This window comes from Clostridium sp. AM49-4BH (assembly GCF_003478335.1).
Taxonomy (GTDB): Bacteria; Bacillota; Clostridia; order Lachnospirales; family Lachnospiraceae; genus Butyribacter.
Window position 1 is genome coordinate 1 of sequence record NZ_QUFB01000007.1, and the last position, 57,671, is coordinate 57,671.

The 57,671-nt window shown below is 42.8% G+C and carries 44 protein-coding genes, 2 tRNA genes and 4 pseudogenes (1 of these 50 running past the window's edge); 44 read left to right on the forward strand and 6 right to left on the reverse strand.

Annotated features, from left to right (window positions below; translation table 11 throughout):
* Positions 1–297 precede the first annotated feature (297 nt).
* The 13 genes and pseudogenes from lgt (at position 298) to DW981_RS16090 (ending at position 17,048) form a co-directional block, all read left to right on the forward strand.
* Positions 298–1,158: a prolipoprotein diacylglyceryl transferase gene (lgt, locus tag DW981_RS03330; protein ID WP_243034650.1), complete on the forward strand. Its 861-nt coding sequence runs from the start codon at positions 298–300 to the stop codon at positions 1,156–1,158.
* Between the two features lie 437 nt (positions 1,159–1,595).
* The gene (gene mraZ / locus DW981_RS03335; RefSeq protein WP_022025270.1) at positions 1,596–2,024 is read left to right on the forward strand and encodes a division/cell wall cluster transcriptional repressor MraZ; all 429 of its coding nucleotides are present in this window, start codon (positions 1,596–1,598) and stop codon (positions 2,022–2,024) included.
* A 36-nt stretch (positions 2,025–2,060) separates the two neighbouring features.
* On the forward strand, positions 2,061–2,996 hold the full coding sequence (gene rsmH / locus DW981_RS03340; RefSeq protein WP_022025271.1) for a 16S rRNA (cytosine(1402)-N(4))-methyltransferase RsmH: 936 nt from the start codon (positions 2,061–2,063) through the stop codon (positions 2,994–2,996).
* Between the two features lie 15 nt (positions 2,997–3,011).
* Positions 3,012–3,590, forward strand: a complete 579-nt coding sequence (locus DW981_RS03345) for a septum formation initiator family protein (protein WP_118506774.1) — start codon at positions 3,012–3,014, stop codon at positions 3,588–3,590.
* 45 nt (positions 3,591–3,635) lie between these two features.
* Entirely contained in the window at positions 3,636–5,612 is a 1,977-nt protein-coding gene (locus DW981_RS03350) for a penicillin-binding transpeptidase domain-containing protein (protein ID WP_182434114.1), read from the forward strand.
* A gap of 87 nt (positions 5,613–5,699) precedes the next feature.
* Positions 5,700–7,442: a penicillin-binding transpeptidase domain-containing protein gene (locus DW981_RS03355; protein ID WP_118506776.1), complete on the forward strand. Its 1,743-nt coding sequence runs from the start codon at positions 5,700–5,702 to the stop codon at positions 7,440–7,442.
* An 86-nt stretch (positions 7,443–7,528) separates the two neighbouring features.
* A pseudogene (gene murD, locus DW981_RS03360) lies at positions 7,529–8,880 on the forward strand (UDP-N-acetylmuramoyl-L-alanine--D-glutamate ligase).
* Positions 8,864–9,973 (forward strand): putative peptidoglycan glycosyltransferase FtsW, encoded by a 1,110-nt coding sequence (locus DW981_RS03365; RefSeq protein ID WP_118506777.1) that lies wholly within the window; start codon positions 8,864–8,866, stop codon positions 9,971–9,973. Before murD ends, DW981_RS03365 begins: the two are co-directional and overlap by 17 nt.
* A 16-nt stretch (positions 9,974–9,989) precedes the next feature.
* The gene (locus DW981_RS03370; protein ID WP_022025277.1) at positions 9,990–10,748 is read left to right on the forward strand and encodes a hypothetical protein; all 759 of its coding nucleotides are present in this window, start codon (positions 9,990–9,992) and stop codon (positions 10,746–10,748) included.
* A 95-nt stretch (positions 10,749–10,843) separates the two neighbouring features.
* Entirely contained in the window at positions 10,844–12,013 is a 1,170-nt protein-coding gene (gene ftsZ, locus DW981_RS03375; RefSeq protein ID WP_118506818.1) for a cell division protein FtsZ, read from the forward strand.
* Positions 12,014–12,104: 91 nt separating this feature from the next.
* The gene (locus DW981_RS03380) at positions 12,105–12,926 is read left to right on the forward strand and encodes a type II CAAX endopeptidase family protein (RefSeq protein WP_118506778.1); all 822 of its coding nucleotides are present in this window, start codon (positions 12,105–12,107) and stop codon (positions 12,924–12,926) included.
* A gap of 91 nt (positions 12,927–13,017) precedes the next feature.
* Complete coding sequence (locus DW981_RS03385) at positions 13,018–14,922, forward strand: GGDEF domain-containing protein (protein ID WP_182434115.1); 1,905 nt, start codon at positions 13,018–13,020, stop codon at positions 14,920–14,922.
* A complete protein-coding gene (locus DW981_RS16090) occupies positions 14,919–17,048 on the forward strand; it encodes an alpha-amylase family glycosyl hydrolase (protein WP_182434116.1) in 2,130 nt (709 codons plus the stop codon). The genes DW981_RS03385 and DW981_RS16090 overlap by 4 nt, the downstream gene beginning before the upstream one ends.
* Positions 17,049–17,155: 107 nt before the next feature.
* Here the strand turns inward: DW981_RS16090 and hisS are convergent, their stop codons facing one another.
* Positions 17,156–18,394, reverse strand: a complete 1,239-nt coding sequence (gene hisS / locus DW981_RS03395) for a histidine--tRNA ligase (protein ID WP_022025283.1) — start codon at positions 18,392–18,394, stop codon at positions 17,156–17,158.
* Positions 18,395–18,638: 244 nt separating this feature from the next.
* Between hisS and asd the strand changes: the two are divergent.
* The 13 genes and pseudogenes from asd (at position 18,639) to DW981_RS03450 (ending at position 29,784) form a co-directional block, all read left to right on the forward strand.
* A pseudogene (gene asd, locus DW981_RS03400) lies at positions 18,639–19,735 on the forward strand (aspartate-semialdehyde dehydrogenase).
* 28 nt (positions 19,736–19,763) lie between these two features.
* Complete coding sequence (locus DW981_RS03405) at positions 19,764–20,168, forward strand: NUDIX hydrolase (protein ID WP_022025285.1); 405 nt, start codon at positions 19,764–19,766, stop codon at positions 20,166–20,168.
* Positions 20,169–20,263: 95 nt separating this feature from the next.
* Positions 20,264–21,367 carry a dihydroorotase gene (locus DW981_RS03410; protein ID WP_347474496.1) on the forward strand — a complete coding sequence of 368 codons (1,104 nt, stop codon included), beginning with the start codon at positions 20,264–20,266 and terminating at the stop codon, positions 21,365–21,367.
* A gap of 23 nt (positions 21,368–21,390) precedes the next feature.
* A complete protein-coding gene (locus DW981_RS16095; protein WP_347474497.1) occupies positions 21,391–21,546 on the forward strand; it encodes a hypothetical protein in 156 nt (51 codons plus the stop codon).
* Between the two features lie 5 nt (positions 21,547–21,551).
* Positions 21,552–22,472 (forward strand): orotidine-5'-phosphate decarboxylase, encoded by a 921-nt coding sequence (gene pyrF, locus DW981_RS03415; RefSeq protein WP_118506781.1) that lies wholly within the window; start codon positions 21,552–21,554, stop codon positions 22,470–22,472.
* 24 nt (positions 22,473–22,496) lie between these two features.
* Positions 22,497–23,276: a dihydroorotate dehydrogenase electron transfer subunit gene (locus tag DW981_RS03420; protein ID WP_118506782.1), complete on the forward strand. Its 780-nt coding sequence runs from the start codon at positions 22,497–22,499 to the stop codon at positions 23,274–23,276.
* 10 nt (positions 23,277–23,286) lie between these two features.
* The gene (locus DW981_RS03425) at positions 23,287–24,189 is read left to right on the forward strand and encodes a dihydroorotate dehydrogenase (RefSeq protein ID WP_118506783.1); all 903 of its coding nucleotides are present in this window, start codon (positions 23,287–23,289) and stop codon (positions 24,187–24,189) included.
* Positions 24,190–24,288: 99 nt separating this feature from the next.
* Positions 24,289–24,965, forward strand: a pseudogene (gene pyrE, locus DW981_RS03430) (orotate phosphoribosyltransferase).
* Positions 24,966–24,997: 32 nt separating this feature from the next.
* Complete coding sequence (locus DW981_RS15005; protein WP_022025291.1) at positions 24,998–25,150, forward strand: hypothetical protein; 153 nt, start codon at positions 24,998–25,000, stop codon at positions 25,148–25,150.
* Positions 25,150–26,118 carry a flagellin lysine-N-methylase gene (gene fliB, locus DW981_RS03435; protein ID WP_118506784.1) on the forward strand — a complete coding sequence of 323 codons (969 nt, stop codon included), beginning with the start codon at positions 25,150–25,152 and terminating at the stop codon, positions 26,116–26,118. Before DW981_RS15005 ends, fliB begins: the two co-directional genes overlap by 1 nt.
* 253 nt (positions 26,119–26,371) lie before the next feature.
* The gene (locus DW981_RS03440; protein ID WP_118506785.1) at positions 26,372–27,196 is read left to right on the forward strand and encodes a hypothetical protein; all 825 of its coding nucleotides are present in this window, start codon (positions 26,372–26,374) and stop codon (positions 27,194–27,196) included.
* 99 nt (positions 27,197–27,295) lie between these two features.
* Positions 27,296–28,513: a hypothetical protein gene (locus DW981_RS03445; protein ID WP_118506786.1), complete on the forward strand. Its 1,218-nt coding sequence runs from the start codon at positions 27,296–27,298 to the stop codon at positions 28,511–28,513.
* Entirely contained in the window at positions 28,510–29,784 is a 1,275-nt protein-coding gene (locus DW981_RS03450) for a right-handed parallel beta-helix repeat-containing protein (RefSeq protein ID WP_118506787.1), read from the forward strand. The genes DW981_RS03445 and DW981_RS03450 overlap by 4 nt, the downstream gene beginning before the upstream one ends.
* A 5-nt stretch (positions 29,785–29,789) precedes the next feature.
* On the opposite strand, the gene DW981_RS03455 is transcribed toward DW981_RS03450, so the two are convergent.
* Positions 29,790–31,106 carry a hemolysin family protein gene (locus DW981_RS03455; RefSeq protein WP_118506788.1) on the reverse strand — a complete coding sequence of 439 codons (1,317 nt, stop codon included), beginning with the start codon at positions 31,104–31,106 and terminating at the stop codon, positions 29,790–29,792.
* A gap of 367 nt (positions 31,107–31,473) precedes the next feature.
* On the opposite strand from DW981_RS03455, the gene DW981_RS03460 reads away from it, so the two are divergent.
* The 4 genes from DW981_RS03460 (at position 31,474) to DW981_RS03475 (ending at position 36,694) form a co-directional block, all read left to right on the forward strand.
* Positions 31,474–32,190, forward strand: a complete 717-nt coding sequence (locus DW981_RS03460) for an ATP-binding cassette domain-containing protein (protein WP_118506789.1) — start codon at positions 31,474–31,476, stop codon at positions 32,188–32,190.
* Between the two features lie 18 nt (positions 32,191–32,208).
* Complete coding sequence (locus tag DW981_RS03465) at positions 32,209–33,027, forward strand: metal ABC transporter permease (protein WP_022025298.1); 819 nt, start codon at positions 32,209–32,211, stop codon at positions 33,025–33,027.
* 23 nt (positions 33,028–33,050) lie between these two features.
* Complete coding sequence (locus tag DW981_RS03470) at positions 33,051–34,937, forward strand: bifunctional homocysteine S-methyltransferase/methylenetetrahydrofolate reductase (RefSeq protein WP_118506790.1); 1,887 nt, start codon at positions 33,051–33,053, stop codon at positions 34,935–34,937.
* Positions 34,938–35,062: 125 nt separating this feature from the next.
* A complete protein-coding gene (locus DW981_RS03475; protein WP_022025300.1) occupies positions 35,063–36,694 on the forward strand; it encodes an ATP-binding cassette domain-containing protein in 1,632 nt (543 codons plus the stop codon).
* A gap of 197 nt (positions 36,695–36,891) precedes the next feature.
* Here the strand turns inward: DW981_RS03475 and DW981_RS03480 are convergent.
* The 3 genes from DW981_RS03480 to DW981_RS03490 form a co-directional block, all read right to left on the reverse strand.
* Positions 36,892–36,963, reverse strand: a tRNA-Gln gene (locus DW981_RS03480).
* A 161-nt stretch (positions 36,964–37,124) separates the two neighbouring features.
* Positions 37,125–38,066 (reverse strand): transposase, encoded by a 942-nt coding sequence (locus tag DW981_RS03485; protein WP_118506791.1) that lies wholly within the window; start codon positions 38,064–38,066, stop codon positions 37,125–37,127.
* A gap of 403 nt (positions 38,067–38,469) precedes the next feature.
* Positions 38,470–38,541: transfer RNA gene (locus tag DW981_RS03490), tRNA-Gln, on the reverse strand.
* Between the two features lie 323 nt (positions 38,542–38,864).
* Here DW981_RS03490 and DW981_RS03495 point away from each other — a divergent pair.
* Positions 38,865–40,733, forward strand: a complete 1,869-nt coding sequence (locus tag DW981_RS03495; protein ID WP_118506792.1) for an alpha-amylase family glycosyl hydrolase — start codon at positions 38,865–38,867, stop codon at positions 40,731–40,733.
* A gap of 196 nt (positions 40,734–40,929) precedes the next feature.
* On the opposite strand, the gene DW981_RS03500 is transcribed toward DW981_RS03495, so the two are convergent.
* Positions 40,930–41,124, reverse strand: coding sequence for a hypothetical protein (locus DW981_RS03500; RefSeq protein WP_022026115.1), 195 nt, complete (start codon positions 41,122–41,124; stop codon positions 40,930–40,932).
* Between the two features lie 151 nt (positions 41,125–41,275).
* Between DW981_RS03500 and DW981_RS03505 the strand changes: the two genes are divergently transcribed.
* The 13 genes and pseudogenes from DW981_RS03505 to DW981_RS03565 all read left to right on the forward strand — a co-directional run.
* Positions 41,276–41,761 carry a DUF5721 family protein gene (locus DW981_RS03505; RefSeq protein WP_118506793.1) on the forward strand — a complete coding sequence of 162 codons (486 nt, stop codon included), beginning with the start codon at positions 41,276–41,278 and terminating at the stop codon, positions 41,759–41,761.
* Between the two features lie 69 nt (positions 41,762–41,830).
* Positions 41,831–42,061 carry a type II toxin-antitoxin system MqsA family antitoxin gene (locus DW981_RS03510; protein WP_118506794.1) on the forward strand — a complete coding sequence of 77 codons (231 nt, stop codon included), beginning with the start codon at positions 41,831–41,833 and terminating at the stop codon, positions 42,059–42,061.
* Positions 42,062–42,197: 136 nt separating this feature from the next.
* On the forward strand, positions 42,198–43,247 hold the full coding sequence (locus DW981_RS03515; RefSeq protein WP_118506795.1) for an ATP-binding protein: 1,050 nt from the start codon (positions 42,198–42,200) through the stop codon (positions 43,245–43,247).
* Complete coding sequence (locus tag DW981_RS03520; protein WP_022026111.1) at positions 43,240–45,510, forward strand: S8 family peptidase; 2,271 nt, start codon at positions 43,240–43,242, stop codon at positions 45,508–45,510. The genes DW981_RS03515 and DW981_RS03520 overlap by 8 nt, the downstream gene beginning before the upstream one ends.
* Positions 45,511–45,743: 233 nt before the next feature.
* Positions 45,744–47,485 (forward strand): annotated as a pseudogene (locus DW981_RS03525) (ATPase, T2SS/T4P/T4SS family).
* A gap of 69 nt (positions 47,486–47,554) precedes the next feature.
* Positions 47,555–48,616, forward strand: coding sequence for a type IV pilus twitching motility protein PilT (locus DW981_RS03530; protein ID WP_118506796.1), 1,062 nt, complete (start codon positions 47,555–47,557; stop codon positions 48,614–48,616).
* Between the two features lie 225 nt (positions 48,617–48,841).
* Entirely contained in the window at positions 48,842–50,071 is a 1,230-nt protein-coding gene (locus tag DW981_RS03535) for a type II secretion system F family protein (protein WP_243034651.1), read from the forward strand.
* A gap of 92 nt (positions 50,072–50,163) precedes the next feature.
* Positions 50,164–50,649 carry a prepilin-type N-terminal cleavage/methylation domain-containing protein gene (locus DW981_RS03540; protein WP_118506797.1) on the forward strand — a complete coding sequence of 162 codons (486 nt, stop codon included), beginning with the start codon at positions 50,164–50,166 and terminating at the stop codon, positions 50,647–50,649.
* Between the two features lie 30 nt (positions 50,650–50,679).
* Positions 50,680–51,447 carry an A24 family peptidase gene (locus tag DW981_RS03545; RefSeq protein WP_118506798.1) on the forward strand — a complete coding sequence of 256 codons (768 nt, stop codon included), beginning with the start codon at positions 50,680–50,682 and terminating at the stop codon, positions 51,445–51,447.
* Between the two features lie 186 nt (positions 51,448–51,633).
* A complete protein-coding gene (gene pilM / locus DW981_RS03550) occupies positions 51,634–53,337 on the forward strand; it encodes a pilus assembly protein PilM (RefSeq protein WP_118506799.1) in 1,704 nt (567 codons plus the stop codon).
* 16 nt (positions 53,338–53,353) lie between these two features.
* Positions 53,354–54,202 (forward strand): hypothetical protein, encoded by an 849-nt coding sequence (locus DW981_RS03555; protein WP_118506800.1) that lies wholly within the window; start codon positions 53,354–53,356, stop codon positions 54,200–54,202.
* A 75-nt stretch (positions 54,203–54,277) separates the two neighbouring features.
* Positions 54,278–55,528, forward strand: coding sequence for a type II secretion system protein (locus DW981_RS03560; RefSeq protein ID WP_118506801.1), 1,251 nt, complete (start codon positions 54,278–54,280; stop codon positions 55,526–55,528).
* Between the two features lie 25 nt (positions 55,529–55,553).
* Positions 55,554–57,671 carry the 5' portion of a hypothetical protein gene (locus DW981_RS03565; RefSeq protein WP_118506802.1) on the forward strand. It continues 228 nt past the right edge of the window, so 2,118 of the gene's 2,346 nt are visible here — the first part of the coding sequence; the start codon lies at positions 55,554–55,556; the stop codon falls past the right edge of the window.

Sequence of the window (57,671 nt, forward strand, 5' to 3'; positions counted from 1 at the left end):
ACGACGAGCGCAAAGTCCCTTTCAAAAATGATGAATACCTTGCTTCCGGGACTTCGAGTTTCCGAAAGGCATGTAAATCAATCATCAGAGACAACAAAATCTAGAAATCACTAAAAACGAAAATGAGGCAAGGCAATTACTATAGTTCTCTGACGGCAGAAACCGCTATGTAGTGGCTGCAAAATACTTAGTATTCTTTGACATAATAAGCAATATGTGGTTGTTGGAATTTGAGGTATGGGAAGTTTGAGTAAGTGACAAGCGAAGGTTGAAACAGAGGGAAGAATGGAGAAGATTATGGATATACGATTTCCACATTTGGGGATTGAAATTGCACATTTGGGGCGGTCGATTACGATAGGCGGATTTTCAATCGCATACTATGGCATGATTATTGCACTCGGCATGATTCTTGGCTTTTTGATGGCGAGCTGGCAGGCAAAACGCACCGGACAAAATCAGGAATTGTATTTGGACCTGGCAGTATGGGATATTATTTTTGCAATCATAGGAGCAAGAATTTATTATGTCGTGTTTAGTTGGGATTATTATGCCAAACATCCGGGTGAGATATTAAATACAAGGGGCGGCGGACTAGCTATTTATGGTGGTGTGATCGCAGGAGTGATCACGACGTTGATCTTTGCAAAAATTCGTAAACAGTCTTTCTTGTGTTTGGTGGATACGGCCTGTGCCGGACTTTTGGTGGGACAGATCATTGGTCGATGGGGCAATTTCTTTAACCGAGAGGCGTTTGGCAGTTATACGGATGGCTTATTTGCGATGCAGATCCCAAAAGATGCGGTAGCACCGGCGAATATCACGCATGCGGTCAACCAACATTTGGTGACGATTGGCGGTATGCAGTATATTCAAGTGCATCCAACATTTTTGTATGAATCTGTATGGAACCTCTTGGTCCTTGTCATCATTTTGGTTGCCACACCACATAAAAAATATAATGGTCAATTATTTTTACTGTATTTGGCAGGATATGGTCTGGGACGGTTTTGGATCGAAGGATTACGTACAGATCAGTTGATGCTGTTTGAAAGTGGAATTGCAGTATCACAGCTTCTTTCGGGAGTTTTATTCCTGTTTGCCGTTGGAATGTTGATCTTTAAGGCAAAACAAACGCAAGCAAAACAAACACAATAGAATAACGTGATAAGTTGTAAAAAGATCTCAAAAATTACAGTTGAGATCTTTTTTTTGTCCTTTTTTACATACTTTTATAAAAAAATACTTGCAATATTCCCAAAAAAGCGATAGAATTTTAGGAAAAGTGGGGCGAAGTGGGGGAAGGTGGTTAGAAAAACCTAAAAAGTGGTGAGAAGTGATTTTGTGAGACCGCTGCAAGTTCAACTGGGGAGTTGATGAGACCGCTGCAAGTTCAACTGGGGAGTTGATGAGACCGCTGCAGGTTCAACTGGGGAGTTGATGACGCAACTGCAAGTTCAACTGGGGAGTTGATGACACAGTGTCAGAACAGGATTTGATCCAGGCGCAGCGTCAGAACAGCGTTTTATGAGGGAGTAATTCACGGAGATCCGAGCTTATGATTCGTGTATTTTGAAAGAAGGGTGGTGATAGCAATGTTCATGGGTCAATACGAACATACCATTGATGCAAAGGGCAGAACTATCATTCCTGCAAAGTACCGAGAAGGGCTTGGAGAGACTTTTATTATCACCAGAGGTTTGGATGGCTGCTTATATCTATACCCGTCAGACGCTTGGCAGGAGTTTGCAGACAAGCTGCAAAGTCTCCCATCTACATTACAAAATCGTAAAATTCAACGACAGTTTCTATCGAAAGCGATGGAGGTGAGTCTGGACAAGCAGGGACGAATTCTGGTTCCGGCACTGCATCGTGAGATGGCTGATCTGGAGAAAGATGTCGTTTTTGTTGGTATGATGAACCGTGTAGAGCTTTGGGATAAGGCACGTTACAACACGGAGGAGACAGAAGAGGACGAAGAACTTCTTGCAAGTGCAATGGATACTTTGGATATTTCTTTATAAACTTATAAACCATCGTTAAGAAAGGGGCGTGTAACCGTGGAGTTTCAGCATACTTCGGTGTTATTGCAGGAAGTCATTGATGGACTTGCGGTGAAACCGGATGGCATATATGTGGATGGAACCTTAGGGGGAGCAGGACATGGTAGTGTTGTCTGTTCCATGCTAGGGGACAAGGGACGATTTATAGGGATCGATCAGGATGCAGATGCGATCGCAGCGAGCACAGAACGTTTGAAACCGTATGGTTCAAAGGTGACGATCGTTCGCAGTAATTATGCAGAGATGAAGCAGGTATTGCAGGAGCTTGGTATTGCAGGCGTGGATGGCATTACTTTAGACTTGGGAGTCTCATCTTTTCAGCTAGATACATCCGAGAGAGGATTTTCTTATCGTTTTGATGCACCACTCGATATGCGTATGGATGACAGACAGGCGTTGTCGGCATATAACGTGGTCAACGAATATTCCGAAAGTGATCTGTTTCATTTGATCAAAAATTATGGAGAAGACAAATTTGCCAAAAATATTGCAAAACATATTGTGATAGAACGGGCAAAGGAACCGATTAAAACAACAGGACGTTTGGCAGAGATCATCAGTCAGGCGATACCAATGAAAGTTCGTAAACAGGGAGGACATCCGGCAAAGAGAACCTTTCAGGCGATACGCATTGAGGTGAATCAGGAATTATCCGTGTTACAAAATACATTAGAAGAGATGATCGACCTGTTAAATCCGGGAGGCAGATTGTGCATTATCACATTTCACTCCTTGGAGGATCGAATTGTAAAACAAGCGTTTAAGAAGGCGCAGGATCCGTGTACCTGTCCACCGAATTTTCCGGTGTGCGTATGCGGCAACCGATCAAAAGGACATATGGTAGGAAGAAAACCGATTCTTCCGTCAGAGGAGGAAATGGAACGTAATCCGAGAGCGAAGAGTGCAAAGTTACGTGTATTTGAGCATATATAAAAAGGGGGCCAAAGAATGGCAGGCAGACAAGGAAGTTATAGCAGCAGACAATATGGATACAGTCGGCAGACAGGGAGTGGAAGTCGATCTGTAAGCAGCCACAGCAGATATTCCGGCCGTGGTGGACAGGCATATGTAGAGGGCAGTGCAGCCAGAGCATATGATGTAGAACCGCTTCGAAGAGAGCAGGAGCGCAAAAGACGTGAAGAGGAATATCAGCGAAGAGAGCGCGAAAGAAGAAATCCGTATAGCAGAACGGTTGAACTTCCGGGAGTACACCGTGCATCTGTGTTGTTTTTGATCATGGCAGTTGCTGCAGTGTTTTATGTATGTTTTTCTTATGTTCAGACACAGAATCAGCTCCATGAGCAGCGTCAGCAGGTCGTAGCGATCCAGTCTGACATTGCACAGATGAAAGAAGATAATGAACAGGAGTACCAGACTGTAGTGGACTCTGTAGATCTTGCGGATGTTTATCGCAAGGCGACACAGGAACTTGGCATGGTTCGCGCCAAAAAGGATCAGGTATATACCTATCAGAACAAAAAGAGTGATATGGTAAAACAATATGGTGAGATACCGGATGCAAAGTAATTTTTGCATTCGGTATATGCGAAACAGCAGGACATGGAGGCACGGATGAGCAGAAGAACGCAGAGTAACCAAAGTAGGAGAAGACAGACAAACCGAGCCGGCAATCCTCAGAGACGCCGAAAAGTACACACAAAATACAAATTTAGCACCCGCAGGATGTATCAAAGAACATTTATTGCGCTCGGTGCTATTGTTTTATTTGCGTTAGTTTGTGTGGGCTGGACGATCTGGCTGGGGCAGAGTAAAGGGGATGAATATGAGAAGATCGTGTTATCACAGCAAAGTTATGTGAGTAATACGATCGCATACCGTAGAGGAGATATTTTGGATCGCAATGGCAATAAGCTGGCGTCCAGTAAGAAGGTGTATAATTTAGTACTGGATCCAAAGGCACTGACGTTAGACAGCGCATATTTCGAGCCGACGACCAAAGCGTTGAAACAGACAGTTGGAATGTCAGAAGGTGCGGTTCGTAAGATCATCGACAAAAAGCCGGATTCTCATTATTATGTTGTGAAGAAGTATAAGGGATTATCCAGAGATGTTGTGGATGCTTTTAATGAGCTTGCTGATAAAGATAAAAACATTCAGGGAGTATGGTTTGAAGAAGAATATGTGAGACAGTATCCGTATTCAACAGTAGCAAGTAATGTGATCGGATTTTGTTCTTCGGATAATGTTGGAATATGGGGAATTGAAAATCAGTACAACAGCCAGCTTAGTGGTAAAACAGGCAAAAAGTATGGGTATTATGATTCGGACCTTAATCTTGTAGAGAATGTCAAAGAACCGGAAAATGGTAAAAAGATCATTTCTACGATTGATGTTAATGTGCAGGGTGTGTTGGAACAGCATATGCAGAAGTTTCAGACGGATACCGGATCTGAAAATATGGGTGTCATCATTATGAATCCAAACAATGGAGAAATATATGCGATGGCATCATCACCCGGGTATGACCTGAATGATCCAAGTGACCTGAGTAAGTATTACTCAGAGGACAAGCTTGCCGGTATGAGTGACAAGAAAAAGATGGAGGAATTAAATGAGATCTGGCGTAATTTCTGCATCAGTGATGCTTACGAACCGGGATCAACTTTCAAACCGATCACGGTAGCGGCAAGTTTGGAAGAGGGAACGACTTCTCCAAGCAGAACGTATGTCTGCGATGGTTATCAGAAAGTTGGTGGAAGCAAGATCAAGTGCGTGGCGTTTAGCAAAGGCGGTCATGGAACGATCAATATATGTCAGGCGTTGATGGAATCTTGTAACGATGCCTTGATGCAGATGGGAGATGCATTAGGGGGCAAGCGTTTCTTAAAATATGTAAACGATTTTGGATATGGACAAAAAACAGGCATTGATCTTCCTGGTGAGGCAACCGGCAAGATCTTTACAGAGGATACGATGCGCAGTGCCGACTTAGCTACGTCAAGTTTTGGACAGAGCCAGACGGTGACCATGGTGCAGATGGCAGCAGCGTTTTCCTCAGTAGTAAATGGTGGGTATTATTACACTCCGCACGTTGTGAAGGAAATTCAAAATGAAAATGGAGCTACTGTTTCTGAAATAGAAACACAGCCGGTTCATAAAGTAGTTACTGCGGAAACGAGTAAGCTGCTTCGCAGTTATCTATACAAAACTGTGGAAGAGGGTACTGCGAAGGCGGCACAGGTGAAAGGCTATAAAGTTGGCGGCAAAACCGGTACTGCAGAGAAGTATCCGCGTAAAAAGAAAAACTATCTGGTTTCCTTTATTGGATTCACACCGATAGAACACCCGGAGGTCGTGATCTATGTCGTGATCGATCAGCCCCATGTGGAGGATCAGGCACATAGCACCTATGCCACAGAATTTGCAAGTTCCGTTATGGGAGACGTTCTTCCAATGCTTGGTGTCTATAAAAACGACTCTTCCGGAGGCACGACGAAAGTACAGCTTCCGTCTACCAAAAACGGCAATCTTCCGTTGGAAGTGCCAAAAGGTGGTTACAGCACCGAAGATTATAAGAAATTACAGTGATCGTTTAGTGGTGGGACCCAGGCAAAGGTATACTTTGTCGAACGGATTCATATACTGATTGCAACCAAACAGTGAAAATCCAAAATAATGAAAAATTGCAAAACACCGCAGCGGCAGAGAATCCTTTTTGTATATATTATGGTCTGTCTGTTGTCGTTATCGCTTACAGGGCGGTTGGCATATTTGATGGTCGCCAAAGCAGATTATTACGGACAGAAAGCAAAAGATGTACAACAACGAGAGCGCGCGATCAAGGCAAAGCGCGGTGTGATATACGATAGAAATGGTGAGATATTGGCTGGAAATAAGCCGGTGTCCACCATTTCTGTTATTCACAACCAGATTAAAGAACCGGAAAAGGTGATCACCAGACTATCTGAGCTATTAGATCTGGATGAACAGGAAGTGCGAAAACGCGTAGAAAAGGTGTCATCTATCGAGCGTATCAAGGCAAATGTGCCGAAAGAAACTTCCGATAAGATCCGAGAAGAGAATCTGGCGGGAGTCATGGTGGATGAAGACTACAAAAGGTATTATCCGTATGATACCTTGGCGTCACGTGTTATTGGATTTACCGGTGCGGATAATCAGGGAATTATCGGTTTGGAAGTAAGCTATGATGATATATTGCAGGGACAAAACGGTGCAATATTAACTATGACGACAGCGCGTGGCCTGGAGATTGACGGGAAAGCGGAAGAGAGAAGAGAACCGGTTGCCGGGCAAAATCTTTACACAAGTATTGATAGTAATCTGCAGCAATTTGCAACACAGGCGGCAGAGAAAGTGCGCGAGGCAAAAAATGCTGCAGGGGTGCGGGTTATCATGATGAATCCGCAAAATGGAGAGATTTATGCGATGGTCAATTCACCAGAGTTTTCGTTGACTAAGCCATACGAATTAGTGGATCAGAGCGAAAATCTGTCGGAGAAACAAAAAAATGAAGAGTTGAATAAAATGTGGAGAAATGGCTGTGTTAGCGATACTTACGAGCCGGGATCAACATTTAAGATCATCACCTCAACGGCAGCTTTGGAGGCGGGGGCAGTATCCTTGAATGATACCTTTTATTGCCCGGGTTTTAAGATTGTTGAGGATCGGCGTATCCGATGTCATAAGGCAGGTGGGCATGGTAGTGAAACCTTTGTGCAGGGGGTGCAAAATTCATGCAACCCGGTATTTATGGAGGTTGGAGCAAGGCTTGGAGTCGGTGGGATGTTTCGTGGAATGAGACAGCTTGGTATCCTTTCAAAAACCAATATCGACGTTCCGGGAGAGGCATCAACGATCATGCATCAGCAAAAAAATGTGGGAGCGGTGGAACTTGCTACGATGTCTTTTGGACAGTCGTTTCAGTTATCGCCGATCAGACTGTTAACATCGGTTAGTGCCGTGATCAATGGTGGCCACAGTATTGTACCGCACTTCGGCGTCAGCATCGAGAATACATCGAACGGATCGGTACGCAAATTATCATATCCGCAGAAGAAAAAAATAGTGTCTAAGGAAACTTCGGAAAATATGAAAATGATCCTAGAGAGTGTGGTAACAGAAGGATCCGGTTCCAAAGCTTCCGTCGAAGGATATCAGGTCGGTGCCAAAACAGGAACCTCAGAAAAACTTCCGCGCCGCAGTGGCAAATACATTGCATCCTGTATTGGCTTTGCCCCGGCAGACGATCCGAAGGTTTTGACAGTCGTTTTGATCGATGAGCCGGAAGGAATCTACTATGGAGGAACAATTGCCGCACCGGTCGTATCGGAACTGTTAGATAATGCCCTGCCATATTTGGGCGTCAAAAAAACACCGCAAAAACAAACGAAGAAATAAACGTCATTTGGTTGATTTCTCGGGTGGATTGCATTACAATTGTTTAGGAAAGAGCAGCAAAAGGAGGAACAGAAGTGGATAGTGAAATGGGATTATCAGGAAAGACAGTATTAGTAGTAGGTACAGGAATTAGTGGCATAGCAGCAGTAAATCTGTTAGCAACGCAGAGTGCCAATATTATTTTATTAGACGGCAATACAGAGCTGTCACCGGAGACAGTGGCGGCGAAGTTTTCAGAGGATATTCATTATGATCTGATTTTGGGAGATCTGCCGGATCAGGTGATGGATCGGATCGATTTGGCAGTGTTAAGCCAGGTGTGCCGACGGATCTGCCGTTTGTGGTACGTATGCAGGAGGCGGGCATTCCAATTTGGGGCGAGATCGAGCTTGCTTATGTATGTGGTAAAGGAAAAGTTGTTGCGATCACAGGAACCAATGGTAAGACGACAACGACAGCATTGACGGGTGAGATCATGAAAGCATACTATGACAGTGTATTTGTCGTAGGAAATATCGGACTACCGTATACACAATATGCAATGCAGATGTGTGATGATACAGTTACGGTGGCAGAGGTCAGCAGTTTCCAGCTGGAGACGATCCACAAATTCTGCCCTCAGGTCAGCGCTATTTTGAACATAACGCCGGACCATCTCAACAGACATCATACGATGGAGTGTTATACAGAGACGAAAGCACGTGTTGCGATGAATCAGACCAAAGAGCAGATGTGCGTACTCAATTATGAAGATGAGCGTTTGCAGCAGGTTGCAAAAAATATGTCGGCAGATGTATTTTGGTTTAGCAGTGCCAGAGAATTAGAACGAGGCATTTTCCTGCGTGGAGAAGAGATCGTATGCCGCGACGGCGAAGAGATCACGCTTTGCAACATACATGATCTGAAACTGTTAGGTATGCATAACTACGAGAATGTAATGGCGGCGGCAGCGATCGCACATGGTATGAACGTGCCGTGGGATGTGATCCGTAAAGTGGTTTGTGAGTTCCAGGCTGTGCCGCATCGTATCGAGTTTGTAAAAGAAGTGAACGGTGTAAAATATTACAATGATTCTAAGGGAACGAACCCGGATGCAGCGATCAAGGCTGTTGAAGCAATGGTTCGTCCAACGATCGTGATCGGCGGCGGTTATGACAAAGAGTCCGTTTATGATGAATGGATCGCATCGTTCGGAACGAAAGTAAAAAGTCTGGTATTGCTTGGGCAGACAGCAGATAAAATCGCAGAGGCAGCCGCTAAGGCGGGCTTTACTGCAGTGACGAAAGTGGATTCTTTAGAAGAGGCAGTAGCTGAATGTGCCCGTCAGGCACAGGATGGTGATGCTGTGCTGTTATCTCCGGCGTGCGCAAGCTGGGGAATGTTCAAAAATTTTGAAGAGAGAGGCGACCTTTTTAAGGAATATGTCAAAAAGTTATAAAATTCGTAATTACGATTATGTATTACTTTTTATGACAATTGGGATCGCTGTTTTTGGCGTTTTCATGATCTACAGTGCCGGATACTATACCGCAGTGCTGACAGGGTCACAGTGGCGTTATGTGACGCAGCAAGTGCTTGGCCTTGGGATCGGCGTTGTCGGAATGATTCTTGTATCCGGGATAGATTATCGCCTGTTTATCAAACCGATCTTTGGAAAAAAGATCAATTTTGTATATTTGGTCTATCTGGCAGCAATTATTATGCAGGTTGCCGTTTTGTTTGTCGGTGTTGAAAAAAATGGTGCAAAACGCTGGCTGAATCTTGGGTTTGTACAGTTTCAGCCGTCTGAAATCTCTAAGATCGCAGCAATATTGTTTGTAGCATATGCAATCTATCGGAGCAGACAGTCGTTAGATCATTTTGCCGGTTTTTTGCGGGTAATGCTTTTTATGGGACCGAGTATTGTGCTGATCTTAGTGGAAAATATGAGTTCTGCGATCATTGTTTCCGGTATCGTTGTCGGGATGTGCTTTGTAGGAAGCCGCAAGAAACTGTATTTCGCAGTATGTCTTGTGCTGTTGATCTGCGGCGGAGCCTGCTACATCTTTTTGGGAGAGGGATTTCGTGCAGAGCGCATTGATATTTGGCTGCATGTAGAAACGAATGAGAATGCACATCAGATCAAGCAGGGATTATATGCAATTGCAACCGGCGGTGTTTTTGGCAAAGGGCTGGGAAATAGTATGCAAAAGCTCGGCTATATTCCGGAGGCATATAACGATATGATATTTGCTGTGGTCTGTGAAGAGCTTGGAATTGTTGGAGCAGCAGGACTTATCATCGCTTTTTTGGTAATGTTTTGGAGGATCACGTGGATTGCGATCAAGGCAACGGATCTGTTTGGAACAATGATCTGTGTCGGAGTATTGATCCAATTGGCAATACAGGTTGTGATCAATGTGGCTGTAGTGACCAATTCGATTCCGTCGACCGGGATTCCATTGCCGTTGATCAGTTATGGTGGAACTTCTGCGACGATCATGATGGCGGAAATGGGACTGGTGTTGTCGGTGTCAGCCGGAAGTAAATAAAGAAATGGGGATAATTATGCGTGTACTAAAGAGACTGTTCGCAGTGGCGGCAGTGATCGCATTATTGTTGGTGGGAGTATATTTTATCTTTCATATCGATAATGTGACAGTGGAAGGAACGGAGTATTACTCGGATTCTGAGATTAAAAATCTGGTTTTTCAAAAGAAACTGTCAGGCAATGAAGTAGTGCTTTGGTTTTATGAAAAAACAGTGGGGCTTGGTTCCCTTCCTTTTATTGAAACGATAGAGGTGGAATATCATGGGCCGCGTAGCGTAACACTGCACGTATATGACAAAACGATCAGTGGATGTATCAAATACTTAGGTCAATATGTATATTTTGATAAAGATGGTATTGTGCTGCAGACGCTTCCTAAAAAGAAAAAGGGGATTCCGGTCGTAACCGGTGGCAACTTTGGTAATTTTACGGTGGGAGAGGCATTCAAAACGACAGATGAGGGTGTGTTTGAATCCATCATGAATGTTTCGCAGCTTATCTCACATTACAATATTTCCGTGAAACAGCTGCATATCGAATCCGGGGCGTTAATACTGTATTCCGGCAAGCTTAAGATCTATCTTGGCAAGAAAAAAAGATACGATGACGAAATGAACAATCTGGCACGTGTTTTTGAGACGGCAGTCAAGGAAAAATTGACGCTGGAAGGTACGATTCATATGGAAAATTACAAGGCTGGAGACAGCATTGTAGTGGATCCTCCCAAGAAAACAAACAAAAATGTCAAAAAAACGAAAAAGAAAGAAGAAAATTAGCAAAAAAGAACAAACATTCTCTTGATTATTGAGCCTTAAATGGTTATTATATACCTTAGGGGATTGTGAGAATGCAAGGTGAAGGAGGAGCAACGTTGTTAGAGATTAAGACAAATGAGTCAGACTTAGCTGCAAAAATAATTGTAATTGGTGTTGGCGGCGGTGGAAATAACGCAGTCAATCGAATGATAGATGAAGGAATTATGGGTGTTGAATTTGTTTGTGTAAATACAGACAAGCAGCATTTATCAAATTGTAAAGCCGGCAATTGTATTCAGATCGGTGAGAAACTTACCAAAGGATTGGGCGCGGGCGCAGATCCGGAGGTAGGCAAGGCAGCCGCAGAGGAGAATAGAGAAGAGCTTACAGAGCTGGTAAAGGGTGCCGATATGGTATTCGTAACTTGTGGTATGGGTGGCGGAACCGGAACCGGTGCAGCACCGGTCATTGCAGGCATTGCCAAGGAAATGGGCATTCTGACGGTTGGTATTGTGACCAAACCATTCCGTTTCGAGGCGAGAAGCCGTATGAACAATGCAACTTCCGGTATTGACGAGTTAAAGAAAAATGTTGATACATTGATCGTCATTCCAAACGACAAGCTGCTTGAGATCGTAGATCGACGCACTTCTATGCCGGATGCTTTGAAGAAAGCAGACGAAGTGTTGCAGCAGGGTGTGCAGGGTATCACTGACCTGATCAATGTACCTGGTCTTATCAACCTTGACTTTGCAGACGTACAGACGGTTATGAAAGATAAGGGGATCGCCCATATCGGAATTGGAACCGGCAGTGGGGACGATAAGTGCGTAGAGGCTGTAAAGGAAGCGATTTCCAGTCCATTGCTTGAGACGACGATCGAGGGTGCATCTCATGTTATTATAAATATTTCCGGTGATGTAGGATTACAGGAAGCAAATGATGCAGCTATGTACATAGAAGAGCTTACGGGTGAGAATACCAATATTATCTTCGGTGTTATGTTCCCGGAGGCAGAAGATGACAGCGTAAAGATTACCGTTATCGCTACAGGATTGGAAGATGATGGCATGCATCTTACAGAGGAGCACACACCAGCATTCTTAAAGAAGCCGGCAGCACCAAAGACGAATTTCCCAACCAAAGAGGGACAGCTTGCAAGCTCACGTCCGGTTGCACCATCCGCTTTGGGAAGCAGTCATACTGCCAGACCTCAGACACCTTCCTACAGCCGTCAGGCAGAGGATGGAATCAAGATTCCGGAATTTTTACAGCGTAAGCGTTAAGGACATTAAAACAAGAGAAAATAAGGATTTGGGCCGACTAGAGTTGTTTGTCCAAATCCTTTTCCGTTTGTAACAAAGAAATGAGGTAAGAATGAATCAACAAAACGTACAATGGACGAAAATTCAGGTGAGACAGACAATTGGTGCGTTAGGTATCTTTTTGTCCGTGCTGATTCTGCAGATTTTTGCAGCGGTCATAACGCTTGCTCTGTCTAAGGTGACAGGAATTACACCGAATTCGCCGAATTATGTGATGTTTGTATCTATGTTAAGTGCTTTCATGGCGGCTGTGTGGTCCGGCTATTGGTATTGGCGTTCAGATTGGCGAAAACGAGATTTTTCATATCGCAATGCATTACAGCTTCGCCAGCTCATTGCGTTGATCTCGGTGGCAGTAGGCGGCTGTGTTTTTATTAGCATTACACTTACGATATGGCAGACAATCTTTCCGGGAGAGTTTCAGCAGTATTCAAATGTGATGTCCAACTTTTCGACCAGCAGTCCTTGGCTGACATATTGCTATGTGTTGTTGATCGGTCCGATATCCGAAGAGTTGATCTTTCGTGGGGCGATATTGGATCGCTTATATTTGGCATTTCCATTTTGGACAGCTAATTTACTGCAGGCACTATTGTTTGGCATATACCACATGAATCTCGTACAGGGGATTTATGCGTTTGTACTGGGAGCAGTTCTAGGATTGGTGCGTGTCAGTACCGGAACGATATTTGCATCGATAGGAACACATATTATCTTTAATGCAACCAGCTATGTATTACAACTTGTTTTTCCATCAGGGCAAAAGATCTCGATCGTAATATTTGTCGGTGTATACTTGCTTGCAACCCTTTTATTTGCAGATGGATTATGGTATACTAAAAATAAGTATGAGCGGAATAAAAAGAACGAGTAACAGATAATAAATTCGTGGTGTTGCAGTACACACGATAATACAAGAAAATACTGACATTTGCTGATGGCAATAAAGAGAGATGGAGAGGGATATGAACAAGATTATTGCGATTTGTGCAGCGCAGATATATCTGTGGGAACAGGAGCGTCAGATCCACGCGATCTGTGATTGTGCCAGGGAACGCGGATATGAGGTTATGATCTGCAATTTGTCTGTCAAGATGGATGTTGAGACGAGTCATAGCAGGGGTGAATTGAGTGTGTTTTCTGTCATCCCGTATGATCAGTTAGCTGCATTGGTGGTATTGGGCGAATCTATTCGGAATGATGCAGTTTGTGATGATCTGGTGGCAAAAGCGCACAAGAACAATGTTCCGGTAGTTATGCTCGATTGTTACAAAAAGGGATGCTATAATATTAAATTTGACTATGAGAAATCATTTGAACAGATCGTACGTCATGTTATCGAATACCATGGTTGTCAAGAAGTGAATTTTATTGCAGGATTTCGAGATAATGATTTTTCGGAACAAAGATTAGAGACTTATCGACATGTTATGAAAGAAAATGGCCGTACCGTCAAAGAAGAGTACATTGCTTATGGAGATTTTTGGGAATTTCCGTCCCGCGCCGCAATGGAAAAATGGGTGCAGGAATGGGAGGCTGGTACGTCCAGAAGACCGGAGGCTATCATATGTGCAAATGATATGATGGCGATTACAGCGAGCAATGTGCTGCAAAATCACGGATTGAGAGTACCGGAAGATGTTATTGTGACCGGTTTTGATGGCTTGTTATTAGGTGAATGCTGTATGCCAAAGTTGACTTCTGCCAAGAATGATGCAGCACAGATTGGCTTGAATGTTATACAGATGATCGATGATCACCAAAATGGGAAATGTACAAATGTATATGACATTGTTGTTCCTTTTTATGTCGATTATAGTGAATCGTGTGGTTGTGAGCCGGTCCAACAGCGCAATTTAAGTGAGGAAGTGATGCACTGGTATGGTCAGAGAGAGATAGCCAGATATCAGTCATATGACTTTTTCATGATGACGAATAGCATGTCAGATGGTCATTCTCTGGTCAAGCTGGCAGAGTCGTTCCAAGAATATAAAGATTGTTTTCCGGCGGATAATTTTATGATAATTGTAAATCATAATTTCTATCATGATTCTGACATTTGTTGTGCGAGTGACGTGACTGACTTGGTTAAGCTGGTCGAAATATGTGATGGAACATTTACGATGCCATTAGAACGGATACCACTGGAAAAGCAATTACAGTGTTTTGACAGGATCCGAGCCTGTACCAATCAGGTGATTGTCGTGCCAATTCATTGGCAATCAGAGATCTATGGCTATATGGTGGTCTCACATGATGCAGCCAAGATGGATTATGGAATGTTATATGAGTTTTCCATGAGTTTGGATCAGGTGTTTGGTACAGTACGTAAGCAGGCGCAGTTGTATAGCTTATATGTCAAAGATGCATTGACAGCGATTTATAATAGACATGGATTTTATGACGAATTACGCAATCGGATCGCAAAGCTTGCCGGCAAGCGCAAAATGTTGTTTATGGCGTCAGTAGATCTGGATCGGCTCAAATTTATCAATGATCATTATGGACATATAGAAGGAGATTTTGCCATTCGCAGCATAGCACAGGCGATATCAGATACTGCCGTTGAGGTAAATGGGATATGCGCACGCTTCGGCGGGGATGAATACGTCATGTGTCTGGTAGAAGAGTATGACAAGGCAAATCTTACGTTTTATGAGCAATATCGTCAAATGCTTCGGGAACGGATCGCGCAGATTGACAGAGAAAGTGGTAAGCCATACCGGATCGCTGCCAGTTGTGGTGTGATCTGGGAAGAGCTCCACGGAGCGTCCGATATAGAACATATTATGAAGCAGGCAGATGACGAGATGTATGCGGATAAAGAAGAACATCACAAGCGTTTAACACAGAAGGAGACAAAAGAATGATGAAATGGTATGATCAGGCAGTTTTTTATCACATTTATCCACTGGGACTTTGTGGATGCGCCAAAGAAAATACAGGGATCGCGGAATCCCATTTTGATCAGTTAAAGGAGTGGGCAGAACATGCCGCTAAGTTAAATTGCACGGCAATTTATATCGGACCGTTGTTTGAGTCAGTGGGGCATGGGTATGAGACGACAGATTATCGCAGAGTAGACTGTCGTTTGGGAACAAACGATGATTTCAGAGATTATGTAGCATATTGCCACAAGTTAGGGCTTCGCGTGATCGTAGACGGTGTCTTTAATCATGTCGGACGAGAGTTCTTTGCATTTAAGGATGTGCAGCAAAATAGAGAGCAGTCTCCATATTGCAGTTGGTTTTGTAACCTGAATTTTGGTGGAAATAACGAGTATAATGACGGCTTTTCTTATGAAAACTGGGGCGGATATAATCTGTTAGTCAAGTTAAATCAGCAGAATCCGGAAGTGCAGAACTATATTTTTGACGCGATCCGTTTTTGGGTGGCTGAGTTTGATATTGATGGAATCCGTTTGGATGCGGCAGATGTACTGGATCATGGATTTATGCATGCGATGCGTCAGATGACAGATGTTATGAAACCGGATTTTTGGTTGATGGGTGAAGTGATCCATGGCGATTACAGTCGTTGGGTAAACGATGGCATGCTGCATTCGGTAACAAATTATGAGCTGCATAAAGGCTTGTATTCCGGACATAACGATCATAATTATTTTGAGATCGCTCATTCCGTAAAACGCTTACTTGGCATTTGCGGAGACTACCGCTTGTATACATTTATGGATAATCACGATGTAGAGCGCATTTATTCGAAATTGAACAATAAAGAGCATATGGGTTTGGTAACGCTGCTCGTTTATACGTTATACGGAATCCCTTCCATGTACTATGGATCAGAATTTGGTATCGAAGGGAAAAAGGAACAAGGATCAGACTGGAACTTGCGTCCTCATTTGGAACTTGCAGATTATGCGGATGCATATACCAATAATCCGATTACAGCATTGTGCGTGAAATTGGGCGAATTAAAGAAACAGTATCCGGAGTTGAGTGAGGGACGATATCAGGAACTGTCATTGACTAATCGTCAATTTGTATATGCGAGAGCACTTTCAGAAACGGCAATGATCATGTTACTCAATTGCGATGACGAGCCGACAACAATTACCGTACAGGCGCCGGTTGGAGCTTCAAGTGCTACAGATATGTTAGGACAGGCAGAACATGTACAATATGAGAATGGACAACTGCAAGTTACTTTGCCGGCAAATTGTGGAACAGTGATCTATTTGGGGGAGAAAGTAGAACCCATAACCACAGAGAAGGTATCTTCGGATACAGAGGAGCCGATTGCTGCAGAGAAGGTATCTACAGAGACAGAGGAGCCGATTACTGCAGAGAAGGTATCTGCAGAGACAGAGGAGCCGATTGCTGCAGGAAAAGTGTCTTCTGAGAAGAACGCAGAACCATCTTATGTGTTACTATTGAATGGATCGCCACATTGTAACGGTTCGACTGCAACAGCACTTGAGGAAGTCGCAGGTGCCTTAGAACGCAACGGCGTGCACACAGAAATTGTACAGGTCGGTCACTTGGCGGTACGCAGTTGTATGGCTTGTGGGGTTTGCGCAGAAACCGGTAAATGTGTTATTGATGACATTGTCAATGAAATTGCACCAAAGTTTGAAAAAGCGGATGGTCTGGTAGTTGGAAGTCCGGTATATTATGCCTCTGCCAATGCAACGCTTGTGGCGTGCCTGACCAGATTGTTTTACAGTACACACTTTGATAAACGTATGAAAGTTGGTGCTTCTGTAGTGTCTGCAAGACGAGGCGGATGTTCGGCATCGTTTGATGAGCTCAACAAATTTTTCACAATCTCCGGTATGCCGGTAGCATCCAGCCAATACTGGAACAGCATTCATGGCAATAACGCAGATGAGGCAAAGCAGGATGGAGAGGGCCTTCAGATTATGAGAACACTTGGAAATAATATGGCATTTTTGATCAAGAGCATTGCTATGGGTAAAGAAATGTTTGGTCTGCCGGAGCTGGAAGAACGTATCGGGACGAACTTCATTCGATAGATCTTTAGCGGATGATTTTAGAGGATAACAAAGTGGCTGTTCCAACATAAGCGGAACAGCCACTTTGTTTACTTTATGGGAAACTTATCGTAGTGTGGTGTTATTCCTTAGGAAAACAATTTGACACCATCTTCCTGTCCGTACACAGCGAATCCATCGTATCCGGCGGTTTCCAGACGATTTAAGAATTTGCCAAGTTTCTTAGGACGGGCGATCGTTGAAACCAGATATTCGCTGCGAAGTTCTTCAGCATATTGCAATGCAGCTGCATAAGTATCCGGATCATAGAATACCGCAATGCGCTTTTTCTGTCCCGGGATTTCGTAACCGTTATCCATCAAAATACCAAAGATACGCTCAAAGCCAATGGAAAATCCAACTGCCGGGATATCTTCGTTTAAGAATTTACCGATCAGATTGTCATAACGACCACCACCGGCAACAGCGCCACTATAGCCCTCTGCTTCTACTTCAAAGATCGTTCCGGTGTAATAGCCCTGACCGCGCACGAGAGACGGTGTGAATTCGATCGGAAAGGCATTGCCGGAGACAGAAGTTACGGTATCCATAATGTATTTCAGAGAAGCAACATAGTCGGCATCGCATACTTTTGCGACAGAATCCAGATCCAAAGCGCCGCTTTCAAACAAGGCAATAAATTTTTCAATAGCAGAAGCATCAAATGCATTTTCTTCTAATTCTTTCTGCACACCTTCAATACCGATCTTATCTAATTTATCAAAAATGATCGCCAGTTTTTCATGATCTTCCTCGGCAAAGCCTGCATAAGTAAAGATTGCCTTGAGGATGCGGCGGTCGTTGATCTTGACCTTAAAAGAAGAGAGGCCAATGCGGGTCAGAGCCTTTGTCGTTGTAAGGATCAATTCCACTTCGGCATCTGGAGAGGCATTGCCAATGATATCGATATCGCACTGCATAAACTCTCTAAGACGTCCCTTCTGTGGCCGCTCTGCGCGGTATACGCGGTCCATCTGAATAACCTTGAAAGGATTCATCAGATCATTGCGGTTGTTGGCATAATAGCGGGAAAGTGGCAGTGTCAGGTCATAACGCAGCCCCATATCGGCAAGCGTCTGTTCGGTAGGGGCTTCTGCTTCTAAGGCAGAGGATAACTTTTTGCCTCGTTTTAAGATCTTGAAGATCAGATTTAAATTTTCGCCACCTTCGCTTTTATCTAAGTTTACAGCATCTTCTATAATAGGGGTTGTGATACGTTCAAAACCCGCTTCCTGATATGTTTCACGGATGATCTCCTGCAGATGGTCGCGGATCATAACCTCCTTTGGCAGATAATCTCTCGTTCCTTTAACCGGTGTTGCTTTCATTATTTCAATTCCTTTCTGGTAAGTATTGACGCAAAACGGCAGAAATACAGATAGAATGATCTGCATTTTCTTGTTCTACGGCAGTAATAGTCTATCATATTTTAATACAGCGGGCAAATATCATTTTGACTTATTTCGCAGAATAGTGTAATATGGCATGTATAAGTCTGATGATAAATGGCAGATCACAGTTGATGTTTATCTGCAGATTTACACATTATAATCAATGGAGGAATCGAAAACTATGGACAAGAAGTTAAGAGTTGGTATCCTTGGCGGTACCGGTATGGTAGGACAGAGATTTATTTCACTTTTGGAAAATCATCCTTGGTTTGAGGTAACTACGATTGCCGCAAGCCCACGCAGCGCTGGGAAGACCTATGAGGAAGCTATCGGCGGACGCTGGAAAATGACAACACCAATGCCGGAAGCAGTGAAAAAGATTATCGTACAGGATGTTAGCGATGTTAAGAACGTAGCTTCTTCCGTAGATTTTGTATTTAGTGCAGTTGACATGACTAAAGATGAGATCAAGAAGATCGAAGAAGAGTATGCTAAGACAGAGACACCGGTTGTCTCCAACAACAGTGCACATCGTTGGACACCGGATGTTCCGATGGTAGTGCCGGAGTTAAATCCGGAGCATCTCGAAGTGATCGAGTCTCAGAAGAAGCGTTTGGGTACAACCAGAGGTTCATTGCTGTTAAGCCAAACTGCTCTATTCAGAGCTATACACCGGCTCTCCATGCTTTGAAGAAAGCAGGTTATGAGCCAAAGACAGTAGTAGCAACAACATACCAGGCAATTTCCGGTGCCGGCAAGAACTTTAAGGATTGGCCGGAGATGGAGCACAATATCATTCCATTCATCGGTGGTGAGGAAGAGAAGAGTGAGCAGGAGCCACTTCGTATCTGGGGTCACATCGAGAATGGCGAGATCGTTAAGGCAGAGGGACCGGTTATCACGACACAGTGTATCCGTGTACCGGTTTTAGATGGTCATACAGCAGCCGTATTTGTTACTTTCGAAGAGGGCAAGAAGCCTTCCAAGGAAGAGATCATTAAAGTTTGGAGAGAGTACAGTGGTGTTCCACAGGAACTGAAACTTCCAAGTGCGCCAGAACATTTTATTCAGTATCTTGAGGATGACAACCGTCCTCAGGTAGCATTGGATGTTAATTATGAGAATGGATTTGGTGTATCTATGGGTCGTCTTCGTGAGGATACTGTATTTGATTACAAGTTTGTTGGTCTTTCACATAATACGGTGCGTGGTGCAGCAGGTGGTGCTGTTCTTACGGCAGAGTTACTGACTGCTAAGAAATACATCACAGCCAAATAATCAATTATAGAAAGGCATGGTTATTAGGATGAACCGATATCGTATTTTGGTAAAAGGAATTGTACAAAAGGACGACAAGTTTCTGGCGGTGGAGAAATGGTATGATGATAATATCATAGATCCGTATCAGTGGGAATTTGTTGATGGTGAAACGGAATTTGGAGAATCACCGGATGCGGCTGTGTTGCGTATCATTCAGGAGCAGACAGGGTTGATTGCGGTTGTTGACCGGATTTTGTATACTTGGACCTTTATGATTGGTTCAGAATGTAATCTTGGCATTGCGTATCTTTGTCTGACAGAGATGGAAGAAGACGCTGTGCAGCTTTCTGAGGACCTGCATGATGCGCAATGGATCACATCGGCAGAGTTTGATGATTTGATCAACAATAAGAGAATGCTTGCGGATTTACAGCAGGCAGACGTATATTAAGAGATGGCATCTGCCGGATTACCGGCAGGTGCTCTCTGTATGTATGGGAGTATGCAAAACGTATACAGGACAGCCTATGAAAAGGAGGAGGATTGATGAAAACACTGATATGTGGGGGACGAATTATTGACCCTGCGCAGAACATGGACGAGATCGGAGACATCTTAATAGAAGATGGTAAGATCGCACAGATCGCGCCGAAGATTATAGAGGAGGCAGATCAGACAATTAATGCAGAAGGACATGTTGTCATGCCGGGATTTATTGATCTGCACGTACATTTGCGCGAACCGGGATTTGAATATAAAGAGACGATACGGACCGGCGCCATGGCGGCTGCAAGGGGCGGTGTAACCACAATCTGTCCAATGCCAAATACGAAACCGGTGATCGATAGTCCGGATAGAGTAAAGGATCTGTTAGAACGTGCCAAAGATGCAGCAGTTCACATTTTGCCGATCGGAGCAGTAACGATCGGTCAGGAGGGAAACGAGTTAGCAGATATTGCCGGTATGAAAGAGGCCGGTGCAGTGGCGCTTAGTGAAGATGGCAAATCGGTGATGGATTCGTTAGTTTTTCGCCATGCACTTAAGGAAGCTGCTAAGAACAAAATACCAATGTTTTCGCATTGTGAAGACAAGGCATTAGTAGACGGTGGAGTTATGAATGCCGGAGCCAAAGCAGAGGAGCTTGGGCTGCCGGGAATTACGAACGCAGTAGAAGACGTTATCGTTGCCAGAGATATTCTGATGGCAAAAGAGACAGGCTGCCGGTTACATTTGTGTCATTGTTCAACAGCGGACAGCGTTTTACTCATTGAAATGGCAAAGCAACAGGGGCTTCCTGTGACAGGAGAGGTTTGCCCGCATCATTTTACGATGTCTGATGATGAGATCACAGAGGATCATGGCCGTTTCAAGATGAATCCGCCACTTCGCAGCAGAGCGGATGTCGAAGCACTCAAAAAGGGACTTGCCGGCGGGATCATGGATGTGATATCTACGGATCATGCACCACATGGTAAAGAAGAAAAAGATCAGTCTATGCGTAAAGCACCGTTTGGTATTGTCGGGTTAGAGACTTCCTTTGCATTAGGCTACACAGAACTTGTCAAACGTGGTATATTAAGTTTATCAGAGTTAGTTGCTAAGATGAGCACAAATCCGGCAAAGGTACTGGCATTGCCAAGGGAACGCTGAAACCGGGAACGGCAGCAGACGTAGTGGTTGCAGATATTGATACGGAATATGCGATTGACAGCAGCAAGTTTTTATCAAAGGGTACGAACACACCGTTTGATGGAAAGTTAGTATACGGCAAAGTCTTAAATACCTTCGTGGATGGAAAATTGGTTTATAGTGAAGAAAGGAATGGATAAGTAGTATGATTAATACATTGATTGAGCAGATCACCAAAAAGGATGCACCGATCGTTGTCGGATTGGATCCAATGTTAAGTTACGTGCCGGAACATATTTGCAAGGCAGCTTTTGAACAGTACGGAGAGACGTTAGAGGGCGCTGCAGAGGCAATTTGGCAGTTTAACAAGGGAATCGTAGATGCAACACACGATCTGATCCCTGCAGTAAAGCCACAGATCGCTATGTACGAGCAGTTTGGTATTCCAGGTCTGACAGCATTTAAGAAAACAGTTGACTATTGTAAGGAGAAAGGTCTTGTTGTTATTGGTGATATTAAGCGCGGAGATATCGGGTCTACATCTGCTGCATATGCGGTAGGACATATTGGTAAAGTGCAAGTAGGGTCTAAGTCCTATGCAGCCTTTGATGAGGATTTTGTTACGGTTAATCCGTATTTGGGAAGCGATGGTGTTAATCCATTTCTCGATGTCTGCAAAGAGGAAAATAAAGGAATCTTTGTATTGGTAAAGACGTCCAACCCTTCCAGTGGTGAATTTCAGGATCAGCTCATCGATGGCAAGCCGTTGTATGAACTGGTAGCTAAGAAAGTGGTAGAATGGGGCGAGCAGTGCATGGGAGATACCTATAGCAATGTTGGCTGCGTGGTTGGTGCTACGTATCCGGAAATGGGTAAGGTACTTCGTAAACTGATGCCAAAGACATATATTCTGGTACCGGGTTATGGTGCGCAGGGCGGTACCGCTGAGGGATTGAAACCATACTTTAACAGCGATGGCTTAGGTGCGATCGTCAACTCTTCGCGTGGTATCATTGCCGCATACAAGCAGGACAAATATAGTAAGTTTGGCGCTAACAATTATGCAGATGCCTCCAGACAGGCAGTAATTGACATGATCGCAGATATTAACGGAGCGATCAAGTAGAACGTTTAGAGAAAGAGGATAGCAATGGCAGAGAAAAAGAAATGTCTGGCAACCGTGAAGAGCCAGTCAGAGTTGGCACCGGGAATATACAGTTTGTGGCTTGCTTTTCCCGAAGAATACAATGTTGCAGCGATGGCAAAACCGGGACAGTTTTTGTCGCTGTATAGCGATGATGGCAGCAGACTGCTCCCAAGACCGATCAGTATATGCGAGATTGACGCGGCTAAGCGCATGATCCGCTTGGTATACCGAGTGGCAGGAGCCGGTACGTTAGAATTTTCCGGTAAGCAGGAAGGTGATACGATCGCAGTTGTAGGGCCACTTGGCAACGGATTTACACCTCGTTCCGGCAAAAGTATTTTGATCGGCGGAGGAATTGGCATCCCGCCAATGTTAGCATTAGCGAAGAGCCTGTCCGGTGAAGTGCAGGTCGTATTAGGATACCGCGATGCAGTGCAATTTTTGAAAGAAGACTTTACCCCATATGCATCTGTATATGTTTCGACCGAGGATGGCAGCGTGGGAACCAAGGGCAATGTCATAGATGCAATCCGTGCCGAGGGTATTACAGCAGATGTGATCTATGCGTGTGGGCCTATGCCGATGCTGCGCGGTGTAAAAGCATTTGCGACAGAGCAGGGGATCGAAGCTCAGATTTCTTTGGAAGAGCATATGGCGTGCGGTATCGGTGCTTGCTTAGGCTGTGTATGCACAACCAAAGAAAAAGATGCACACAGTCACGTCAATAATACAAGAATTTGCAAGGACGGTCCGGTATTTGATGCGCAGACCGTAGAGATATAGGAGGAAAAGGATGAATCTGGCAGTAAATTTTGCGGGAGTATCAATGAAAAATCCCGTTACGACGGCATCCGGTACCTTTGGTTCTGGTGCAGAGTACGGAGAATATGTGGATCTGAACCGCTTGGGAGCTGTGACAACGAAAGGTGTGGCAAATGTACCTTGGCCTGGCAATCCAACACCGAGAGTGTGCGAGACTTATGGTGGTATGTTGAATGCGATCGGTTTGCAAAATCCGGGGATAGACGTATTTATTGAGCGTGATATTCCGTATTTGAAGCAGTATGATACCAATATCATTGTCAATGTGTGTGGTAAGACACCAGACGAATATATTGATGTTGTCAGACGTTTGGCAGAGGAAGATGTTGCACTGTTAGAAATTAACATTTCCTGCCCGAATGTCAAAGCGGGAGGCATTGCATTTGGTCAGGATCCGAAGCAGGTTGAGAAGATCACTGCACAGATTAAGGCAGTGGCAAAACAGCCTGTGATCATGAAATTAAGTCCAAACGTAACAGACATTACAGAGATGGCAAAGGCAGCGGAAGCAGGCGGAGCAGATGCAATCTCTTTGATCAATACGTTGACCGGGATGAAGATTGATATTAATCGTCGAACCTTTGCACTTGCCAATAAGACAGGAGGAATGTCCGGCCCGGCAGTGAAGCCGGTTGCGGTTCGCATGGTCTATCAGGCAGCCCATGCTGTGACTATTCCGGTACTTGGAATGGGAGGAATCCGAACAGCAGAAGATGCGTTAGAGTTTATTATGGCGGGAGCTACAATGGTGGCAGTCGGTACCGCCAATTTCAATGAACCGGCGACAACTGTGCAGGTGATAGAAGGAATAGAACAGTTTATGCAGCAAAACGGCGTGAAAGACATTAATGAGCTGATAGGATGCGTAAAGTAGTATAAAGAAGCTGATTTTGGTGTTCAAATGGTGTAGAATCTAAAAACAGTTATACAGCAATATGGCGAAACGCTTATGAAAAGGAGGATTATCGTTAAGATGGAAGCATACAAGAAAGAATTTATTGAGTTTATGGTTGCAAGCGATGTATTGAAATTTGGGGAATTTACATTAAAAAGTGGTCGTAAATCTCCGTTTTTTATGAATGCGGGAGCTTATGTACCGGTGCGCAGCTTAAAAAGCTGGGAGAGTATTATGCGAAGGCAATTCATGAGCATTACGGGGATGACTTCGATGTGTTGTTTGGACCGGCCTATAAGGGAATTCCCCTTAGTGTGGCAACAACTATAGCATTCAGCGAGTTATATGGCAAAGAAATCCGTTACTGCTCAAACCGCAAAGAGGTGAAGGACCACGGTGATACCGGTATTTTATTGGGAAGCAAGATCAAAGATGGTGATAAAGTGGTTATTATTGAAGATGTGACCACTTCCGGTAAATCCATTGAGGAAACATTCCCGATCATTAAAGCACAGGGCGATGTTGAGATTATTGGTCTGATGGTATCGTTAAACCGAATGGAGCGCGGACTCACTTCGAATGCCAGCGCACTGGATGAGATTCAGCAGAAATATGGCTTTGGTGCAAATGCGATCGTTACAATGGAGGACGTTGTGGAATGTCTTTACAACAAAGAGTGCCAGGGCAGAGTATTGATCGATGATAACTTGAAGGCTGCTATTGACGCATACTATGCGGAGTACGGTGTACACTAATTGAGTGATTATTGTAAACATGGAGGTCATGTATGGTCGAAAAAGTATATAAAACAATGAAATCTGTTGGGGCTAGTAATATTGTATTAGGCATTTTGTTGATCGTTGGTGCGATTGCCGCCGGTGTCGTACTGATCGCCAAAGGTGCTAAGCTGTTGCATGATAAGTCAGAGTTGACATTCTAATGGATGGCGTAGTACTTAAGTATTATCGGGAATTTTCCTGCTTAGCAGATCGTTGTGAGGCAACTTGCTGCGCCGGCTGGAAAATTGTCGTGGATCCGGAGGCGTATGAGCGGTTTCAGAAGATAGAGCCGGAATGGCTCCGAGAGGACATACTCTCACATATCCATAAAAAAGAGGGCGTTTATTGCTTTGAAAATCTTGCAGGAGGTCGCTGCGCGATGCTAGACGAGGATGGATTGTGCAGGATACAACGGAATACCTCTGAGGAGATGTTATGCAATACCTGTCGTAAATTTCCACGTTTAACAGCAGCAATTAATGGCGATGTATGGATCTCGCTTGCTGCTTCCTGCCCTGCAGTAAGCAGATATCTGCTACATGATTCGGTAGAGTGGATCACTCTGCAGGGAGAGAGGATCTGTTTAGAAGATCTTTCTGTATGGAAAGAGGGAAAAAGTGCCCTACAATTGTTAAGTGCGGCATATCCACACGAGGATCCGGATTTTGATTCGTTTGTAAATGTGTCTATGGAATGTTTGGACATTATACTGGCATTTCCGGAATGCCGATATTTAGAGGATAGTTTTGATTTTTATGAACGGGAAAATGACGAAGCGGCTTGTGATTTGATACGTCGATTTGTGGCAAATACGGGGCAATGGTGGAAGCAGTATTATGACAATTATATGCGCTATCGGATTTTATCCCGGTATTTGGAGTATCCACAAGAGATGAACACGGAACGTATTCATCAGGTGCTGGGTGAATTGTTGCTGCTGCGTGTCATATGCTGCAGCCGGTTTGCCCGTCGAGGATCTCTTGGGGAACAGGACATCTTAGATGCGATCCATTGGGTTTATCGCTTTTCGGCACACGGCAAACAAATGGGGCAGCGTGTTCATCAAATGTATGTTGGATGGTCGGATCACACCATTGCACAAGCTCTGCCAAATGGTGATACAGAATGAAAGTGGCATATTGACAAAAACACCCGAAAGAACCGGGTGTTTTTTGAATTTATTAACAAATTTTTGTTTTTATTTTGTGCAATGTATGGAAAGTGAAAAAAACAGAAAAAAAGTCTTTACGTTTTCGGGTAAAACAGATATAGTAACCTTACTCCCAAGTTGAACGACAAAGAATTAGTATTTTGACCAGCCCGGAAGCAACTTACGTTGTCTGGCAGGTCGCTCATAATAGGGAAGGAGGTTTGGAGTTCAATTGAAGATTGCATTTTGGAGCCATACGAGAGAGGGGGCGTGTGTCACGACGAATCTTGCGTGTATGGCAGCTATGACAGCAGTTCATAGTGAAAAGAAATGCATGCTCCTAGAGAATCATTACAGTCTTAGAAATATCGGTGACCTGATGCTCCCGTCAGAGAGGATCGAATGTTTGCGTGAGCAGGGTCAATATTATAACAAATACGGGTTGGAACATCTTTTGAAAGAACTGTATTCCGGAAAGAATGATGCGAATATGATACAGCACACAGCGATTCCTTTATTGTTTCAGAATTTATTCTATTTGCCACAGAGTTTCATTGTAAATCGAGATGTATTCAATTATGAATTTGAATTAGTCAGAGAGACTTTGTTTCAATGTCTGGAAGAGGCAGCAGATCTATTATTTGTGGATACTGAATCCAACAGAAATCTTAGTACAACCAGTATACTTTCCGATGCAGACTTAATAGTAGTCAATCTACGACAGGATACAAAGATGTTGACGGAATTTTTTGAAAATCATCCAATAATACGCAATAAAGCGTTCTTTTTGATTGGTAAATATCAGCCTAATCATACTTGGAATTTGCGTAGAATATGTTATCGTTTTCATATCCCAAGACAAAATATTGGCGTGATCCCTTATAATTTAGAGTTAGAAGAGGCGGTTACGTATGGTAGAGTACTGCAATTTTTGAATCGTAATATTGATGAAAAACAGAATAAGGAGAATGCTTTTTTTATGAGACAAGTTGATCGGGCTGTAGAATTGCTTCATCAGCGCATAGAAAGTTGTCAGGACTCTCGCGATGATAAATGATACAGAATTGATGACTTTTTTGTTGCAGCACATGGGCAAATGACGGATTTTGTTCGATAAATAATATAGAACTAATGCGATTTCGGGGAGGAGGAAACCATGGAAAGGAAAGAAAATAAAGGATCATTGGTGTCACACCCGATGCGGGAACGAAGTGCTGCATATCGATACCGGTATTGTTTTGGGCTAGGTGTGCTGGCGATGGGCAATATGCGTGCGATTATGGAGTTACAGCCATATTATGAACGGTTGCTGCGGCAATTACTGCCGGATCAGGATCAATACGCACAGATCATTACGGATATTAATAATGATCTGGAACGACATTTGGAGCTGGTGCGCCAAACGGTATGTGACCGTGTAGACCAGTGCTGCTTCTTGTTGGATATATACAAGATGTGTCTTATGGCGGTTTGGTCTGTGGATTACTGTCAGGCAATTTTTGATCAGTACGTTATTATGTTTCAGATCAGCAAGAGAGAACGTGAATTTATATGTGCTTTTGGGGAGGCTGCGGCGAAACAGGATCAAACCTTAGCAGCCGAGCAGTACGAACGATATGAACAGCTTGGAGGCTGTATGCCTTTTGCAGTATTGCGTTATATCTATCCGGATTTTTTGTGGAAACAGACACGGAAAGGGTTTACGGTACATACAGGAGAGACGATTTATCTTCATGGAAAGCAGATCATAGATGGGGATATTTTGGTGGAAACCGGTGCAACGCTTTGGTGTGAAGAAGCAGAGATTACTATGGATGGAGCAATACGTGTTCAAGGTGGAAGAGTACATTTTCAAAATTGTGAGGTATGCGTTGAGAACTGTTCACAGAAATATTTCATAACAATGACTGCCGGATCTTCAATCATGTTGACAGCGACAGTATTAGACTGTCAGTCGCTGTGTGGTGCTATCTATCAGCAAAAGGGGAGTTTGCTCGTTAAAGACAGCAGGCTATGCCGAAGTGCTCGGGTGCCACTGGTGCATTTTTCCGGAGAGTATGCAGAGTTTCAGAATACCGGACTGCAGAATGGCTTAGAAGGACTGTTGGTATTCGAAGATCCGGCGAAAGTGTATATACACAATTGTCGATTCGTCAACGGTACGAGACACTATGGAGGGGCAATTTACTCAGAAACCTTCGGTAGTGTACGGATCCGACAGTGCCAGTTTGTGGAATGCCATGCAAAATATCTGGGTGCAGCAGTATATTTTCAAAATTACAGATGTGAACAGACTATATCGGGATGCGAAGTAATTTCCGATCAAAATGTACAGGAAGCATTTTTTCAGAATTATAAGGAGGGGTGTCAATGATTCAAGATGTATTAACCCGTTTTGAGCAATATAATAAAGAGATGAGCCCTCTGGGAGATGCGATGGATGGTACAAAGCTGCAGGCGCAGCTGCAACAGTACAAACGGATTCGGATCACGGGAAATTATATTCTTCCGACGGACATTGTTTTGTATGAAGGAATGACGTTGCTGATCGATCAGGCCGTTGTATCCATGGCTGGCAATATAGCACTGCGAGGTGGAGAATTGCATATCAGTAATAGCCGGCTTGTACGTACTAGTAATTCTCATCGTGCCGGAATTAATGTGCATCAGTGCGGAAGTCGTGTTTTGATTGAGAACAGTGTGATTGATTGTGCCTATTATGGAATGTTTCTTCGAGCGGAAGATGGAGTGGTATCGGTGGCAGACAGCATGATCGTGCGTACAACCAAAGGAGCTGCAATTCGTTTTTGGGGAGAGCGCATCCATGTGATCCGCTGTCATTTTCGCGACTGTTATTCTGCAGAATCCGGTGGAGCATTAATGCTTCGAGGAGGGCAGGGTGTGGTCTGTGATAATGTATTTGAACAGTGTGAAGCAGAGCGTGGTGCAGCGATTTACTTGTCCTGTGATATCGATGTAACACATTGTACTTATCATGAGTGTGTGCCGAAAGATATGCCATTTGTAAGACATTGGCGGGTAGGCGGATGCATTGATAAAAAAGGAATTCGAGTACAGAAGGAACGTAAAATTTCACAATGTACAGCGATACTTGATTGTTCATTAGAGGTAGCAGCGGGAGCAAAACTTACGATAAGCGATAGCGTTATATATATGAATCAGCCAATAGTCTGCTATGGAAGTCTTGAGATGCATAATGTAAAAATGATCTGTGGACAATGTGAACAAGGTGATCTGATCCGTTTGGATCATGCTGCTTCTGCGGTATTGCAGCATTGTTTGTTTGATGGACGTAACCGGGTGGGAATACTCCGGGCGACAGGAACAAGAGTAAAGATCGCACAGTGCTTTTTTGCCAATACGAAAGGTGGGAGAGCGGTTTATAACGCATATGCCTCCGAGATCCTTGACAGCACGTTTAGTTACTGTCAAGGTGGAGCATTATATATGCAGGGTGGTAAAGTGATACGCTGTAAGTTTGTCGGGTGTCGTGACACTCGCGGTGCAGCAGTCTGGATGTATGGCGCAACAGCGGGATTGATTCAAGACTGCCACTTTGAGCGGTGTGTGTCTGATCCTCGCAGTGACGTGATCGAAAAGGGGCTTGCGCACCGAATGATGTAGGTGCGTTAGACCCCTTCTTCCTCATCCAAATCTGCTGTCGTATCTTTCTGAGGAAGTAGATGAACTTTTACTTTATCAATACGATTGTTGGTTGCCTCGAGTACCCGGTATTCAGCGTATTCATCCTGTACAGTTTCCCCGGCTTTCGGAAAATGATCCAACAGATTAATGATATGTCCGGCAATCGAGTCATAATCCTCTGATTCCAGATCAATGCCAAGCTCATCATTAATATCATCTAATTTTGCGATACCAAGTAAGATGAAATTTTCGTCATCAATCTTGGTGATCTCATCCTCTTCGTTTGTGTCATATTCATCACGGATCTCACCTACAATTTCTTCTATGAGATCTTCCAGTGTTAAAATGCCGGCAGTTGCTCCGTATTCATCTAACACAACAGCCATTGGAATAGACTCTTTCTTCATCTCAAAAAAGAGTTCGGAAATTTTCTTATATTCGTAGGTGAAATAAGGTTCACGCATAATAGTTGTAACATCAAATTTATCGCGGGCATCTTCATAGAAGAACAGGTCTTTAACATTAATGATACCGATCACATTATCACGGCTTTCACTATATACAGGCATTCTTGTATGGCGAAGTTCCTTATATACCTCGAACAATTCCTGATAAGAAATATCCGCACTGACGAATCCAACATCCATTTTAGGAACCATGACGTCCTTAGCCATCGAATCACCGAAATCAACCACATTTGTGATCATCTGACGCTCTTCGCTTTCAATAACACCCTCCTCGTGGCTGACATCCAAGATCGTACGAAGCTCGCCCTCTGTAATCGCAGGAGAGTGATTCGACTTTACATGGAGCAGATGCATTAGTCCGTTGCTCAATTGATTCATTAAAAAAGAAATCGGCCGAAGTATGTTCGTTAGTCCATAAATCGGTTTGGCATAGATCAGAGATAAACGTTCCGCATTCATTGTTGCGAGAGACTTTGGAATGATTTCTCCAAATATTAAGACCAAAATAGTAATAATTCCTGTTGCAATACCGGTGATCGCGCTTACACTGTCACTCATACCTGAACTTTTTGCAAGTTTCATTGCGAAGGTTGTTGTCAGAGAAGAAGCAGATAAGTTCACAATGTTATTACCTATTAATATGGCACTAAGCATTTGCGTCTTTTCTTCGATCAGTTTGAGTACCAGAGAGGCATTCTTGTTTTTGTCGTCTGCCAATGATTTGATACGCATTTTGTTTACTGTTGTTAAGCAAGTCTCTGCAGATGAAAAGAAAGCAGAGAGTGCGAGCAGAATAAGTAAAATAACTATCTGCCGGGCGTCGCTTGAATCCAAAAAAAATCAACTCCAATCCTAATTAATGGGGCTGCAAAGTAACCGTGCAGCTTAATGATAAAATGTATCCTTAAGGGCTTTGACAAAATCGCTAAGGATCATTATAGTATAACAAGCAATATTCTACCGAGGAATGTAGGAAATGTCAAGATATCTTGCGTTGCGAATTTGTGATATAATGACTCCAAAATCCAGATGCTTCGCATCTGTCGCGCATTGCGCTTTATGATTTTGTCGTTCACAAATTCTGCGCAAGTGAACAAGCTCCCTTGCGTTGCGAATTTGCGAGTTTAATAAAAAGGCTAATTGATGTATGATATAATAACCTTTAATGATATTGCGACTTAGATTAGAAAAGAGGTAAACTATGGAGCAAAAAAAAGAAGATTGCTTGGTTTCCTGTGTAGATGCAGGACTTGGTTATGAGAATCGAGCAATTATAGAACATTTGGACTTCAGCGTACATCGTGGAGAATATATATGCGTTGTTGGTGAGAACGGATCCGGTAAAAGCACATTGATCCGAACTTTACTTGGTTTGTTGAAGCCGGTCAGTGGCAAAGTGGAGTTGGCACCTTCTCTTCACGGCGGAGCAATCGGTTATCTGCCACAGCAGACACAGGCACAGAAGCACTTTCCGGCCAGCGTGATGGAAGTTGTGCTGTCCGGTTTCCAAAATCAGATGCATGGCAAGCCTTGGTATCGGCGCACACAAAAGAAAGAAGCACTTCGTAACCTGGAACGTTTGGAAATTACCGATCTAAAGGGAAAATGTTATGGGGAACTTTCCGGTGGACAGCAGCAGAGAGTACTGTTAGCCCGTGCGCTGTGCGCAACGGAGAGACTGTTAGTATTAGATGAGCCGGTTACCGGTCTTGATATGGCTGCGGCAGCGTCATTGTATGCAAATCTTGACAAACTTCACCAAGAAGGCGTTGCCATCATTATGGTGACACACGATGTACACAAGGCGGTCGAGTGTGCAGATTATATTTTGCATATTCGTGAAGGAGACTATTTTTATGGCAACGTTGCGAAGTATTTAGAGACAGAGTATGCCGGGGTATGGCATACAATGCGGTAAATATAGGAGGAATCATACATGGAAATGTTAATGCAGATGTTTTCCTATCCATTTATAGTGAGAGCATTTATTGTCGGAATATTGGTATCGCTATGTGCCGCCCTGTTAGGGGTAAGCTTAGTATTAAAACAATATTCCATGATCGGGGATGGATTATCCCATGTGTCTTACGGGGCATTGTCAATTGCGATCGCATGTGGCATCGCACCGCTTGCACTTTCAATACCGGTAGTGATCGTAGCGGCCTTTTTCCTGTTGCGTATGACAGAGAATGGACTAATGAAGTCGGATGCAGCCATCGCTGCCATGTCAGCTTCGGCGTTAGCGATCGGTGTATCGGTAACAAGCCTTACGACAGGAATGACTACGGATGTGTGCAGTTACATGTTTGGCAGCATTTTGGCGATGACATCCGCAGATGTATATTTAAGCGTTGGTTTGTCTGTGATCGTATTGTTGTTATTTATCTTTTGTTATCACAGTATCTTTACGGTCACTTTTGACGAAAGCTTTGCCAGAGCAACGGGGGTAAAGGTATCATTTTACAATACAATGATCGCAATTTTGACGGCAGTGACGATCGTTCTTGGAATGCAGATGATGGGAGCCATGTTGATATCGAGTTTGGTTATTTTTCCGGCACTCACATCTATGCGTATATGGAAAAGTTTTAAGAGTGTGGTGATTTCTTCCGGTATTTTGGCCGTAATCTGTTTTTGCATCGGAATGATCGTATCCTATCAATTTTCAACGCCGGCAGGAGCAAGCGTTGTATTAGTTAATTTATGTGCGTTTGTGATCTTTTTTGTTATTCAGAAAATCAGAGAACACATATAACATAGCGCATATGGAGGAAAATAATGCTTTACCAGGGAAATATTCGAGACTATCTAAGTAAGCAGCCATTGCTGTTTGACGGTGCAATGGGAACTTACCTTGCAGATAAATATATACAATTTGGTGGGGAATCCTGCGAAAAATGGAATCTTCGCTATCCGGAGCGTATTAAACAGATACACAAAGAGTATATTGATGCCGGAGCAGTGGCGATCAAAACAAACACATTTGCGACAAATGCAGGAGATCATTTTACGGCAGAAGAGGTTGGAAAGGTTATAGCAGCCGGCACGCAGATTGCACGGGAGGCAATCGAGGAATCTGCAGGAGAGCAGATATTATTTGGTGATATTGGTCCTGTTTTGATCGGTGATGAGAATGATGCGGCAGAACGTTATCGCCTTCCGGTGGACTGCTTTTTGGAGCAGGGTGTGCGTCATTTTTTGTTTGAGACATTAGACAACATAGAAGGATTGGATGAAATTACCGAGTATATTAAGCAGAAGCAGCCGGAAGCATTTATTATTGTTTCATTTGCAGTATCACCGGAGGGCCTAACCCGAAGTGGATGCTATGGGCGTAGTTTATATCAAAAGATGATGAATGTATCGTCGATCGATGCACTTGGCTTTAATTGTATTTCCGGTCCTAAGCATTTGCTGGATCTCATGTATAAATTGTCAAGAGAAAAGAATACAAAATATATCTCGATCATGCCAAATGCCGGTTATCCTGCCGTACTGGATAATAGAACGTATTACGAGGCACATCATTATTATTATGCAAAAGAGATGTACCAGATCGCAAAGCAGGGGGCGTCTATCATAGGAGGCTGTTGCGGTACCGATCCAAGCTTTATCTCGGAAATAGCTAAGACGTTACAGCAGTCGCCGCTCCCCGGAAGAAAAACATATAGTGCGGATGGTTCGGGACGGTCCGTCCACTCTGTTGTGGAGAACCGGCAAACGGAACAATCAATCTCTGTTGCAAATGATGGACAGGAAGTGAAAAACTATGCCGGAAAGGACAATCTGCGCAATACCTTTGCAGCAAAATTGGCATGTGGCGAGAAGGTTTTGGTCGTAGAACTGGATCCTCCTGTAACGCCGGAGATCGATTTCTTCATGGAAGGAGCAGCCAAGTACCAGCAGGCAGGCGTTGATGCCATTGATATTGCCGACTGCCCGGTGGCAAAGGCACGCATTGACAGTAGTATATTGGCATGCAAAGTCATGCGCGAACTTGGTCTGACAGCAATTCCGCATATGACCTGTCGTGATCGTAATATTAATGCAACGAAGGCATTGTTGCTGGGATTAAATGTGGAGGGTGTTAACAACGTACTTACCGTGACCGGAGATCCGGTGCCGGCAGCAGAGCGAGGCTTGGTAAAAACAATGTTTAGCTATAATTCAGCGGTGCTTGCAAATCATATCCGTACCCTGAATGAGCAGATTTTTCAGAACAATCCGTTTATGATCAGTGGAGCATTAAATGTAAATGCAGTTAATTTTGACAGTCAGATCATCCATGCTAAGCGTAAGATCAGCCAGGGAATCGATGTATTATTTACGCAGCCGGTACTTACGGAAAGAGCATTAAATAACCTCAAGCGTGCCAGAGAGGAATTAGATGTTAAGATCTTAGGCGGGATTATGCCGGTAGTCAGCTATCGGAATGCCTGCTTTATGAATAGTGAAATGGCAGGAATTGATGTCGATCCGCGTATTATAGAAATGTATCAGGACAAAGATCGGGCACAGGGAGAGGAACTGGCAGAGCAGATATCTGCTCAGGTTGCACAGGAAATTGCCCCATATGTGGATGGTTTTTATCTGATCACACCATTTAAGAGAGTCGAGCTTATATTGCGGATCATTAAACAGATCCGAGGGCTGTTGGATCGCTAAGGATCGGTACAAATGGCTGAAAAAGGCTTAAATTCCCGAAAAAGGCTTGCAAATTTACATAGTTCCTGTAAAATAGTAGCGTTGCATATTAAGAGTATGTGAACTGAGAAAGGAAAGAGATAATTATGATACAGGCAAGTAACGTGACATTGCGTCTGGGCAAGAAAGCCCTGTTTGAGGATGTAAATATTAAATTTACAGAAGGAAATTGTTATGGATTGATCGGTGCAAATGGTGCCGGCAAATCTACATTTTTAAAAATACTTACCGGAGAGATCGAACCAAGTAAAGGAGACATCATTATTACTCCTGGTCAGCGACTTTCTTTCTTGAAGCAGGATCATTTCCAGTATGATGAGTTTGTTGCACTTGATACTGTTATAATGGGTAACGAACGCTTATACGACATCATGAAAGAAAAAGATGCGATTTATGCAAAAGAAGATTTCACAGAAGAAGATGGTATCCGTGCCAGTGAATTAGAAGCAGAATTTGCGGAAATGGACGGATGGGAAGCAGAATCAGATGCTGCGACTTTGCTAAATGGTCTTGGAATCGCACCGGAACTTCATTATAAAAAGATGAGTGAGATCGCAGCCAGCGACAAGGTAAAGATCCTGCTTGCGCAGGCGTTATTTGGTAACCCGGATATCTTATTGCTGGATGAGCCGACCAACCACTTGGACTTAGATGCGATCCGTTGGTTGGAAGACTTCCTGATCGATTTTGACAATACGGTTATCGTGGTATCCCATGACCGATATTTCTTAAATAAAGTCTGCACACATATTGCCGACATTGATTATGCGAAAATACAGCTATATGCCGGTAACTATGACTTTTGGTATGAGTCAAGTCAGTTGATGATCAAGCAGATGAAAGAAGCCAACAAAAAGAAAGAAGAGAAGATCAAAGAGCTGCAGGAATTTATTCAGCGATTCAGTGCGAACGCTTCCAAATCCAAGCAGGCAACTTCTCGTAAAAAGGCATTGGAAAAGATCGAGCTTGATGACATGAAGCCATCCAGCAGAAAATATCCATATATTGATTTCCGTCCGGAACGAGAGATTGGTAATGAAGTACTTACCGTAGAACATTTGTCTAAGACTATTGATGGTGTTAAAGTTTTAGATGACATTTCTTTCATCATCAACCGCGAAGATAAGGTTGCTTTTGTAGGAAGCAACACGATCGCCACAACTACGTTGTTCCAGATCTTAGCAGGAGAGTTGGAACCGGACGAGGGAAGTTATAAGTGGGGTGTTACGACAAGCCAGTCTTATTTCCCAAAAGACAATACTGAGTTGTTCTCCGGGGACGAGACGATCGTTGACTGGTTAATGCCATTTTCACCGGAAAAGGATCCAACCTATGTACGTGGTTTCCTCGGACGTATGTTATTCCCGGGCGAAGATGGTGTCAAAAAGGTTAACGTATTATCCGGTGGAGAGCGTGTTCGCGTTATGCTGTCTAAAATGATGATCTTGGCATCCAATGTTTTGATCATTGATGAGCCGACAGCGCATTTGGATATGGAATCGATCACCGCATTGAATAATGGATTGATCAAATTCCCGGGAGTAATTCTCTTTACATCTCAGGATCATCAGTTTATTCAGACAATTGCAAATCGTATTATGGAAATCACACCGGGTGGATTGATCGACAAGATTTCAACATACGATGAATATCTGGAAAATGATGAGATGGCAAGAAAACGTCAGATCTTGTCAGTACAGGCAGAAGAAGAGGATTAATATACAGCAGAAGCTATAAACCAGATTGTATAAATATAAGAAATTAGTGTGCCCCATGGAGTTCCACGCTTATGTAGGATTCCATGGGGCGTTTTGTTTGAATAAATACTGCTTAGGTTACGGAATAGATGGTTAATAGTTTATTCCTGCAAAAAATAAACCTTAGAAATACATCTCTAAGGTTAAAAAAAGAAAAACTGGGCTACAAGGATTCGAACCTTGAAATGCTGGAGTCAGAGTCCAGTGCCTTACCATTTGGCGATAGCCCATCATATGTCTTGAAGTATACAACTTACAATGTTTTGTGTAAGCCTTTTGCTCAAGCACTTGTTTATTATATAACACTGGAAACGAAAAAGCAAGTCTTTTTTTTAGAATATTCAGCGAGCTAGCCTTCCAACGCCAAATGACCGGGCTATCTATCATCTGTTCATTTGGTGTTATATATTCTGTTGGCTTCCTCTTCGCTAATTGAAAAAGTCTTCTGCAATTCTGATAATATCGTTTCTTTCGGTATCTTCATATTCCTCAACATGGCTACCGTCTGCTCTATAGTTTCCTCACGGCCTTTTGTATGACCTTCTTCACGACCCTCCGCACGGCCTTCCTCTCGGCTCTCTGCTTTAAGATCCTCAATTGCTTTGCACATATCCACTTTCCCCCTGTCTTGTCTAAATTCCAATCCTATCCCTGCAACCGTATTGATCACATTAGCTGCTGACAGATCAAGACGATGCATCCGTTCATTTTGCGTTATATATTCTGTCAGCTTCTGAGCGTCCACAGAATATTTTATCGTCTGCAGTACCTCACGCAAACTTGTGTGAAACTTCTCAAAATCATCTTCTGATAGCGTCATTGGTTGAATTAATTGTACTCTGTAGTCAGGAACAAAGTCAAGTAATTTACTGTCATTAATGCTGTACATTTCCCTCAGCGAAAGCGGTCCATCCCATGGTTCTGTCCCGAAATATAATGTCAAAGTAATAACAGGCAGTATCTTATCTGTCCTTAAAAATCCCGACAAAAACTCTCCGTTATTTCGCATAGTTCCACTGGAAAACCTCTTATTTCTTCGATTATCTGCTGCAATCATAGCAACCTGTTTATCATACTGCAGCGCATCATATACCATGTTACGCACCGGCATTGCATAATGCACCTCCATCTGATTCTCAACCCCTAATATCACATAGTTTGCATAAGAGTCCTGCATCATTGCTGCAAATTTCAACAGATCGCGGTGTTTCTGCGCTGAATGACTGCCATCCGTTTTACGCTTGGAATGTTTATGCATTTGAGATCTTTTTATGCTAACTTCCACTTCTCTTGACAATTCCTGTCCTTTTATTGCCACCGGCAATGTAACCAATTCCGTAACATCCTTCTCTGTGAGATTCTCCGGCTTTATCTTTTGTTCTCCATCATAAAGAAAAAAATTAAAGACATCCGCAAAAATCTCCGGGTTTCCTATGTATTCTTTAATGATTGTATCTTTAATAATATCTCCCCCTATCCCTGCTGTATCATCAAATGTTGCTTATATGAGTTTTACTATAATACATTTTCTCGGTTGTTTCAATATTTTATATCATTCGTCATAATAAACATGGCATTTATTAAAAAAAACCACTTCTAAAGAGTTATATATTCAAAATCTATGTAGCTTGTGATTAAACCGGGACATCTCAGACATCTCTTCGGGCATGTATTCATCAGAGACGTAACAAAAAAATAAAACCCTAGATAACTATCTAAGGTTTAAAAATAAAAAACTGGGCTACAAGGATTCGAACCTTGAAATGCTGGAGTCAGAGTCCAGTGCCTTACCATTTGGCGATAGCCCATCATATGCCTCAAAGCATGCCATTTACAATGTTTCATGTAAATATTTCGCTCAAGCACTCAGCTATTATATAATAATATTTTCCAAAAAGCAAGCCCTTTTTTATAAAAACTTTTTCAAAAAGCAAATACCTTTTTAAAAAGCACATAACTTTTCATTTTGAAAAAGTTTTTACAGATGGAAAGTTTTATGGCATTCTTGCAAATAGTTGAATTTGATCGATGAAGTACACATCTTGCATATTACCTTTACACCAATGTTAAAAATGTAGTAAAATAGAAATAGTGACTAGACCATAGGGTCAAAAATGATTGGAGTAACAGTATGACAAAAAATCAATTTACAATACAGCCGGGCAATGCACTGCCGCTTGGCGTGACAAAGGTGGCAGATGGTGTTCAATTCGCCATATATTTGCCGGACAAGAGAGAATGTTACCTAAAGCTATTTCGTAAAGGACATCAGACAGAGCAGTATCGGATACCGCTTACGGATGAATATCGCATGGGAAGCGTATATTTCGTACACCTGCGTTCCAAAAATACGACAAGTGCCTTTGATATAGCCGAAGAATTATCCGATAAGTACGAATACGTATACGAAGCAGACGGGGAAGATATTGTGGATCCCTATGCGGCAGGAATATCCGGTCGTGACCGTTGGAATCGTACAGATAAAATGCCCGTCAGAGGTCGTATCTGTTTGAAAGAATTTGACTGGGAAGGAGATTACATTCTGCGCAAGCCCTTTCATGAGCTGGTTTTATATCAATTACATGTAAGAGGATTTACAAAACATGCCTCCTCCGGCGTGAGCAAGCTGGGCACTTTCGCAGGTCTGCAGGACAAGATACCATATATGAAAGATCTTGGGATCAATGGCGTACTCTTGCTTCCGGTATATGATTTTGAAGAAAAGCAGGGTGATAAAGTAAATTATTGGGGATACGGTGTAAGTGATACGTATTATTTTGCACCAAAAGCAGCCTATAGCAGCGGAGAAAATGCAGATGAAGAATTCAAAGAAACGATCAAAAAGCTTCATCGCAACGGAATGGAAGTTATTTTGGACTTCTATTTTGCACCCGGCACCAATCTCAACTTAATGACAGATTGTTTGCGGCATTGGGTATTAAACTACCATGTGGATGGTTTTCGGGTCAACACAGAAGTCATGCCATCGCTTACATTAGCATCAGATCCGATTTTATCCGGTGTCAAGCTGTTTTCTTCTTATTGGGATGAAGAAATGCTATCCGGCGCCGGTATTCATCAGGCGGATAACTGTCTGGCAGAATATAACGAAGGCTTTATGAACGATGCCCGACGTTTCTTAAAAAGTGATGAGGGACAGGCAGAAGCGTTTTATAAAAGATTTTACCGCCATCCGGATAAAGTGGGCGTTATCAACTTTATGACTCATGTAAACGGATTTACGATGATGGACCTGGTGTCCTATGATATCAAACATAACGAATCAAACGGAGAACGAAATGCCGACGGAACGGAGTACAATTATAGCTGGAACTGTGGCGTGGAAGGAAAAACCCGCAAAAAGGCTGTACTGGAGCAACGGAAACGTCAGATCCGCAACGCATTTTTGATGCTGTTATTTAGTCAGGGAACGCCGATGATCCTTGCAGGCGATGAATTTGGCAATAGTCAGGAAGGCAATAACAATCCGTATTGTCACGATGATGCGGTAACTTGGCTCAATTGGAAACCAACCAAGACAGGGGAGCAGATCCGCAACTATGTGAAACAGTTGATCGCATTTCGTACAGAGCATCCGGTGCTTCATCAAGCGAAAGCATTATGTATGCAGGATACGTTATCCTGTGGTCTGCCCGGCATATCGGCGCATGGAGTGCAAACGTGGCGTCCGGACTTTTCCAATTACAGCCGCATATTGGGTGTGCTGTTAGCCGGCGATTATGCGCAGAAACCGGATGGAACTTCCGATGATTCTATATACATCATTTTTAATATGTATTGGGAGACAAAGTCCTTTGATCTGCCAACGCTGCCGGCAGGCAAAGAATGGCATGCTGCCATCGAGACATTTGATGAAACATTTCACGTGTTGCCGCAGACTGCCGTTAAGCAGACCAAGAGAAGCAAGAATACAAAACTGGGCAAGCAGCGTGCAACCATAGTTCCACCGCGTTCTATTGTTGTATTTGTCAGCCGCTAGCAGATATATGCGACCGGTAGCCGTCGCAAGCAAAATAGCAGACACAAGAGCGGAGAAAAGCTCTTTATAAGCAAAAAAGCAGACACAAGAGCGGAGAAAAGCTCTTTGTAAGCAAAAAAAAGCAGACACAGGAGCGAAGAACCGCGCCCCTGCATCCGCATGAGGGAGTGTCTGCAGACGCAGATCAGAAATACAATTAGAAATCGTGATTTTTCATGATTTCTGAGTAAAGATCAAGATCACAGACATTTGGCTCTGTGTAATGCGTGCAGTTAGCGCAAGATACGCTCTCTGCAGTGGAGTTAGAGCATCCGCATTTGCCTGTTTCGCAAGGGCAATACTGCGTACAATGTTCTGCAACTTCTTTCATGGTTTTTGCATCTTTTTTCATGATCGTGCCTCCTTATCTGCGCTGTCTGAAGTAGGCAGCCGATGCTGACAGCGCAAGTGCACGCGGCTGTAATCTATAGGAAGACAAACTCTCTGCATCCAAACAGCAGAAAATTTGTCGTGCAATTAGTATGCACAGAAAGCAGGATTTTATGATTTTATTGAAAATTTCTGAAATACAAAAAGCTATGGCGCACTTATTGATCCGCGATGCCTTTGATGAATGTTATTTGGAGCAGGCAGAAGTGCTCACCTTTGCCAAATTGACCATGCAGGGAGGGCGTAATCCGAATTGGTACGATGAAGCGCCTGCAGATGACCGGGTTCGATGGAAAGAGTGCAAACCAACGATATTTACTTATATAAAAGGGGATCGAACGCCAACGATGATGCGCATTTCTTTGAAAGCCAGTGCAGAATTTGCAGAAAAATTGTTGGAAAACAGTGGCGTTTATGACCTGTATTTGCAGGAAAAACCGATGTTGCAACTGCAATTTCGCTATGAAAAGCAGGAATTGGTATTCGTCACCGGTATTACGCATGCGGAATTCACCATGGATAAACGTATTGAGTTTGCATGGGATGCAGCGGTAGAACAGTATGTGAGAAGTTTGGGTGTTGGGGCAGAACGAGGATAAGAACCTATATTATATGTAAGATGCGTGATTGACAGAGAAAATTGCAAAAAAATAAAATAGGGGGCAAAAATGAAATGTTTAAGTTGTAAAATGGAAGAAATGCAAGAAGCTACGAATCCTTATTTCGTAAAACCTAGCAATTGTTATGTGATTATTGAAAACGTTCCATGTTATAAATGTGGTCAATGTGGTGAAGTTTATTATAAAGCTTCTGTGCTGGAAAAAATAGATGAGATTTTAGAGAAATTAGAGCATATTGCTAGTAAAATCTTTATTTTAGATTATAATAAGGCGGCGTAAGAGCTGTCTGCTTGAGCGTTGGTTCGCACATATTTTTCAAAGATACAGTCCAAGATATTAACAAAAGTGTCCCAATATTGACAAAAGTGTCCCAATGTGATATAAAAAATATAATAAATAAAAAGGGGTGCGTACCGTGAAAAAGAAAAATGTTATAAATCTAATTAAGTATTATACGGAAAAAAATGATGCGGGATTTCGCAATGAAGCATATGAAATAGCGAAGGAATTTGATATATCGGGAGACTATCAACTTGCTGAGTACATCATGTCGTTATTATCCGATGTGAATACGTTTGTGCCGCAGGGATTAGAAAATGTTTCTTCTTTTTTTGAAAAAATTGAAGCTAATACTGATATGTTATTACTTCCTGATGAAATTACAAATGATTTAATAGGGGTAGTAAATGCAATTGAACATCATATCGGAATCAATAAGTTTCTTTTTCAGGGCGCTCCTGGAACTGGAAAAACGGAAGCGGTAAAACAATTAGCACGTATTTTAAATAGAGAGATTTTTATGGTGGATTTTTCTGCTGTGGTAGATAGCAAACTTGGGCAGACGCAGAAAAATTTGTCGATGTTATTTAAAGAAATAAATCAATTTGTTCAACCTCTCAAAGTAATAGTGTTGTTTGATGAGATTGATGCGTTGGCATTGGATCGCACGAATCAAAATGATTTAAGAGAGATGGGGCGAGCAACATCAGCGCTGTTAAAAGAGTTTGATAGAATGAATGAAAATGTTGTTTTGGTTGCAACGACAAATCTTTATCAACATTTTGATAAAGCGTTGATACGAAGATTTGATTCTGTTATTGATTTTAATCGTTATTCACAGGAAGATATTCTTTCTGTTGCTGAAAAAATGCTAGATAAATATCTTGATAAGCTGAAGCTTGCAAATAGGGATATTCGATTGTTTAGAAAAATTATGAAATTGATGCCACAACTACCATATCCTGGCGAGCTTAAGAACATGATAAAGACGGCGGTTGCCTTTAGTGATCCTAATGATGATATGGATTATTTTAGAAGATTATACTATGCAGTATGCAATGAAAAACCAAAAGACTTGAAAAAATTGCAAAGTCAAAAATTTACAGTGAGAGAGATGGAAATATTAGTTGGACGATCCAAAAGCAGTGTGGCTCGTGATTTGAAAGAAGGTGTAAGCGATGAATAATATTTTACAGCTTAAAGGAAGATTTGAGCAAAGACCAAATGCTTCTAGGCCTGGATCACCGAAACTTCCAAAAGGAAAAAGTGTTTCAGCATCGCATCTGTATGAATTGGCAAAACAGTTGGAAAGAATTCTTGCGTATTGGACGAAAAATACAGATATTAATGGTGCTTTGGTAAGTGTGCATTATAAGCATATAGTTGCAAAAAGTAATCGTTTAAAAATTCTTTTGGCAGAAAAGGGAAAAACACCAACTGATTCTATTCGAGGCGCTAAATTTGTTTGGGAACCGAATGATGTTGGAGAAGAAGTACAAAAACATGTCTTTACTCACTTTGTTTCATTGGAAGCGATAGAGAAATCAATCGAAGTTTTAAACCAAACAGCATCAATTATTGAAAAACAGTATAGAGGTTCTGTTAATAGTGAAATTATAGAAGAATTAGGCAAAAAGTCGAAATATAATTTTGCCGAAGTACCTAAAACTAATTTTTTAAGAACTGTGGTTGATGGATTTTATGTTGAAAAATTCGATATTGATAGAGCGACGGAGGAAATAACGGAAGAAGCAATTATTACTATTTATCAAACAGGGGTTGATACGAAAAGGCTTCTTTCAAAGTTTGGAATTAATATAGTCGATGAGCGTATCCTTGATGGAACAACATTAAGGCTGAATCCGGATGAAGTCAAATTGTTATATAATAATGCTTCATATCTGATAGCTATGGGGGTTACGGATTTTTCTGAGATTTCGAAGGATGATATGTTAGATGTTTATGAGGATGTGCAAGATGATTTTGGATTAATGATTCCGCATCCAACAAATGAGCCGGTCATAGGTGTTATTGATACTCAGTTTAACGAAAAAGTATATTTTCATGAATGGGTTGAATATACAAATCTACTGGATCCTAATATTCCTTTGTCAAAGAAAGATTACGAGCATGGAACAGGTGTAAGTTATATTATAGTAGATGGCCCACATGGAAATCCAGAGCTTGAAGATGGTTGTGGAAGATTTCGAGTAAGACATTTTGGGGTGGCAACATATAGTGGATTCAGTTCTTTTACGGTTTTAAAGATGATTAGAAATATTGTTGCATCCAATAGAGATATTAAAGTTTGGAATTTGTCATTAGGCTCTAGACTTGAAATTAAACCAAACTTTATTTCACCGGAAGCTGCTGAATTGGATCGCATACAAAGTGAATATGATGTTATTTTTGTGGTGGCAGGAACAAATGTACCGGGAGGAGTTACAAAAAAGAATATGCGAATTGGTTCGCCTGCAGATTCGCTTAATTCTATGGTGGTTAATGCTGTAGACTTTAAGGGTAACTCTGCTTCATATACCCGAGTCGGACCTGTTCTATCATTTTTTCATAAACCAGACATTAGTTATTATGGTGGTGACGGAACGGTATATACTGATAAAATGGTTGTGTGCAGGGATGATATGGGGGCAGCATATGTAACTGGAACTTCATTTGCAGCACCCTGGATTTCACGTAAATTAGCTTATTTAATTTATATCATGGGACTTAGTCGAGAGGTAGCCAAAGCATTATTGATTGATGCAGCAGCAGGATGGAATCGAAAAGATGATGTTTCTCATAGAATAGGATATGGCATTGTGCCAAAGCACATTAATGATATTGTAAAGACATCTAATGATGAAATACGTTTTATTATGACAGGTGCATCGGAGGAATATGAAACGTATACATATAATCTGCCTGTACCTATCGTAGATAACGCACATCCATTTTATGCAAGAGCAACATTGGTATATTTCCCATATTGTGATCGTAATCAAGGTGTTGACTATACGAGTACAGAAATGGATATTCATTTTGGCAGGGTTGTTACAAAAAGAGGATCGACAACAATAAAAGCTATTGATGATAACCATCAATCTGAAGATCAATTAATTACATTATACGAAGAAGATGCAAGAAAAATGTATCGTAAATGGGATAATGTTAAGCATATTAGTGAGGAAATAAAAGATAAAAGAATTCCTCGAAAAGCTTATGACACTGGTTTGTGGGGACTTAAAATTAATACGAAAGAACGCTTGCGGAAAAGAAAAGATCCACTTCAATTTGGTGTGGTTGTAACGTTAAAAGAGATGAATGGCGTAAATCGTATTGATGATTTTGTGAAATTGTGTCTTGCACGAGGCTGGTTGGTTAGTAGACTTGACATTGAAAATCAGCTGGATGTATATGCTAAGGCAGAAGAAGAAATCGAATTTGAATAAAAAATTTAATTTGATTGATCATTAAGCATTTCAATAAGGCGGAATGGAGAACAGTTTATAGTATCAATTCAGAGCAAATACTTGCGTTATATGCCAAAAACCACTATAATAGAATTAAATGTGGGTAAGTATGCCTTATTGTATGGGATGGCACACATGCCCGGAGCGAGAATAATAGCAACAACACAACGAGAAGGAAGAAAATATGAAAAAAGTATGAGCAGGAGGGGAAGATGGATAGTTTTGGTGCATCAAGAGGACGTCGTAAGAAACGTTTAGGAGATTTGCTGATTGAAGGTGGCTTGATCAATGACGAACAGCTTCAACAGGCATTACAGGCACAAAAGGAAGGTGATGTCAGACAGAAACTTGGTACTGTGCTGATCGATCTTGGCTTTGCATCTGATGATGATATCGCAGAGGTGCTGAGCAGACAGTTGAATTTGACGAGGGTTCGCTTAGCGGATTATCATATAGAAGACAATGTGCTCACATTGGTTGATGAGAAATTGCTTCGTAAATATATGTTGATGCCATATGAGTTTGATCCGGAGAATCCAAATGTGCTCCGTGTAGCAATGAGTGATCCGCTGGATCTCGGAGCGTTAGATGATCTGTCTATTGTGACAGGTCTTCGCATCGAGGCTCATGTTACTACAGTAAAGGATGTAGCGCAGGCGCTTGATCGTTACTTTGGTAATGCGGAAGCAATGAAAGTGGCAGATCAGTTCACGAAAGAGCATCAGGAGCGTTATGGTAATAGAGAGAATCGTAATGAGGAGTCAGAGGAGATCAAGCAGGCACCGATCGTACGACTCTTAAATCAGATTATTGAGCAGGCAGTACATAAAAGAGCCAGTGATATTCACTTTGAGCCGATGGAAGAGCAGCTTCGTATCCGATTCCGAGTGGATGGTGTGCTTCAAGAGGCGATGCGGCATGATATTACGCTGTTCCCGGCGTTGGTCGCTCGTATCAAGATTGTCAGCGGTATGGACATTTCGGAGAAACGTAAGCCACAGGACGGTCGTATGAGCGTTATCGTTGATCGACAGGAGTTCGATCTCCGTGTATCTAACCTGCCGACGGTATACGGCGAGAAAGTCGTAATGCGTTTGACGCAGAAGAAGGCACTGACGAGAGATAAGAAGGATTTGGGATTCCAGCCGGATGATTTAGCGAAGTTCGATAAGATCTTGGCACACCCGCACGGTATTATCCTTGTAACAGGACCAACCGGTAGTGGTAAATCTACGACATTGTATACGGCACTTAGCGAATTGAATACAGAGGCGTTAATATTATCACCGTAGAGGACCCGGTAGAGGCAAACCTTGCCGGGATCAACCAGGTGCAGACCAACCCGAAGGCGGGACTTACCTTTGCATCGGCACTTCGTTCTATCTTGCGTCAGGATCCGGACATCATCATGATCGGTGAGATCCGTGACCAAGAGACTGCCAATATTGCCGTTGAAGCGTCTATTACCGGTCACTTGGTAGTAAGCACGCTGCATACAAATAGTGCGGCAAGTACGATCACCCGTTTGGCAGATATGGATATAGAGAGTTACATGATTGCAGATGCTGTTGTTGGTGTTATTGCACAGCGACTGCTTCGACGTGTATGTCCGGATTGTAAGAAGATGGTTCCGTTGACGGAATTCGAAAAGGAAGAAATGCATATCCGGCCGGAATACCGGAGCAGAGAGATTCTTGTACCGCAGGCAAATGTCGGCAGTGATTGCATGAGATGCGGCGGATCGGGATATCAGGGTCGTGTCGGTATTTATGAGATCATGCCAATGTCTAATATGATCAAGCGAATCATTATTCGCGAGGGATCAGCGGAGGAGATTGAGAATCAGGCGATTCGAGAAGGAATGAAAACACTTGTCACTTCAGCAAATCAATATGTATTACAGGGTATTACGACGATTGAAGAAGTACATCGTGTTGCATATGGAGAAGAGTAAAAAGAGAGGGCTATTGTTAGACCTTATCGGATAGAACTAAAAATCTAAGCACAAAATGGGGGAACAGACATGTTAAGTTTTACGATTAATGATCTGCTTGCACAGGCACGTAAGATCGGTGCATCCGATCTTCATGTAGCTGCAGGAGCAGAGGCAAAATGCCGTGTGCACGGTGAATTAAGGAAAATTACAAGGGAACCGTTGTCTGCAGCAGACACTGCGGAATTGATCATGCCGATGGTGCCGGAACGACTGCGTGCATCGCTGGATGAGACGGGTGAGGCGGATTTCTCACACGCCATTCCGGGAAATGGCCGATTCCGTGTGAACGTACTCAAGCAGAAAGGTGCATTGGGTACGGTTATTCGTTTGATCAGTACGGAGATTCCCAGTGCAGAGTCTTTGGGGCTGCCACCGTCAGTCGTAGAGCTTACCAAGAAAAAGCGTGGACTTGTCTTAGTGACAGGACCGACCGGTAGTGGTAAATCTACCACGTTGGCATCGCTCATAGATATTATTAATACAGAACGTGCAGAACATATTATCACAATGGAGGACCCGATCGAGTACGAACATTTTCATAAGGCGTCCATTATCAATCAGCGTGAAGTAGGAATGGATACGATGTCCTTTAGCGCAGCGCTCCGTGCAGCACTTCGTGAGGATCCGGACGTTATCCTCGTCGGCGAGATGCGTGACTTGGAGACGATTTCATCAGCGATCACTGCGGCTGAGACCGGTCACTTGGTATTTTCAACCTTGCATACCATTGGTGCAGCAGCAACTGTCGATCGTGTTATCGACGTATTCCCGCCACATCAGCAGCAGCAGATTCGTGTGCAGTTGGCGAATGTATTGATTTCTGTTATTTCTCAGTCCTTGATCCCGACGAGAGATGGCAAAGGTCGTGTGGCGGCGTTTGAGATCATGCATACTACACCTGCGATCCAGAACCTGATCCGTGAGAATAAGACACATCAGATTTCATCTTCAATCCAGACAAGTAAGAATATGGGCATGATCACGATGGATGATGCGATTTACAAATTGTATAATGACGGCAAGATCGATTCTACGCAGGCGCTTGAATTTGCACAGGAACCGGATCAGTTGCGAAAAAAATTATACTAAATATTTAAATTCGGCATATTGTCTAACTGCGGTAGTAGAAAATTGGATAGTTTTAACAAAAATGGAAAAAATGACACAAAATTGTCTAAAAAAGCAAAAAATATGGTATAATTTTTGAACAAACTATGAACAACTTGGAATTGAAACGGATTCTATATGGGTGAAATTCGAAACGAGTATCATTTATACAGAAGATTGTTCATACATACATAGTGGAAGGAAAAGGTGATACGTGTGGCGACAACAGCGTTTAACTATACGGCGATAGACGCCGGTGGAAAACAGAAAAAAGGCACGATCGAAGCTGCCAGCTTAGATGCGGCGAGAGCGAATCTGAAGAATCAGGGATTGACACCGATTACGGTGGAGAAACCAAATGCCTTGAATAAGGAACTGAACATCAACATTGGCGGTAAGGTTAAGGCGAAAGACTTGGCGGTGTTCTGTAAGCAGTTCCAAAGTATCCTGCATGCCGGAGTTACCGTGATCCAGGCGCTTGGAATGCTTGGTGAGCAGTGCGAGAATAAGAAGCTACAGAATGCGGTACAGGAAGTAAAGGTACTTGTAGAGAAAGGTGATACATTGGCGGGTGCGATGAGCACGATGCCGGATGTATTTCCGAGTATTTTGGTAAACATGGTGGAAGCCGGTGAAGCTTCCGGTAGTTTAGAGACAACATTTGAACGAATGTCGGTAAACTTTGATAAAGATGCCAAGATTAAGGGAATGGTTATGCAGGCAATGATTTATCCTTGTATCTTACTTTTAGTAATCGTTGGTGTAGTTATCATCATGTTAGTAAAGGTAGTACCATCATTCCAAGAGACGTTTGATTCGGCAGGTGGCAAATTGCCGGGTATTACATTAGCAGTTGTGGCAATCAGTAACTTCCTGATCGCAAAGTGGCCGTTCTTCTTAGGCGGTGTGATCGCAGTTGTTGTTGCTATCCGAATGTTTATGAAGACAGACCAAGGAGCAGTGTTCTTTGGAACAATTGCTATGAAAGCACCGATATTTGGAAATCTCACGATTAAGTCGGCAAGTGCGAGACTGACTCGTACATTAAGTACATTGATGGCATCCGGAATTCCGATGGTAGCAGCGATAGAAATAGTCGCAAAACTGATGTCGAATCGATTGGTTCAAGTGGCAGTTGAGGATGCGAAGAATGAAGTAGAGCGAGGTGTGGCACTGTCGCAGCCGTTGGAAGATAGTGGAGTATTTCCACCGCTTCTCTGTCACATGACGCGTATTGGTGAAGAAACCGGTAATATGGAAGAAATGCTGGAAAAGGTTGCCGATTACTATGATGAGGAAGTGGAAGCGGCAACGCAAGCGGTAACGGCGATTATGGAACCTCTTATCATCATTTTGATGGCAGCAATTGTCGTTCCGATCATGGGAGCAATTATGGCACCGATGCTTAGCATCTATAGTATGGCAGAGAATTCTTAAAGAGGTTTCTGTACTAAATCAAAGTTGTGTTATAACCACGAGCCAAGGAGTGGTTTATAATAAATATTTTATAAGAAAAGGAGATTAAAGTTATGAAAAATTATTTAGCAAAGTTACGTGAAAACGAAGAGAAAGGTTTCTCTCTCGTTGAGTTGATCATCGTTATGGCAATTATGGCTATCTTAGTAGGTGTAGTTGCATCACAGGTTATTCCGTACATGGAGAAATCTCGTCAGTCTAAAGATCAGCAGCAGCTGTCTAGCCTTTGCACTGACATTGTAAGCGCAATTTCACAGGCAGATACAGATCCTGGAGATATTGCTGCTACTGAATTAAGTAGTGCTGGAAACAGTGCTGGTTCATGGGGAAAAGTGTTAGAAGGTCTTCGCAGTGCTGACGGAACAACAGATAAGTCTTTGGCTGATATTGAAAGTGGTGTTACTGGTAAGTTAAAGAGTAAACTTGCAGGAACATCACCAAAAATTTATGTTAAACGTGATAATGGTGTGGTAACAGTATTTGTTGCAGACAGCACTGGAGCATCTGTAGGTGGAAAATTGGAAGTGAAATCTGAGTAATTATTATTGTGTAACATTAAGGAGTAGAATATGCCAGTGTGGTGTGCTTATTTGATTTTATACATATGTGTATTTTTGTTTGGAATAGTGATAGGTAGCTTTTTGAATGTATGCATCTATCGTTATCCGAAGAATGAAAGCTTGTTAAAAGGCTCTCATTGTATGGAATGTGGATATCACCTGCGCTGGTATGATCTGATCCCATTATTCAGTTTCCTAATACTAAGGGGCAGATGCAGGAAGTGCCATGCGAAGTTATCGCTTCAGTATCCCCTCGTGGAAGGAATGAATGGAGCATTATATGTGATCGTTTTCTTGGCGAACGGTTTCAACGTTATGAGCGTGATATATTGTCTCCTGACATCCGCCCTAATAGTATTAAGTATCATTGATTTTAGACAATACATTATCCCGGACAAGGTGAACATAGTGATTCTTGTGTTGGGCATTATTGCTACGGTTGTAGATCGACCACAGTGGAAAGAGCATGTGATCGGTTTCTTTTCGGTCAGTGTTATCCTACTGATTATTTATTTGGTGACGGTAGGGCGTGGCATTGGCGGTGGCGATGTAAAGCTGATGGCGGTTGCAGGACTGGTGATCGGCTGGAAAGCATGTATTGTTGCGTTTATTGTAGGATGTATTGCAGGATCGATCATTCATGTGATACGAATGAAAGTTAGTGGTGCGAATCATCGCTTAGCGTTAGGACCTTATCTTTCAATGGGAATATGGTTTGCAATGTTATTTAGTGAACCGATAATAGAGTGGTACTTGAGATTGTGTGGACTGGCATAGGACACACATATCTTTGTTGTTATGGGCTTTTTGACCAAGATTAAGCAATGGAAAATCTTGGTTTCATTGTCACAGAGTGCTTGACGCATTGTCAAACATTGTGTGATATGAAACTGGTTTCTATTGTATTTCGTACAGAAGCTATGGATCAAATTATGATGAAAAAGACAGGGAGGAACAAGATAGATGGCAAAGAAAGTATTGAGTATTGAGATAGGACAACAGGTAACCAAGGCGGTTGTCATTGATTTCCTGAAGAAGAACCCTCATGTGTACAATGCCTTTTCCTTTGATACGCCGGAAGGTGTTATGGAAGACGGTTATGTCAAGGATAAGGATCGTATGGCACAGCTTCTTCGTGAACAGATGAAGGACAATGGTGTCAAAGAAAAAGAGGTTGTGTTCTCTATCGCATCTAGCAAGATCGCGAGTCGTGAGGTAACTGTTCCGTACGTTCCGGAGAAGAACTTAGACAATCTGATCAACGCGACAGCGCAGGATTACTTCCCAGTTAACATGGATGAGTACACATTGGCTTACAACGTGTTAGAGACAGTTAAGGAAAAGGATAAAAAGAGCTTGAAGCTGTTGCTTCTTGCTGCGCCGGATTCTTTGATCCAGAATTATTATAGTCTGGCAGATCTGATGGGCGTTCGTGTGGAATCCATTGACTATTATGGAAACGGTTCCATGCAGGTGCTGCAGAAACATATTGGATCCGGATATAGCGTGTGTGTGCAGATTGGTTCCTTAAATACTATGGTAAGTGTATTGAAAGAGAATCAGCAGATCATGCAGAGAACGATTCCATATGGTACGAATACAATTATAGAGACGATGTTAGCACATCCGGCATTGGAGTGCCGCGATGAGACGGACGCAATGGAAATGCTCTGTCGTGAAAATGTTGTGTATTCCACATTGGATTATGAGGATGAGACAGTACGAGGAACAAGAATTTCCGAGGATCAGTGGAAACGCTCCGGCCAAAGCCGTGAGGCAAGAAAAGCAGTTACCGATGCGGTTGGCGGTATTTTATTAAGTGTTATTCGAGTGGTTGATTATTTTGGCTCTCGTTATCCGGACTGCCAGCTCGGTTATATTTATATCACAGGTATGGGTGTTAAGATCCGCGGTTTGGATACTTTGTTTGAGCGTGAGATGGACCTTCCGGTTCGTAAGCTGGAGAAATTAACAAACATTACATTCTCTAGAGGATTTGCAAGAAGCTTGCAGGATCAGACGGAGTATATCGCAGCGATCGGTGCAGCGATTGAGCCGGTAGGATTTTCCTTAAAGGAACTGAAAAACAAGCAGGGCCGTGCGGCAAGCATGAGAACGGTCAAGATCATTTTGGCAGGCAGTGTGGTTGTTGCAGTTGCACTCGTTGCAGTCGGTTGGTTCCGACTTGTTGGAGCGAACAAGGAGAATGAGAATCTCAAAATGGAGAAGCAGTCACTGCAGAGCATTAATCAGGTATATACGGCGAACGAACAGGCGACTAAGAAGTTTGAAGATGCGGCCGCGCTGCATGTGGCGACATCGACGAAGAATCAAAATTTGGTAGCATTGATCGAGCAGTTACAGAAGAAGCTGCCAAAGCAGATGCAGGTATCTACATTACAGTCGACAGAAGATAAAGTGACACTGACGATCACAACAAAAACAAAAATTTCGGTTGCGAAAATGTTGGTGGAATTTGAAGGAATTGATCTCTTGACGAATGTGAATGTTGCTTCTATTACTGGCGAAGATAATGACGGAAAAGTAGGTAAATACACATTCTCGGTAACAGCAGATTATACACAGTTACCAACGAAAGAAGAGAAGGATGTTTCACTGGATGAAGCAGATACAACGACAACAGATACAACACAGACGGCACAGTAACAGGAGGTGACACAGAATGGCTACACAGAACACAAAGACGAAGACGACATTAGCAGATAAAGATAAGAAAGTATTGATGATCCTTGGTGCACTGGTGATTTTAGCGTTGGCATGGTTCTTAGGTTATCAGAAGTTTAATGAGCAGCGCGAGACAGTAGCGACAGAGAATGATCAGTTGGCGATGGAAGTGTCACAGCTTCGTGCAAAAGTATCCAAGAAAGCACAGGTAGAGGCTGATACGGAGAAGAAGAATGCCCGTACCGAGCAGGTGCTTCTTGCATATCCGTCAGAGCTTCGTACGCAGGATGCGATCAATCGCTTTGACCAGTTAGAGAAGAAAGTGAAGGGTCTTACGATCACAACGGAGAACTTTACAATGAATCAGATCTTCTTCCAGGATGGCGCAGCATTAGAGCAAGTTGTTGCACAGAATGCAGACGACGATGCTCAGTCGAAAGATGCGAATAGTGGCAATTCGACAGCTAGTGGCAATTCGACAGCTAGTGGTAATAATGCACAGAATAGTACGAATAATACGGCTAACGCAGCAACGAATGAGGCTGCTGCTGCAGACAATGCACAGAATGCACAGTCAACCGACACCGGTAATTATACCGGATACCGTTCGGATGTAGGCATTACATTTGCTACGGATTATAAATCGTTGAAGAGCGTGTTGAACTTTATCAACAACTATTCAGAGCGAATGAATGTTTCGAATGTTAATATTTCATCCGATGAAGGATCTAAGGCATTACAGTGTACAATGACCGTGCAGATGTTCTCAGTTGGAGGACAGGCGAAAGAGTATAAGGATCTGACATTATCCGGTGTACCACTTCGCAAAGACAATATTTTTCAGTAAATAGGTTACGCTCGGGTTTGGATGACGAATCCGGGCGTATTGGAGTAATAGTGAGACGGTAGGGGAGAAATTAGTATGATCAAAAAATTATGGAAAGAGAATAAGGGTTTTACGTTGATCGAGATTGTAATAACGACGGTCGTACTTGCTACTATTTCGATCCCGTTATTGGCGTATTTCTCAGAGTCTATGCGGCACAGTGCAAGGACCAAGCAGCAGCAGAACGCTGTTGTTGCAGCACAGGATGCTGTCGAGGAGTTAAAGAACGCTTCATTTAGTCTCGATAACGATAAGGTGGCAGACCCATCTGCGGCACCAAAGGCAAGCTGGACAGTAGCATCTCCATTGCCATCGGCGCCGGCGGCATATGATATGTACAAGAACTATACTGTTAATGGCAGTAGTTATAATGTGGTTGCACATGTCACCCCAAAGAAGTCAGTAAATAATGTTTATAATGGTTCAAATGGTCTGTATGATCGCAACCTATCGTATAGTAAGGCGATCATTCCATCGATGGATTCCAACAAAGACTTGATCTCAACAGAGACAGCACAGTATCTGTCCGATGCTAAGTTATATTACGGTGGTTTGTACTCTACATATTGTAAGGATCATAAGAATACGATTGTGAAGGATACAACGAAAGTCAATACAACGACGATCGGAAATCATTTGAAGCGTAAGATCGTTGTAGGTATTAAGCCGGGTGCATCGACCGGTAAGATCATTGCGACAGTTACATATGAGTATAGCTATGTGAAGGATGCTTCGGATGAATATCCGGATGCAATTCTTACGGCACATCCGGATCCTTACAAAGTAGATATCGCAAAGCAGTCGATCGATGCGGATAAGTTTGAGAATATTTTTATATTCTACAAGCCGGATACGAAAAACGATGAGGTAGAGATTAAGGGCTCAACGCTTGCATCGACATTGGGTGTGGCTAATATGAAGTTATATCTGGTGGCAGAGAATAGTGTAGCCAATTCGTTGGCAACGCCGGGAGACCGCAGCGACCCGGACATCATCGTCCGTGATATGACATATTCAATGAAAGTATCAACAGATACGAATCTGACAGGTACAGTCACAAAAGCTTACACAAACTTATGTGCAACTGGTCATGATGAGATTGCCTCGAGTGGTAATGTGTCTACGGTGATGCAAAAAGATGGTTCGGGTAATTATACGTTGATCACGACAGAGGATAGTAACCGACTGGTCGACATTACAGTATCGGTTTACAAGGATAAGGGAGGGTCTTATCCATTTGATGAGTCAGATAAATTGGCCTCAGTAGATGGCAATAAGGTTCAGTAAATAGAAGGGAAAGGATGGAGAGCGTATGAATAAGTTCAGAAAGGATGAGAGAGGATCATCGTTAGTTATGACCATCATAGCAGCGACGTTCATTTCCCTGTTGGCAGTAGCGGTTATTTCGATGACGGTAACCAATATTAAGCTGAAACAGGCGCAGAAGAAATCTCAGACCAATTTTTATAATGCAGACTCCATCGTAGATGCGATCAAAGCGGGTGTGGAGAATGTATCAGATACGGCAGCCAGAGATGCATATGAAAGTGTATATGCAGCGTATGGTGCTGTGCGTTCCGGTTCAACGGATTCGTTGACCGGAAAGTATTCCACGAAATACTTCAATGCAGTAATCACGGCATTGTCTGAGGGAGACTGCGATATTACCACAGGCACGACAAATATGAAATATCATGATTCCGTCATCAGAGGCTTCTTGACAGAGGCACAGTCCAAATACAGTGGCGGTAATTTTGTTGATGGATATAAGAGTCACGTCAATGGTAAAGGCGATATGGAGTATGACAGTAGCGACAATAGCTTATTACTGAAGGATTTGACGGTTATAAAGACAGAGGGAGACTATCAGACAACGATTACGACAGATATTCGTGTGAACCTGCCGGAGATGAAGGCCGGTACACATTCTGAGTATTTGAATTATGCGTTGATCGCAGATAACAAAGTAAAGATCAATGGTGGCTCCAGCGCGGCAACGATTGATGGTGACGTTTATTCCGGAACGGTTCGCAGAGATCTTCCGGGAGCCAGCCCGGAACCAAATGTAGAAGCGGATCCGGAGGCAGGATTTGTCGTAGATAATGGCGCAACATTGAATATAAATGCTGAGAACATTATATCTCGCGGAGATATTTTGGTTCGAGGCAGATCTTATATGCGGATTAACGGTTTGAACGGCTTGGATGCCCATGTCTGGGTTGAAAATATTCAGACAAAGGCCTCTTCCACAGGAACAGCCGGTAATGTATTAAGGATCAATGCAGAAACAAATGTTTCGGATGATTTGGAGATTTGGGGAAATAATGACAATGTCACTTTTAAGAATTCTTATTGTGGTTACAACTACAACAAGGATTATAGTGCAGCGAATATTGGTAAAACATCCGATAATGCACAGTTTAGTTCTGCGATGGTGATCAATGGAAAAAATGTTACATTAGATATACAAAGTTTATCAAAGCTGATCTTATCCGGTAAGACATTTATTTCTAAGAAGGGAAATAAAAATGAGAGTCTTGACGGTGCAGGTCCATCTTATGCAGCAAGCAAGGATATACGTACAGGAGAGGCATTGACTGTAAAGAGTAGTCAGGTTGCCTATTATGTACCGAGCGACTATTGGAAAAAGGTTGGATCTTCCGGTCCGACATTCCCAAATGGTATTGTATTTACACCGATAGAGGGATCTGCAGATGAATATGAATTTGATGTAGAGGGATACAATGAGTTCGTTGGTGGCAATAAATTTGATGTGAGAGATTATATAGATTCTGCTATGCCGCTTGTATATTACTATCGTCATGATACGGATGTGAAGGCAGACGCCTTGACTTATTTCTATTTGAATGTGAAAGAAGAGAAACTGACGTCCTTCTATCAGACATATGCAAAGTGCAGTCCGGATTATGCGATCCTTAAGGATGTCAATGCAAAGTATATGTCATCGACAGGAATAAAGTTTAACGGTGGTGCCGGAGTATTTTGTGCGACCGGTAATATATTGTATCGTGATGGTGCATCCGGTCAGGAGAAGATCGAGATCGGTGATGAGTCACCGGGCGCTGAGGGTGCAGTAGTTCGCAGCTATGCAGCAGAGAAAAGTAAAGAATATATGTCATTGCAGATGTCGCTGACATCCGATTATGATTTATCCTTAAAGTCTCCACAGTATCGTTTGTCAGATAATTACAGCGATGTATATACGAAGAAGGGTATCACAAATACTTCATCGGATAAGACAAATTTATTTGCAGTACTTCTCGACGAAGGTAAGATTGCTGATTATGAGAGCAAGAGTTCATCAAATCCAAAGCTTCCGTCGAATAGTATTATCGTTGTGAAGAAGGGCGATTATACTTGGAACGGCTCTGAGGAAGGTGGAATCATTGTTGCAACCGGTAATGTTAAG

What these genes read in the sequence shown, in the direction of transcription:
- lgt (WP_243034650.1), top strand. Translation starts at nt 298, where the DNA reads ATGGATATACGATTTCCACATTTGGGGATTGAAATTGCACATTTGGGG.
- mraZ (WP_022025270.1), top strand. Translation starts at nt 1,596, where the DNA reads ATGTTCATGGGTCAATACGAACATACCATTGATGCAAAGGGCAGAACT.
- DW981_RS03345 (WP_118506774.1), top strand. Translation starts at nt 3,012, where the DNA reads ATGGCAGGCAGACAAGGAAGTTATAGCAGCAGACAATATGGATACAGT.
- DW981_RS03350 (WP_182434114.1), top strand. Translation starts at nt 3,636, where the DNA reads ATGAGCAGAAGAACGCAGAGTAACCAAAGTAGGAGAAGACAGACAAAC.
- DW981_RS03355 (WP_118506776.1), top strand. Translation starts at nt 5,700, where the DNA reads ATGAAAAATTGCAAAACACCGCAGCGGCAGAGAATCCTTTTTGTATAT.
- DW981_RS03365 (WP_118506777.1), top strand. Translation starts at nt 8,864, where the DNA reads ATGTCAAAAAGTTATAAAATTCGTAATTACGATTATGTATTACTTTTT.
- DW981_RS03370 (WP_022025277.1), top strand. Translation starts at nt 9,990, where the DNA reads ATGCGTGTACTAAAGAGACTGTTCGCAGTGGCGGCAGTGATCGCATTA.
- DW981_RS03380 (WP_118506778.1), top strand. Translation starts at nt 12,105, where the DNA reads ATGAATCAACAAAACGTACAATGGACGAAAATTCAGGTGAGACAGACA.
- DW981_RS03385 (WP_182434115.1), top strand. Translation starts at nt 13,018, where the DNA reads ATGAACAAGATTATTGCGATTTGTGCAGCGCAGATATATCTGTGGGAA.
- DW981_RS16090 (WP_182434116.1), top strand. Translation starts at nt 14,919, where the DNA reads ATGATGAAATGGTATGATCAGGCAGTTTTTTATCACATTTATCCACTG.
- hisS (WP_022025283.1), bottom strand. Translation starts at nt 18,394, where the DNA reads ATGAAAGCAACACCGGTTAAAGGAACGAGAGATTATCTGCCAAAGGAG.
- DW981_RS03405 (WP_022025285.1), top strand. Translation starts at nt 19,764, where the DNA reads ATGAACCGATATCGTATTTTGGTAAAAGGAATTGTACAAAAGGACGAC.
- DW981_RS03410 (WP_347474496.1), top strand. Translation starts at nt 20,264, where the DNA reads ATGAAAACACTGATATGTGGGGGACGAATTATTGACCCTGCGCAGAAC.
- pyrF (WP_118506781.1), top strand. Translation starts at nt 21,552, where the DNA reads ATGATTAATACATTGATTGAGCAGATCACCAAAAAGGATGCACCGATC.
- DW981_RS03420 (WP_118506782.1), top strand. Translation starts at nt 22,497, where the DNA reads ATGGCAGAGAAAAAGAAATGTCTGGCAACCGTGAAGAGCCAGTCAGAG.
- DW981_RS03425 (WP_118506783.1), top strand. Translation starts at nt 23,287, where the DNA reads ATGAATCTGGCAGTAAATTTTGCGGGAGTATCAATGAAAAATCCCGTT.
- DW981_RS15005 (WP_022025291.1), top strand. Translation starts at nt 24,998, where the DNA reads ATGGTCGAAAAAGTATATAAAACAATGAAATCTGTTGGGGCTAGTAAT.
- fliB (WP_118506784.1), top strand. Translation starts at nt 25,150, where the DNA reads ATGGATGGCGTAGTACTTAAGTATTATCGGGAATTTTCCTGCTTAGCA.
- DW981_RS03445 (WP_118506786.1), top strand. Translation starts at nt 27,296, where the DNA reads ATGGAAAGGAAAGAAAATAAAGGATCATTGGTGTCACACCCGATGCGG.
- DW981_RS03450 (WP_118506787.1), top strand. Translation starts at nt 28,510, where the DNA reads ATGATTCAAGATGTATTAACCCGTTTTGAGCAATATAATAAAGAGATG.
- DW981_RS03460 (WP_118506789.1), top strand. Translation starts at nt 31,474, where the DNA reads ATGGAGCAAAAAAAAGAAGATTGCTTGGTTTCCTGTGTAGATGCAGGA.
- DW981_RS03465 (WP_022025298.1), top strand. Translation starts at nt 32,209, where the DNA reads ATGGAAATGTTAATGCAGATGTTTTCCTATCCATTTATAGTGAGAGCA.
- DW981_RS03470 (WP_118506790.1), top strand. Translation starts at nt 33,051, where the DNA reads ATGCTTTACCAGGGAAATATTCGAGACTATCTAAGTAAGCAGCCATTG.
- DW981_RS03475 (WP_022025300.1), top strand. Translation starts at nt 35,063, where the DNA reads ATGATACAGGCAAGTAACGTGACATTGCGTCTGGGCAAGAAAGCCCTG.
- DW981_RS03495 (WP_118506792.1), top strand. Translation starts at nt 38,865, where the DNA reads ATGACAAAAAATCAATTTACAATACAGCCGGGCAATGCACTGCCGCTT.
- DW981_RS03500 (WP_022026115.1), bottom strand. Translation starts at nt 41,124, where the DNA reads ATGAAAAAAGATGCAAAAACCATGAAAGAAGTTGCAGAACATTGTACG.
- DW981_RS03505 (WP_118506793.1), top strand. Translation starts at nt 41,276, where the DNA reads ATGATTTTATTGAAAATTTCTGAAATACAAAAAGCTATGGCGCACTTA.
- DW981_RS03510 (WP_118506794.1), top strand. Translation starts at nt 41,831, where the DNA reads ATGAAATGTTTAAGTTGTAAAATGGAAGAAATGCAAGAAGCTACGAAT.
- DW981_RS03520 (WP_022026111.1), top strand. Translation starts at nt 43,240, where the DNA reads ATGAATAATATTTTACAGCTTAAAGGAAGATTTGAGCAAAGACCAAAT.
- DW981_RS03530 (WP_118506796.1), top strand. Translation starts at nt 47,555, where the DNA reads ATGTTAAGTTTTACGATTAATGATCTGCTTGCACAGGCACGTAAGATC.
- DW981_RS03540 (WP_118506797.1), top strand. Translation starts at nt 50,164, where the DNA reads ATGAAAAATTATTTAGCAAAGTTACGTGAAAACGAAGAGAAAGGTTTC.
- DW981_RS03545 (WP_118506798.1), top strand. Translation starts at nt 50,680, where the DNA reads ATGCCAGTGTGGTGTGCTTATTTGATTTTATACATATGTGTATTTTTG.
- pilM (WP_118506799.1), top strand. Translation starts at nt 51,634, where the DNA reads ATGGCAAAGAAAGTATTGAGTATTGAGATAGGACAACAGGTAACCAAG.
- DW981_RS03555 (WP_118506800.1), top strand. Translation starts at nt 53,354, where the DNA reads ATGGCTACACAGAACACAAAGACGAAGACGACATTAGCAGATAAAGAT.
- DW981_RS03560 (WP_118506801.1), top strand. Translation starts at nt 54,278, where the DNA reads ATGATCAAAAAATTATGGAAAGAGAATAAGGGTTTTACGTTGATCGAG.